Source organism: [Anoxybacillus] calidus (assembly GCF_013760845.1).
In the GTDB taxonomy this organism is placed as follows: Bacteria; Bacillota; Bacilli; order Bacillales; family Anoxybacillaceae; genus Paranoxybacillus; species Paranoxybacillus calidus.
The window spans coordinates 173015-230685 of the sequence record NZ_JACDUU010000006.1 but is presented as its reverse complement, the minus strand read 5'-3'; the positions used below and the strand labels follow the sequence as shown (position 1 = coordinate 230685).

The following is a 57671-nucleotide window of genomic DNA, read 5'->3' as shown; positions in this document are numbered from 1 at the left end:
TGCGTTGTTTGATTACTATGCTTTAACAAAAAATGAAGTGAAAGCAATGATTAACGCGACAAACCGAATTGGGCACATTTATCGAAAAACGGCGCGACTGCTTCGAAGACTGCCGGGAGAAACATTACAGCTATTGGGCTTTCGGGCTGAAGTCATTCCATATTTGCGCATATCGGTGCTTCCGGAAGAAACAGTCATTGCGAGAGCGGATTTAGCTTTTGTAGATCAAGAATTTAAGTTAATTGAACTGAATGCGGATACTCCAACATTTATTCGTGAAACATTTGATATCAATGAGCACATTGCCAGTGAGTTTCGTACACAATCTCCTAATACCGGTGCAGCGGACGGATTAGCGCTCGCTTTAAAAAGCGCGATTGAACAGTCATTCTGTGCTATACGCGGCGATGGAAAACCATATGTCGTTTTTACCTCACATGATGATCATATAGAAGATAAAGAAACGGTCCATTACCTGCAACGTTTAAGCGGGATGGAAGCGGCATATGTTCCTCTTAACGAGCTCCGCGTAATTGCAGAGGATATTCGTCTTAATGACGGTAGCATCCTAAAACGCGGGCTGTATGATTCAGAGGGAAGGAGAATTGATGTATTGTATCGGCAAACATATCCGCTTGAACATTTGCTTGATGACCGCTCTCCGGATGGTGAGGAAGTAGGAAAATTATTGTTGCAGCTATGGAACGAAAGAGAAGTGGCTCTTATCAATCCGCCATCTGCGTTTTTACTGCAATCGAAAGCTGTTCAAGCGTTAATATGGGGATTGTATGAGGAGAGAAATCGGTTTTTTACAGAAGAAGAACATGATTGGATTTCACAACACTTTTTGCCGACTTATTTAGATGAGGAATATTTTCTGACGAAAAAACAGACATATGTACAAAAACCTGCATTTGGGCGTGAAGGGGATACGGTTGTCATTAAGAATGAAGAAGGGAATCCGATTTTTGCAGACCTTCAACAAACGTATGTCGATGAAACTCCTGTTTATCAGCAATATGTTTCTTTGCCGGAAGCGATGGTAAAGACGGTAAAAGGATATGAAAATGTAAGGCTTTTATATACTTGTTTTTTAATTAATGGAGAAGCAATGGGAATCGGCTTGCGCGCAGGCGGAATCATTACAAATAACTTATCTTACTATTTGCCGGTGATGGTAGAAGGGAAAGGATGAAAGTGATGTCATATATAGTTAACTTTTTTATTTATACGATATTAGGTTTCGTGTTAATGGGAGTTGGGATTGGCTTATTCAGCCTGACAACGAAGTTTTCCGAGCGGGAGTTAATTCGCGAAGGAAATATGGCGGTAGCGTTAAAGCTATGGGGGAAAGGAATTGGATTAGCCATTGTTATTTATGGTGCTTGGAGTAACAGCGTCAGTCTGCTGGATGCGGTGTTGTGGGGAGCCATCGGGATTATTACGCAAATTCTTGTTTACTTAGCGCTTGAGTATATTTTTACACCAAAGACGAATTTGGCGAAAAAGGTTGAGGAAGGCAATCTTGCCGTTGGTTTTAGTTTATTTGCGATTTCCATTATTGTCGGTTTGATTGTGGCTGGAAGTATGTCTTATTAACGATTCTAAATCATCCACTATGTGGTTACACTGCATAGTGGATGATTTTTTTGTTAAAAGACTGAGCGGTCATTCACAATATGATGATTTGGTGCATTAAATAGTAAATGAAGATATAGGCGAATGAGGGGTGAATTGTATGCGTTTACGAGATAAAGTGGCCATTATTACAGGTGGGGCAAACGGAATTGGTTTGGAAGCTGCCATTCTTTTCGCTCGTGAAGGAGCTAAGGTGGCATTAGCCGATTTTGATGCAGCGACAGGCGAAAAACGAGTACAAGAGTTAAAACAGCAAGGTCTTGATGTAGAATTTTTTCAAGTGAACGTTGCCGACCGCTCAAGCGTGGACAAAATGGTAGAAGATGTTGTGAACCACTTTGAAACCATTGATATATTAGTGAATAATGCTGGTATTACAAGAGATGCGCTGTTAACGAAAATGTCTGAAGAACAATTTCAACAAGTACTAGACGTAAACTTAAAGGGAGTGTTCAATTGCGCACAGGCGGTTGTCCCATATATGATTACCAAAGGAAAGGGGAAAATTATTAACACTTCTTCTGTTTCCGGTGTTTATGGGAACGTGGGTCAAACGAATTATGCCGCAGCTAAAGCAGCAGTGATTGGAATGACTAAAACTTGGGCAAAGGAGTTAGGGCGTAAAGGAATTAACGTTAATGCAGTAGCGCCAGGGTTTACAGAAACGAGTATGACAGCGAAAGTACCAGAAAAAGTTCTAAATCAGATTGTAACCATGATTCCTCTGCAAAGACTTGGAAAACCTTCCGATATTGCCTATGCGTATTTATATTTAGCCTCTGATGAATCCAACTATGTAAATGGTACTGTATTACATGTAGATGGCGGAATTATGATGTGATAAACAGGAAATAGCTCAAAGGGGTTTCTTTGTTTTGAAATTTAGTCTTAAGGCTCAAAATAAGCTTCGATATGCTTAAACGCTAACACGCCGAAAACGGCATCTCAAACGTTTGAAACGAAAACAATTGTCTAAAAATCGTGATACCTCTCGCAAACGAGCGAGGGGTATTATTTTTGTCAGAGTGGTCTCTACATAATCGACATTTACAGGGAAAACCATTGTCATGTTTTTGTTTCTCTTGCTATAATATTCACATTGTGGGTTATCAGTCTATCGCTGATAATCGGGGTGGGTCGAGGGATTAAAAAAAGGAAGGTTTATAGAAAGGATGTTGCGAAATTTTTTTACTCGGCGATTTGACTTTGAACGCAATGGGACAACAATAAAAAAGGAAATGCTTGCTGGCACGGTTTCTTTTTTCACCATTGTGTACATTATTGCTGTCAATTCGTTGATTTTATCGGAGGCTGGCATTCCAGTAGAAGCAGGGATTATCGCGACTATACTTGCTTCATTTTTTGGCTGTGTGCTCATGGGAATCTTGGGAAATGCACCGATTTTACTTGTTCCAGGCATGGGAATTAACGCGCTTTTTGTGTATACGATTGTACAGTCGCTTGGTCTATCGTGGCAGGAAGCACTTGCGGTCGTTTTCACATCTGGGATTTTATTTAGTATCATTGCATTTACACGTTTATCAGATTTACTTTCCCGCGCGATACCTCATGCATTAAAAGAAGCGATAACAGTCGGTCTTGGACTGTTTTTAACGTTAATCGGTTTAGAAAAAGGTGGGCTTGTAACAAGAGGAGAAAATTCGATGATTGCCTTGGGGAATTTAGGCGATCCTCATGTGCAAGCGACGCTTCTAACACTTGTCATCACGCTTTTTCTATTTATGCGGAATGTGAAAGCCAATTTCTTGCTCAGCATTTTATTCGGGACATTCATTGCGTATTTGTTTGGACTTCTCGATATGCATGAACTGAAAAATACTGCGTTTTCGTTTGAGCCCTATAAAAATGTTTTTGGCGCGATGTCTTTTGCCAGCATGACGTCACTAGCATTTTGGATTGCTGTATTTTCATTAACAATGGTGCTTGTATTTGAGAATATCGGACTTGTTCATGGGCATACCGCAATGTTAAAGCAGCCTGAAAAATATCGTCGTTCTTTACAGGCGAATGCTTTGTCTGCACTGTCATGTGCTTTCTTTGGCACGAGCCCGACCGTTTCCACGGTTGAAAGTGCAACTGGCATTGCTGCGGGCGGAAGAACGGGGTTTACTGCCGTGACGGCTGGTGTTCTATTCCTAGCGTCTGCGTTTTTTATTCCGGTGATCAAACTGATTCCTAGCAGTGCCATTGCTCCCATTTTAATGATTATCGGAGCTTTGATGCTGCAGCATATAAAGAATATTGAACTTAATGATTTTTCCGAATGGTTTCCGGCGTTTGTGATTATTGTTATGATTCCTTTTACTTACAGTATCGCTGATGGAATTGCATTCGGGTTCATTCTTTACCCGCTATTAAAAATAGCAGTCGGGAAGACAAAGGAAGTATCCGTACCGCTAGTGACCGTTTCGCTTTTATTCCTTATGAATTTTGTATTTCATATTATATAGATGAAAAAAGCTGACGAGGTTATTGAACTTCCTATATGACAAGGTTGGGAAGTTTATACCTTTAGTCAGCTTTTTTATTAGTAAGCTAATATCTTTTCTTTTCCAGTTGAAGAGGTGTACGGCAAAGATTGAATGAGCGGAAGATAGATAGATACTTGTGTTCCTTTGTTTACTTCGCTTGTAATCTGAATGGTTCCGTTCATCGATTCGATAATTCGATAGACGACCATCATGCCGAGACCAGTTCCTTTTGTGCCTTTTGTTGTGAAATAAGGCTCACCGAGGCGCTCAAGTTGTTCTCTTGTCATTCCTACGCCAGTATCAGAAATTCGAATCAGTATGTTATTTTTATTGAGCGATACATAAATGTCCAATAATCCTCCATTTGGCATTGCTTCAATTGCGTTTTTCATGATATTAAGCAAACACTGTTGGAATTTTTCACGCTCCCCCTTCACATTGAAAGGGATGAGGGAAGTTTGAATTTCCACACTGCTCATGTTAGCTAATGGTCGTAAAATATCAATCACTCGTTCAATTTCCGTCTTTACATTGAGTTTTTCTACACATTCGGGAGCCGGTTTGGCAAACGTCAGATAGTCTGTAATAATCGCTTCTGCTCTATCTAGTTCTTCAATGGCGATTCTAATATATTCTTTTCGTTTTTCTAAGGGGAGATGGTGCTGCTCTAGTAATTGCATAAATCCGCGTGATGCGGTTAATGGATTGCGCACTTCATGAGAAATCGAGGCAGCTAGATGACTGACTACTTCCATCTTTTCTGCGCGAATAATTCGTTTACGAACTTCAATATTAGCTTGCAAAGCCTCTCTCAAATAACAAGTTAGCAGCATGCTGAGCGGCTGAATCGGCAAATAAACGAGCCACATCGTCCAGAAGAAATCGGAAAAGCCGTATAAAAGTCGAACCATGATAATCATTAACATTCCTGAGAAGGCAGATAACACAAAGCTAAGTAAAATTTTTTGCTTAGAGGATAAGGTGATAAACTTTTTGGATAATAGTACACTAATCACTGTTTGAAAAATCGCGGAAATGATAGTGATAATAAATCCCTTTCCACCAAAAAGAGAACGATAACCGATTGTAACAATACATAAGAATATACTCGCAAACGGTCCTCCATATAGTCCACCTAACCAAAAAGGAATTTGTCGTAAATCGAACATATATTCTTCATCGAAACTGACAGGAAAGGTAATACAAAAGATGATCGCAATCGCTGCAGAAGTAGTTAAAATATGATGTTTTATTTTTTCTGAAATATTCCTTTCTTCCATCCATAAAGGAATGATAAAGATTGGAAGCAAAATAAAAAATAAGTTTAATAGGAAATCTTTAAGAATCTCAATCATCGCTGTCCTTCCTTTAATATGTATAAAATTTGTTATAATTTACAATTTGTTACAACTTATTCGTTTTTTCAACAAAAATGATTTACGTTTTACATTGTAAACGAAATTTACTTAAATTGTTAAGACTGAATATTTCGAGTTTTTTTAGCATAAATCTTCACGATTCAACATTTGTAGCAATGATAGATCGTGAGAACAAGTTCATATGCGTATAATTCTGGAAAAGGAGATCGTCTCGATCATTCATAGTGAAGACTCTTGATTTAACGAATGCGAAAACGGTTCTCGAGCTTGATGTTGTCGTTTCATGTTAGTTTTTGTAATCATTTCATACTCTTTAGTACAATTTGCTGATTTTTTTCTATTTATTATTCATGGAATAATTTTTTATAATTTTTAATATAAGTGAGTAATGAGCCAAATGAATGGAGGAGAGATGCTAAGTGAATGAAGTTTCCTACAAACAATTGAAGCGCTGGATTCAACAAAAACAACCCGTCATGATTAAAACAGTGCGAGGGGAAACAACTTTTCTAATTGTAAAATTATATGAGGATGCCAAAAAATTGTTTGCTTATGATCGGAATGCGAAGTTAACAACAATCGCATTAGATGATATTATTTATATCCAACCAGTTCGAATTTATGGTTCGTTTTATGTATCCAATCGCCTCGTAAAAGTAATCGGATAACTCTCTCTTTTTTTAGAGGGAGTTTTTTTTATTGATTAATTATTGTATAGTAAGTTTAATTAATAGAATTTCAAGGGGGAGAGGCAGTTGGAAGGTAAGCGCGTTGTTTTATGTGCATCGAGAAAATTGGAGGAAATGAGTACATTAATAAAAAAACAAGGGGGAATACCGCTGGTAAGGCCTGCACAAGGCACCGTATTTGCTAGAGAGGAAGAGTTGGAAGAGGACCTTCGTGCACTTATTGAAACAGAAATAGATTGGATTGTATTTACAACAGGGATAGGTACAGAAGCCATTTTTTCAGCGGCTGAGAAGTTTGGATTAAAAGAGGCTCTTGTCGGGCGAATTCAGGGGGCAAAGGTAGCGATTCGCGGCTATAAAACATTGTCGGTATTAAAAAAGATAGGGATTACACCGCATGTTTATAGTGATGATGGAACGACGAAGGGGTTAATCGATGCGCTTAAAGAGTTTGAGTTTAATGGAAAAAGCGTTGTCATTCAATTATATGGAGATACCGCACCAGCATTAAAACAGTTTTTTGGTCAAAGAGGCGCAAAATATTCCGAACTATTGCCGTATCGACATATTGCTCCGGAGCGTAAAATTCTTGAACAGCTTTATAACGAGATTACAAGTGGTAAAGTCGATGCAGTTTGCTTTACTGCAACGATGCAAGTGAGATTTTTATTTGATTTTGCAAAAGAATATAAGGATGTCGCATCGCTTCAGCGTGCATTTTGTGATCATGTCGTCGCTGTAGCGGTTGGAAAAGTAACCGCTGAAGCTCTCTATGAAGAAGGGGTTCAGCGCGTCATTGCGCCGCAGCTGGAGCGAATGGGAGCGATGATTATTGAGCTGTCCAACTTTTATAAAAAGAAGCTGAAAGAAGGATACAATGTCTAAAGCCTTCGTTTTTAGAATGGTATTTCGTTTTTTCAATACCAAAAGTTATTTGTTAATATACTGACGATAGTAGATCTATCCAACTTTACAAGCGGTGATAGCGATATTGCTTCACCGGATTGGCGCGCTTCTTTACTGTTTTTGGTGGGGCTGTCGGGTATGCGTTCAGGGCCATACTTGGTGGAACAATTACCGATTGGTTAATGGTTCAAAGCACTATTTTATTGGTTTCTCTTTTACCGTTTTTGGCAGGAGTAGTCGTTGTGTATCGGCTTATGAAAATATAGAACCATTTTTTGCGAGTTCGTTTGTTCGAGAAAAGAATCAAACAACTCGCTTTTTTTATACGAACAAATTTTCTTGTTTTGTGCTATAATGGCTATATATTTTGTTTAGTCTAGAAAGAGTCAGGTGGTTTTCTTGCGTTATCATACCCATATTGTAACATCATTGGCTATTGGTGCTGGCATTGCCTCACAAACTTCTCTATCGTTTACTATGAGCTATGCTGTGGGAATTATCATCGGCAGCTTGCTTCCAGATATCGATGAACCGAATTCTTATGTAGGCAGGCGATCACTAGGAATGTCCAATAAAGTGAAACAAGCATTTGGACATCGTGGAATGACTCATTCCATTATTATTTGGGCAATCATTGCTGCTGTGCTGCTCTCGGAGTCCCATTCTTTATTTTTCTATGGTTTCATTATCGGTTATTTACTTCATATTATTGAAGACTTTTTTTCTGTCCAAGGTGTTCCGCTGTTTTGGCCGTTTCAGACAAAGCGTTATAAATTTTTTATTACCTATCGGACTTCCGGCTTTTTAGAAGCTGTCATTTTTTATCTTTCGTTTGCCCTGTTTATATATATAGGAGTGAATCACCAATTATTTTCTGAATTATTCCAATCGGTCATTACTTTTTTGGAACGATTATTGTAAATTGAAATTCCTTGAGACTTTTTGGATTTATTTTTTAGCTTTACATAGTAGAAGGATAAGGGCAAAATAATAGAAGAATGAAACTTTTGAGATGGATTTATCGTATATACGTTTTGTAGACGAAACCGGTTTGTTTTTGCAAAAGAGGTGGCCATATGGAAGCACCGTTTGAGTTACTGATATATGTATTTCTTTTTAGTACGTTTTTCACAACGATTAAGCATTATTTTGTTTACCAGAAAGGAAATAAATGGTTTATTCATCAGATCCGTTTAGATGATGTGAAGAATGAAAAAATTTATAGATATCGTTTCATGATGGTTTATCCTTTTCGAAATTTTTTTGTGTTGCAGCAGAGAAAAATTCCTTACAGTGATCAATCACGAGCTGCTGATGATGAAGGAAGTAGGCTCCTTGTTTTTCTATGACGCAATGAAAAACAAGGAGGAAGCCATATGAAAGGAAAATTATTTCTTCTTTTTCTGTTAGTAGTAACCATTTTAAGCGGATGCGGTACAAATGCACCGATTACCGAAAACAGCCAAGGAATTTGGAATCATTATTTTGTCTATCCGATGTCGAAGATTCTATTAACGTTAGGTGCTTTTTTTGGCAATAATTATGGACTAGCCATCATTACATTAACGTTGGTTGTTCGTTTCTTGTTATTGCCGCTCATGTTAAAGCAATTTCAAACGACTTTAGCAATGCAAAAGCTTCGCCCGGAGATTCAACGTCTTCAAGAAAAATATAAAGGCACTGATTTACAAAAACAGCAACAAATGCAGCAAGAAATGATGCAACTTTATCAAAAGCACGGTATAAACCCAATGAGCGGCTGTTTGCCGGCGCTCATTCAAACGCCGATTTTTATGGCGCTTTATTACGCGATTTCGCGGACGCAAGAAATTAAGCTTCACTCATTTTTATGGGTGCAGCTCGGACACAAAGATCCATATTTTATTTTACCGATTCTTGCTAGTTTAATGACGTTTATTTCCATGCGCCTATCACCATCTGTTACCGGAGAAACGTCACAGCAGATGGTGATGATGTCATATATCATGCCGGCAATGATTTTCATTGGCGCAAGCTCTGTTCCATCTGCTTTGTCGCTTTACTGGGTCGTTGGCGGATGTTTTTCCATCATTCAATCGCTCATTTTTCGAATGCAACTAAAATCGTTAGCTGCCAAACAAGATAGCCAGGCGACATAATGAAAATAACGAAGCGAACTCCATAATAAAAAGGGCTGACCTTTTGCTTGATAGCCAGCCCCTTATGGATTCGTTTCGTTATTTTATTTTTCCTTGTTTCCGTAAAATTTGCTCCATTTCTTCAATAAGGGAACCAAAGTAGCGTAAAAGATTTGTAATCGGTTCTGAGGAAGTCATGTCAACTCCTGCTTTTTTTAGTAATGAAAGTGGTTCATCGGACGTGCCGGCACTCAAAAACTCAAGATAGCGTTTTGTCGCTGCTCCTGTCTTGTCTTCATTCATCTGTTTTACGAGTTCATATGCCGCAGCGATAGCAGTTGCGTATTTATATACATAAAACTGGTCATAAAAGTGTGGGATGCGAAGCCAGCCGAGTGCTGCTTCCTTGTCGGTTTGATAAGCATTTCCATAATATTTTCCCAACAATTTGAGCCATAAATCGTTTAATTCCTCTGCTGTTAAGCTTTCTCCATGGCGTACTTTGTCATGAATCTCTTTTTCAAACTCCGAATACATCACTTGTGTGTAAACCGTTCCTCTTATTTGATCAATTTGTTTGTTTAATAAGTAAAGTCTTTCTTCCTCTGTTTTTGCTTTGCCGAGAAGATAGTTCATCATGAGTAATTCATTCGCTGTCGAGGCCACTTCCGCCGTAAAAATCGACTGACCAGAGTTATAATAAGGCTGCTTTTTGTTGGTATAAAGAGAGTTCATGGCGTGGCCTATTTCATGAGCAATTGTCAACATTTCATCAAGCGAGTTGTCATAATTAAGTAAAATAAAAGGGTGCGTGTCATATGCTGACGTATTATAACCGCCTGTATATTTTTTATCGCGTGGAAAAATGTCTAGCCAGCGATGCTCAAACGCATATTTGACGTTTGCCACATATTCTTTTCCAAGCGGTTTTAGCCCTTCAAGAATAACCGTTTGCGCCTGTTCAATTGGGAATTTCATTTTTTTCGCAACCGCCTCGTTTACAAGCGGGACATACATATCATATCCATGTACTTTGTCTATATGAAGTACGTTTTTGCGCAACTCGATATAACGGTGCAAATAATGAAGATTCTCATTGACGGACGATAAAAGATTCGTAAAAACATGTTTCGGTACATCGTCAGCTGATAAAGCGGCATGAAGGCTGGATTTGTAACGCCGCGCTTTTGCGTACAGTTCGTCTGCTTTAACAGAAGCATACAATGTCGCAGCAGATGTGTTTTGGATGGATTGATAACTCGAAAAAAATGCTTTAAAAACGCGTTTTCGATATTCGCGGTCTGGATGCTCTAGCTCGGCCAGATAGTTTCCTTCTGTTAATTTGATGCTTGTACCGTTTGCATTCTTTATAACCACTGGAGTGTAGTCGCCGCGTGAGGCATTGTTATAAATGTTTTCTGGGTCATTCGTCATTGGGGCGAGTTTGGCAAGCAATGCTTCCTCCTTTTTCGATAGAGTATGTTGCTTTCTTTTTACTATGCTTTCCATATAGCGGGCATATTGTTTCAACTCGCGGCTTTTTTTTAGAGCATTTAATTTGTTTTTTGGCATTGCCAAAATTTCTGGTTCCATAAAAGCGGTTGCTGCGGCGTATTCCGACGCGAGCTTTTCTATTTTTGCCTTAAGATGTGCCGCTTTTTTGTCTTCAATGTTCAAATCTTGCTTTAAGTGAGCGTACAAAGATAGTTTTTCAATTTTGCGGGAAATGGCTTCGTTTAGCTGTAAAAACTCTACTAATTTTGTTTTTTTACTCAATAAGCCTCGATAAGCTGAGATTTTGGAAAGCATTTTGGAAACTGTTTCATAATCTTTATCAAAATCCGCTTGTGACGGGTAAATGTCGGCTAAATTCCACGTATATTTTTCATTGTTTTGTCTTGTCGATGGATGCTCTTCGGCGCTTGTTTTTGTAGGAAGTGCTCCTATTCCGACTGATAGCGAAATCACCAGCAACATGGTTTGTAGCTTTCTTATTTTTAGCGAAAATAACCTCTTGTTCAACGTTTTCATGGTGCTTCTGTCATCCCCTTCCTTTATTTTCCCGCATGTATGTAGTATGTGTCAGAAAAAGAGACTTAATCGATGATAGGCTAGAAAATTTTTTTGCTAAGAAGGTATATGTGCCCGTGGAGTCAAATTCAATCTATATACAATGTTAAAGGGGAGGTCCGAATGGATCGTACATTCAGTCGTGGGTTTTGGGTGTCTAGTTTGGCGCAGTCATACCGTTATTTCAGCACATCGCTTGAAAAAGAATGAATGAAGTTTCGTTTGTAACGGGAATGTCGAGATTTATTTTAAGAAAGTGGATGATTCGCTGTAAAAAAGATATATTTGCCCCTAAGCAGGTGATATAAAGAAGCGATTGAGGATGTGTATCGGTTTTGGTAGGAACCAAACACTCGAATGATTCCCGAATCAGTGGAAGGAAGTGCTGAATTATTCGGAAGGGTACTATACAGTCGAGTTTTACGATCTTGATGGCTATATTTTGGAAGGAGCTTATACATCAAATGTGGAATTTGTTAAAAGGCTGCAACGATTTATTCAATTTACAATTCCTAGGTTTTGTTACATAATAAAAACTTGTCTATACATAAAAACAGCATACGGAGGAATGAAAATGGAACGAATCCGCTTGGCAGAAGACTTATCGTTTTCCCGCCTTATTCATGGCTTATGGCGTCTAGCAGAATGGAACTATTCAAAAGAAGAAACGTTAAGCCTCATTGAGTTTTGTTTAGAAAATGGAATTACGACATTTGATCATGCCGATATTTATGGTAGTTATACATGCGAAAAATTATTTGGCGATGCCCTTAAGCTAAAGCCAGAATTACGAGATCAGATGGAGATTGTGACAAAGTGCGGCATTAAATTAGTCTCAAAGAATCGCCCTAATCACCGAATCAAACATTATGATACTAGCAAAAAACATATTATCGAAAGCGTTCATCGTTCGCTAAAAAATTTTCAAACGGACTATATTGATGTACTATTAATTCACCGCCCGGACCCATTTATGAATCCAGAAGAAGTAGCAGAGGCATTTACACAATTAAAGAAAGAAGGGAAAGTCCGCTATTTCGGAGTGTCGAACTTTAAACGTTCGCAATTTAATATGTTACAGTCATATTTAGATTTTCCATTAGTGACTAATCAGATTGAAATATCTGTCTTTAATCTTGAAAATATGGAAGACGGTACATTGGATTTGTGCCAAGAAAAACGAATTCCACCGATGGCATGGTCGCCGCTAGCGGGAGGAAAAATTTTTACATCTGAAGATGAAAAAGTTGTACGCCTTCGCGATACATTAGAAAAAGTCAAAGAAGAAATTGGAGCACGCACGATCGACGAAGTTATGTACGCATGGCTATTGGCGCATCCGGCGCGTATTATGCCGATTGTTGGCTCAGGAAAAGAAGAGAGAATTGAAAGAGCAGTACGCGCCTTATCCTTGTCAGTGGATCGTCAGCAATGGTTTGAAATTTTGCAAAGCTCAAGAGGACATGAAGTGGCTTAAGCCAAAATGATGTCCGAAGTGTGTTATGTTTCATGTATATGTTTTATAAAGCTGAGGAGAAAAAGTATGAAAGTAATTATCGCTGAAAAACCGGACCAAGGAATCACGCTCGCCTCGCCATTTCAATCAAAAAAACATGATGGCTATCTTGAAATTTTTCCGAATGAACTATTTCCGAAAGGAGCATACATGACATGGGCGGTCGGTCATCTTTTCCAACTTGCCCCGCCCGAGCATTACCGTCCGGAATGGAAGCAATGGACGATGGAGACGTTACCGATTATACCTGAACAGTTTCAATACGAAATCGAAAAATCGAAAGCGAAACAATTTAAGATTATAAAAGAATTGCTAAGAAAACCGGAAGTGACGGAAATTATTCACGCCGGTGACGCCGGGCGTGAAGGAGAACTAATTGTTCGAAATATTATCAAAATGAGCGGCGTGAAAAAACCGATGAAGCGGCTCTGGATTTCTTCGTTGACACCGAAAGCCATTTATGAAGGATTTAAAAGCTTACTAGATGAAAGTGAAACAAGAAATTTATATTATGAAGCATATGCAAGGGCATGCGCCGATTGGTTAGTCGGCATGAATGCTTCAAGAATTTACAGCATTTTATTGAAAAAGAAAGGAATGAACGACGTATTTTCCGCCGGGCGTGTCCAAACACCGACACTAGCGTTAATCGTGAAGCGTGAAAAAGAGATTGAAAATTTTAAGTCAGAACCATTTTGGGAAGTGCTGGCGACGTTTAATATAGACGGGAAGCAATATGAGGGGAAATGGGTAAAAGATAATGACTCCCGCTTGAAAGACAAAGAATTAGCAAAGAAGATAGCAGAGTTTTGCCGGAATAAAGCGGCCGAAGTGAAAGAAGTGAAAACGGAGCGAAAAGAGTTTCAGCCGCCGCTTTTATTTAACTTGTCATCGTTACAAGCAACGGCAAACAAACTGTATCAGTTTTCTCCGAAAAAAACGCTCGATGTTCTGCAAAGCTTATATCAAAAAGGAATTGTCTCGTACCCTCGCTCTGATTCCAACTATGTGACGAGAGGAGAGGCGGAAACATTCCCGGATATTTTGCAGAAAGTAAGTAGATTACCAGAATATAAAGACCTTTTTCCGCTTCCGAATCCTTCGATTATTCACAACAAACGGTATGTCAATGAAAAAAAGGTGACGGACCACTATGCGATTATCCCAACCGAACAAGTGACAGATCCTAATAAGCTATCAAACGATGAGCGGAAAATTTATGATTTAGTCGTTCGCCGCCTCATTGCCGCCCATTATGAACAAGCCATTTTTGACTATACAACGATTATTACTCTCGTCGATAAGAGAGCGGAATTTATTTCTAAAGGAAAACAGCAAATACAAGAAGGATGGCGAAAAGTCATTTTTCATCGTGACGATGAGGAAGATGTGCTGCTGCTTCCAGAAGTTCAAGAAGGGGAAGAAGGTTGTGTTGTACATGTCAAAGTGAAAGAAGGTAAAACGCAGCCACCAAAACGATATACAGAAGGTCAACTCATTACCCTTATGAAAACAGCGGGAAAGTTTCTCGACAATGAGGAACTAGAAAAAGTTTTAATGAAAACAGAAGGCCTAGGGACGGAAGCAACACGTGCCGGCATTATTACGATGCTGAAGGAACGAAAATATATTGAAGTGAAGAAAAATCAAGTGTATGCGACGGATAAAGGAAAAGTTTTAATTGAGGCAATTGGTGATAAAATATTAGCCTCACCGGAAATGACGGCAAAATGGGAGCAGCGCTTAAGCGAAATTGGTGAAGGAAAAGCATCAGCGGCAAACTTTATCGAACAAGTAAAGAAACTGTCAGCGAAAATTATTCAAGATGCGATTGAAATGTCGGAAACATGGAACTTCGCCGGCCTTGATACCGAATCCATTCAACGAACAAAATCGAAAACAACGCTTGGAAAAACGGTTGGCAAATGTAAACTATGTGACGGAACGGTAATCGACAAAGGAGATTTTTACGGCTGTTCCAATTATGCGAAAACGAAATGCTCTTTCACTATTTCGAAGATGATACTCGGAAAAAAGATTTCGCAAACAAACGTGAAAAAATTGCTGCAGAACGGCAAGACGGACCTTATTAAAGGATTTAAAAAAGGCGAGAAAACATTTGATGCCTATCTAGTATGGGACCAAGAGCAGCAGAAACTTTCTTTCTCTTTCAAAAATGAATAAAGAAATAATCAAGCCTGCTTCTTTCAGCATTCGAAAGAAGCAGGCTTGATTTATGGAAATGGAAACCTTCCGCCAGTAAAATAGGTAACATTAAAAATCATTGATAATGCCGGTGGAGATAGAATTTCCTAGATTTCTAGTGTTTTTGTTGAGGATAACCTCATTTATTTTTTAGTATCATTCACGCCCTTAGTATTTTTAATAGAGAAAAAGGCTAAAACAAGATAGGAAATAAAGCTGATGACGCTTAAACTTTTGAGTAGAGTGGTTGATTTGGTTATCAATGTCGAAATCATCGTTACTAAAAAAACAATTCCAAGTCCTATATAGAAAAAATACATTTTCATAAGTAAGCACATCCGTTCCTTATCAATGTTTTTAGGGTATAAAAACTTGTTGATTGATATTTGGGAGTGATGGAATATACTTTGTTTCTTCAATTAACTGCTTCTTGTTTTTATGTATTCATTTTTTCCATAAAGCGCTTCGGCTCTTGTAACGACATAAATCCAAACTGTTTGTAAAATTCATGGGCATCTTTTGTCGCTAAACAGAAACGTCGAACTCCAGCGACATCAGGATGCTCTAATATACATTGCAATAACCATGTACCTAATTTTTTTCCTCGATAATTTTCATCGATAAACACATCACATAAATAGGCAAATGTAGCCCCATCGGTAATGACGCGGGCCAAGCCAATTTGTACATTCCCATCAAACAAAGAAAAACAAAGAGAATGTTCAATGGATTTCATAATCGTTTCCCGCTTTCGATTGTTTGCCCAGTATGAGCGTGCTAAAAAATCACAAACTTTGTTCAAATCGACTTTGCTGCGATCGGTTGAAACAGTAAACGTTTCTTTTATATATTCTTTTATTTGAAACAAGAGAATCTCCCTTTCTCTTTTTTGAGAATTATATCCAATTCATTAAAAGATAGGCAATAAAAAATTTTGTCCATAATAATATTATTTACAATAATAAACAAAAAATGTAATATCACACTATAAGGGAATAATTTACAAAATATCATTTTTAATGCAAATAATATACTATAAAAATATTATGTTAACTTATCTTAGAGAGGTCGATTGTATGGATAAAGATCAACTGATTTACCTTCTTTCCAAAATAAGATGAAACTCATCCGTATAGAAAAAGGATATACACAGGATAAGATGGCAGAAGTGTTGGGCATTTCCAAAAAAACATTAGTACAAATCGAAAAAGGAAGAACATATGCAAGCTGGACACAAATTGTCGCTCTGTGTGCCTTGTTTCGCGACAGTGAAATCATTGAGTCTGTGCTTGGAGACCGATCGCTTGAAATACTTGAAACGATTGCCCATGAAGAAGTAGATGTACCAAAAAGTAGAACATTCGGCGAGAGAGTATGGTGGACAGAAATCAAGAAAATAGGTACTTTTCGCTTACAACAAAACGTGATCAGCAAACACTACCGTATATTAGACGAACAAAATTATCGTTGGTACAGTTCGTTTAATAAAGATGAAGCGATAAAACGGCTTGAAGAATTGGCGCGCGGAATGGTTTAAGTTCAAACATACTGGATACATAAAGCGTGGGGAGTGGAAGTAAAGAGCAACTGTTAGTAAAATGTTTTTCATAGTAATGCGTCTATTCTTTGTTTGTTCTCCATAATTATGAATAGTAAACGAAGAAAGATATGGAGGGGAAAAATGAATATTTTAGTTTTAGGTGGTACAAAGTTTGTCGGAAAGCATATTGTTGCAGAAGCTTTACGACGAGGGCATAAGGTTACCATTTTTAATAGGGGAAGCACGAACAAAGAGTTATTTTCAGAAGTCGAAAAACTAACGGGAAATCGTGATGGGGATTTACACGCTTTGTTAGGAAGAAAATGGGATGCGGTTATTGATACATGTGGCTATACTCCAAGGATTGTTAGAGCTTCCGCGCAGTTGTTAGCCGAATCATGCAGTTATTATACGTTTATTTCAAGCATTTCCGTGTACGCCGATTTTTCACAAACAAATATTGACGAAACCGCCCAGGTAGGTACGTTAGACAACGAGACAACGGAAGAGGTGAACGGAGAAACATACGGTCCGCTCAAAGCGCTTTGTGAGAAAGAAATCTTGAAGGCTTTTCCAGAAGGATCTCTTATTCTTCGTCCCGGATTAATTGTCGGACCAGATGATTATACGGACCGATTTACATATTGGCCTGTACGCATCTCAAGAGGGGGAGTAGTATTAGCTCCTGGGAACCCTGATGCTTATGTGCAATTTATTGATGTGCGCGACCTTGCTCGTTTTGCAGTGAGTTTAATTGAAAGACGGCAGAAGGGGATTTACAATGTGACAGGTCCTCTTCAACCGTTAACGATGGAACAATTTTTAGAAGAATGTAAAAGAGTATTGAAGAGTGATGCAACATTTACATGGGTAGATGAAAAATTTCTGTCTGAGAAAGAAGTGGCATATTGGACGGAATTGCCGTTGTTTATACCAAAATCAGCGAACATGAAAGGATTCTCTGCTATTAATATTACTAAAGCAATGGGAGAGGGTCTAACGATTCGTCCGTTGTCAGAAACGATTATCGATACGTTAAGATGGCACGAAACTCGAAATATAAGTGAAGAACAATGGCAAGCAGGCTTGAAGCCGACAAAGGAAAAAGAAGTACTAGCTGCTTGGTTTGAAAAACAGTGACATTTTAAAATAAGAACACACCATTGATTGAACTTTCTCAAAATGTGGTGTGTCCTTTTTGTATAAAATTATCGTTATTGTTTCTTGGCCATCTTTATTTTGTTTGTTGTAAACCAATAATATAGAAGGAAAACTAAGACAAACGGCATGATTGAGCCTGAAGCTTCTTTCAACGAACCGTCACGGAAAAGCTCTTGTTGATAAAAGATGAGCCAGTCAATATGAAACGAATGTCCAGATAGATAAAAAACAGCTAAGATCAATACATAGTAAAATAAACTTTTTATTTTCATGTATTACAATGCCCCCATGTTCTTTTATAAAAATAATGACATAGCGATATCATCCACATATGTACCGTCTTCTAGTTTTAATTGATTTTTAAAGCGTCCTTCTTCTTTAAATCCCAACTTTTTGTAAACATAAATCGCCCGTTCATTTGTTGCCATCACATTCAGCATGATTTTTTCGATACCATTATTTTTTGCCCATTCAAGCATTTTTTGAATCAAAAGCGTGCCGATTCCTTGATTACAGTAAGCTTCCTGCAAGTTAATACCAAACGAAGCGATGTGACGATGACGGAACTTTTTTTCACGTCGGACATTTAATGTTCCAACAATAACTCCATTATCTTCAACTACCAATATAAGATTTCCTGCTTGTTGCTGTTCAATCATCCATTCTTTTTGTTTGTCAGCGGTAACTTGAAATTCTTCCGGGGTCGTAAGCATAAATGGGCTTGTTTCTAGTATATTTTTCGTATGCGCTAATAATCCTGCAGCGTCTTCCGGTGTTGCTTCGCGAATGCTCCACATCATCAACACTCCATTTCTATTCATTAATAAGGATTAGCATGAAATATTGTTTATATTATAAAAATTATGTATATTAAATTATAAACTTGTCAAGAAATGTTGTGAAAGATTAATAGGGAAGGGAAGATGAAAATGCTTATCCGCCATGTTTCTCCCGAAGATTACCATAATATTATTCATGTTTTAAATGACTGGTGGGGCGGCCGGCAAATGGCTGATATGCTTCCGAAACTCTTTTTTATTCACTTTCAAGAAACGAGTTTTGTTGCGCTTGCTCAAGATCAAATTATTGGCTTCTTAGTTGGTTTTGTTTCGCAAACGTATCCTGATGAAGCGTACATTCATTTTATTGGTGTTCACCCGGAATACCGAAAACGAAAAATTGCATCTAAATTATACGAACTATTTTTTGAAAAAATGAAAGAAAAAGGATGCCAACTTGTGCGGTGTGTTACTTCGCCTATCAATCGAACTTCTATTGCTTTTCATACAAGGATGGGATTTGAAATAGAAACTGGCGATCGAGTGGTTGATGGGATTTCTGTTTTTTCCAATTATGATGGACGGGGAAATGATCGAGTATTGTTTGTTAAACATTTAAAGCCATAAAACTTACATGGATGATCATACAAAGGAGAGACTTGGATTTATGAATGAACAAATTGCTTTTGCAATAAAGCTGAGAAATGAAGGGAAATTGGAGGAATCTAAAGAACTACTTTTGGAATTAGTCAATCGAATTAAAAAATAGGAGGTAGTCTAAGGAATGATAAAGGGATTGTATGAAGCGCATTTGCCAGTAAGTAATCTTTCAAATTCGATAGATTTCTATAAGAAATTAGGGTTAGAGGTTGCTTACCAAAATGAAAAATTAGCTTTTCTCTGGGTGGAAAAAGGAAACAGTTGGTTAGGACTTTGGGAAACTGACAAAGTAAAAACCCCTTATCATCCCTCATTAAGACATATTGCGTTTAAAGTTGATTTGGAAGACATTAAACAAGCGAAAGAATGGTTAGAGCAGAAAGGCATTTTGGTGCGAACATCTTTTGGATTCCCGTCTGAAAAACAACCTCTTGTATTACCTAATCATCCACAAGCACATGCGGCAATTTATTTTGATGACCCAGATGGAAACTCAATTGAGCTAATTACACCTTTACGATTGGATTTTGGAGAAGATTTTGAAATGATGACATTAGAAGAATGGTTTAATAAAAAGAAATAATGTTCTCTAAAACTCTTTTTATGGTTTATTTCGAACGGGTGCTTAAATTGAAGGTTACTTATGGCTTCCAAGTTGACCATTTTTTATCGCTCTTCAATAATAGGGCGCTTTCATTTAATAAAAAGGAGAATACAGATTAGACATGTCTAATCTGTATTCTCCTTTTATTTTTAAGTTTTTTATAATTTAGGTCTTGATAAGAGTTTTCTCTATCCATGTTATTTTAATTATTTACTCTTAAGCGCTTTTTTCGTAGCCGGACCGACAATACCATCTACTGTTAGACGATGGTCTCTTTGAAATTGACGAACTGCCTGTTCTGTATTTGAACCAAAAATCCCGTCTACACCTTTCGTGTTATAACCAAGGGAAGTAAGCTTGCGTTGAAGCTCTCGAACAGCATTGCCGCGGCTTCCTTTTTTTAGGATTTCTCCATTTGTAACAGTAGGTGTGCCATGATGTGGAGTAACTTTGAAACCGTTGGCTGCCGCGATAGAGTCAAAAGATTTTCTAGAGGTTATGATAATAACAGGCGTATTGATTTTCACTCGATTAAACAACCATTCTATCTCATCATCGTACATTCGAACACAGCCACTGCTGACATACTTGCCGATGGAACTCGGGTTATTGTTACCATGAATTGCGTAAGTCGTACCCCATGTTCCTCGAGCGTTCAAACCGAGCCAACGGTTGCCGAGTGGATTGCGAGGGTCACCACCGGGAATTCTTTTCTTATAATAAGGACGGTTAACAATTTTGTTAACAATCTTAAATTTGCCTTCTGGTGTAAGCGATGGGCTTCTTCCAGTTGCGACCTTAAATACTCTTTTCAACTGGCTGTTTTCATAATAAGCAAGCTGATTGTTTGCCTTGTTAATGATAATAAACTGGCTTCCTGCGGCAGAACTAGAGGTAACACCAATACTAAAAAACAAAACAAAGGCTGACACAAAGATGATAAACCATTTTTTAATCAATCTCATCCTCCCCTTTCAAAGTTTTGAGTGCTAACAATCACTTATATATTCACTTATGTAGCGGGGAGTCACTTCCATTTATTCAAATATTATCCATTTTATGTAATATATCAATTGGTGCAGTACAATATAAGTGATCAATTTGTAGAGCAAAATCCGTCAAAACAAAAAAACAACGTCTTTTATTGATTTGATTAACAAACCAATAAAAGACGTTGCTTATCGAAAAATAACTACGATATTTAAAGTACATAAAATATTTTTTCATCTTTTTTACGCATATCGCAATATTAACACGGTCATACTGCAAAATACGTTTGATTTAACGGGATTTTTGGGCGAGTATATCAAAGTCGGATAAATTGTCGAACTTCTTAACAGAAATTCTTGAAATGATCCTGTGGTTTTAAAAGGGTGGCTAGTTGAACAAAGTTTATGTTGAATTATTTCCGAAATTTCCTTGCAGAAATTCCAAGAATATTTCTGCGGTGTCAACTTATGTAGCACAGTCAGAGAAGTAACTCATGAAGTTTCTTGCGCAGTTAGAGAGAGGACTCACGCTGCAACGACAACGAGAAGGCATCGAGATAGTAAGAAAGAGGGCAAGTTTAAAGGATGCAAGGTTGAAGTGTCCCTCGACGGAAAAAAAGAAGAGAAGGCGAAGCAGGCTCTCGAATGGTATAAAGAGGGCAAGTCGTCGGTAAGATATATTTGCAGAACGCTATCCATTGGAACAGGGACGCTCTATCGATTACTAGAACGAGAGTGGTTGCGATAATAAGGCGGTAGAAATAGCCGTCTTTTTTGGTTCTGTTTCAATGTTGATTTTTGACCACAGAAAAAGACCGAAAATAATGATATTATCCCCTTTAAGTAGACAGTGTAAAAAGCCCATTTTTAATCGTTGGGTGTTACACTATACTTGGAGGGGATTTTTCATGGCGAAAAAAGGACAAACATTTCAATCGTATACAGAGGAGTTCAAGTTACAAGCCATTCATTTGTATGAGAACGGAGGAATGAGCTATCAAGCCGTTGCAAAACAATTATTCCTAGTTCCACCCAAGTGAAAACATGGGTGAGGAAATATCGAAACGGTGAATCTCTTTCTGACCAATGCGGTAAACATACACAGGACAATCCATTGATTGGTCGTCCACGTACGATCTTTCGAAGTGTGGAGGAAGAGCGAGATTATCTGAAAGCACAGGTCGAATACTTAAAAAAGCGGTATCCAAATCTACACGGGGAGGGGAAATTCGAAAAGTAAATCGGTTCGCCATTATAGACGAGTTACGTCAAAGATACCGGTTGACGTGGTTAATTGAAATCGCTGATGTTTCTCGATCCGGATACTATAAATGGCATCACACACAAGAGGCGCGAGAAGCACGGCAAAAACGAGAACAAGTCTTGAAAAGGAACATATCATGGCTATCCACCGTACACGCCCATTCTACGGGGATCCACGAATGAGAATAGCGCTTCAAAAAGAGGGCTTGCGAATCAATCATAAACGTGTCTACCGACTCATGAAAGAGTTGAACATCCAATCTGTCATCCGAAAGAAACGGCGCTATTTTGGGACAAACCCGTCCGTTGTACATCCGAACCGCTTGAATCGAAAATTCCAAACCCAATCCCCTAATCAGGTGTTTGTCACGGATATTACGTATGTGGCATTGGAGAACCAATTTTATTATTTATCAGTGGTACAAGATCTGTATAACAATGAAATTGTCGCTTGGAAGGTCTCATCCCGGAATGACCTTTCCTTAGTGATGGACACGGTAGAAGAATTACAGCGAAATCGAACCGTGCAAGGAGCCATCCTGCATTCTGATCAAGGGTTTCAGTATACATCCAAACAATATAATCATTGGATGGAGAAGTATGGAATGTTAGGCAGTCATTCACGGAAAGGAAACTGCTTGGACAATGCTTGCATCGAGTCCTTTTTTTCCCATCTTAAAACAGAAACCTTCTATTTTTCAGGATGTAAAACAGAGGAAGAACTTCTACAAACCATCGCACAATACATCTGGTTTTATAATCATGAACGCTTTCAGAAAAAACTCAACCAGTGTGCACCGATAGAATACCGGAACACACTGGTTGCTTAGTCTTTTTTATAACTGTCTACTTGACAGGGGTAAGACCAATAAATGGTCTTTTTATATCTTGTTCAACTATCGCACCCCTATAGTTTAAGTGAATATTTTCACAAGAACCCCTAATAAATACATTGCGGCATTAAAAGCTATTTATAAAGAAAAAAAGCAACAATTCGAACGTTGCTTTTTCAAATTTATCTTATTCGGAATTTTGTACGCTAGGAGAACTTAAACCCTAAAAAAAGTCGAATTCCTTACTATGCTAAGGATCCGACTTTTTTAAAAGAGGGTTCTTAACAGTTATAAAAATTGACTAGTAGCTATCCTAGTGGAATTTTTTTCCTTAACCTGCTTTAACGTCGCTACTATAAGAATGCTAACAATCACTAATAAGAACCATGAACTCACCTTTCCTAGATGAACGAGACTCCATGCATCGGTTTGGTTTGGATATTCCCAAGCTCCAAAGAACGTTGCGATATTTTCGGCTATCCATATAAAAAATCCAATGAGCACAAAAGAAAGTGCGAGTGGCATACGGTAACGAGTTCCATCAACCTCGAATGTGACCCATGATTGCCAAAAGACGATAATTACAAGTCCAGATAGCCACCAACGAACGTCAATCCAATAATGGTGGATGAAAAAATTCAAATAAATCGCAGCTGCAAGAGGTACAACTACCAAAAACGGTGGCCACTTAACCAGTTCAACCTTAAACCTCCTCCACGCTTGGCACAGATAACTCGCTACACTTGCGTACATGAATCCGCTATACAAAGGCACTCCAAAAATTTTGAAATATCCTTCCTCTGGATAAGACCAGGAGCCCATATGTACTTTGAAAAGTTCAAGAGCAAGTCCAATAAGGTGGAACAATGTGATAACCTTTAGTTCATCCCGTGTTTCAAGCCCAGAACGCACCATCCACCACTGCATCAGAAGGCAGATGATGAGCAGCCAGTCATACCGTGGTAGGAAGGGAAGTGGCATAATTTGTGTAAAAGCCAAAGAGGCAAAAATAACGACAGGAAACAAACATGATAGGGCCTGCTCCCAACCAAAACGAACGAGTTGTTTTAGTGCTCTCATGATTTGTGCCTCCAAAGGTTTTTTCTGAATATATGCAAGTCCTGCTTAGTATAGTAGCTATCTCACCGCCGAATGACTTTCTTTTCCTTTCAATGTTTCCTACTTTATTAATCTTGGGTGTCTTCATCACTTCGGTATTCTAAAATATCTCCAGGTTGACACTCTAATGCTTTACAAATTGCCTCTAAAGTTGAAAATCGAATCGCTTTTGCCTTTCCGTTTTTCAATATAGAAAGGTTAGCCATTGTTATTCCAACCCTCTCCGAGAGTTCTGTTACGCTCATTTTCCTTTTAGCCAGCATCACATCAATATTGATTATAATTGCCATTGTTTTCACCTCAGACTGTTAAATCATTTTCTGATTTTATATCGATGGCTTCTTGTAAAAGCCTTTGGAGAACAGCAGCAAAGACTGCAATAATCGTTGAAGCAAAAATAATGCCCAATCCGATTAGCATGATACCTGGGGCGTCTTCTAACTTCGCAACGTTATAGAAGAATGGCAAACCCGGCACATACAAGATACTGATTGTGATGGCACTGTATTTTATATTCTTTAAAGCCTTTACAGATAATTCCGAGAAAGCTTTGTTCTTGTCAATATAACTTAAAAGTTTAAAAGCCTGATACAGAGCGAAGAAAAATGGTATCGCCGATACATACATAACTATTAAAAAGCCATATAGTACATAAGCGAACTCCGAATTACTTTCTGCTGCTTCTTTAGCTAACATAGGCAACCCAAATATACATAAAGCAAGAACTGGAGTTCCGATAATAAAAACAGCTATTTTTAAAAACAATGTTGATCCTTGTTTCATAAAAAGCACCTCTCCTATTTATTTTCAATTTGATTTTAACAGGATATTTATCGTTTTGCAATAAATTATTATCGTTTTTAATTATATTCTTATTGTTATATAAATATCCTTTTAATTTTAGACAAAGATAAAAAGCATTCCTCATTACAAAGAAATGCTCTATAACTTCAAGCTATTCAATTTATAACTTGTTCAACTAAACTGCCCCGTTAATTGAACAAGAGATTAAACGATTAAGATCGACTTTTTTAACGGTCCGAAACGAAACACAAACGAAATCGATTTTTATTATCTCATCGCTACGAGTCGCAGGGAATTGGGATGGCATTCACAGAGGCTCGAGAGGTATATAAATTTTTAGCATTGATTTTAAGCCGTCTATCGCCTGTTTTGAAAGGTTTTAGACGTTGCGAAGTTTGTGTATTCGGAGGAGAATACTCGTTTTAAATTGGGCTTCTATGAGGTCGTTGTACCCCAAAAAGACCCCATCTCGCTTCCCCTTCTGCTAGTGCTCACAAATTACGAGCACAAATTTTTACCTTGTGGGGACATACGAATGTCATAGCGACAAATAAAAAACACCCCCTCTCGCAGCATAACGAAAGAGGTCTCTTTGCCTCCGAGTGCCCGTATTTGGAGGCAGGCGATAAAATGTCCCGAGTAGTAAAACGACGATAGTTTTAGCTTACTATATGCGATTAAATGTATCAAACGTAAAAACTGCCTAAAGTACACGGGAGGACTTCGAGCCTTCCGAATCTACTTTAGGAGGGAAAGTATGAAAAAAGTGTATGATAAAACACAGGCGGAGGGAACTTTCATTCGTTTACCTTCCGACCTTCGAAATTATATCTACATGCCGAATTTTAAAGCTGAAATGTGTTATTTGTACGGGCTAATAGTTGATTATTATAACGCTGATTGGGGATACGCATTCCCAAGTGTTAATGAGTTAGCATTTGCTTACGGAAAGAGCGAAAAAACAACGTCGGAACACTTAAAGGTTTTAGAGGAATGCGGTCTTATCAAGAGAAGTAGAACAACCAAAAATAATATATACATCCCGTACTACCCATTAAGTAAAAATGAACTATTTAAAAAATTTCCAGAAGCAAAAGCTAACTATGAGAAAGCATTAGCAAAGCGAGACGAAGAAAAAGAACGCTCGAAACGCAATCTCGAGAAATATAAAAGCAAAAGGGAGGAAACGATAATAGATATGGAAAAGTTAGATGAATGGTTTTAGAAGTAATTTTTACGCATAGAAGCATGTAAAAACTTCATTTTTAATTCGTAACTTTTACCGTTTAACTAGATTTATTAACTAGAATTAATATTCCACTAACGAAGTTAGAACTTCGTTGAACGCAAAATATTGCGTTCTAAATTAAATAATAATTTTTATATTTGAATATAAGCGCAGGAAAGGGATGCGATATAAAGAGATAAACACGATTAATAGACCGTTATTAAATTAAGATACCTCGCTGCCTCCTGCGTTTTTTATCCCCATCCTTTTGCGTTCCATGTAAAACGTGATTTAGCCGAAAATCAGTTAACTTTAAAGGAAATTGCCGACAAGCACGGCGCAAAATATAAGAGGGTAGACGATATAATAAAAGAGGGAATAACGATAAAAGACGCAAAAAACGAAACGGGTGGAAATCCCGTTATTTTTTTATCTTTTTTACGCATATTGTAATATCAACATGGTCATACTACAATTGAATACGTTAGGTACACCGCTTAACTACATTGGCAGTTATCGCAAAGTACGTTTGATTTAACGGGATTTTTGAGTGAGTATGTCAAAGTCGGATAAATTGCCGAACTTCCTAACAGAAATTCTTGAAATGATCGTGCGGTGTTGAGTCAAGGAACATGATATTGTGTTTGTAAGATAAACTAAGTCAATGTCGGATGATTTCCCCAATTTCCTTCTGAAATTCGGGAAATCATCCTGCGATGCTAACTCATGTAGCATATTCAAAGAAGTGATTTCATGAAGTTATATCATTGGGCTATAGCCAAGCGGTAAGGCAACGGACTTTGACTCCGTGATGCGCTGGTTCGAATCCAGCTAGCCCAGTCGCATTCAGGCAAAGCGATCAACAAGCTTTGCCTTTTATTATTTTCTGAATTTTAAAGGAATTTGTTTCTTGGTTGTCTAAATATACTTATGTATGAATCATGATGGGGAAGGGGAATACATCGTGAAGACAGCTGATTTATGTGATCAATTTTTAGAGCAGCTGCAAGTTTGTAAATTATCGTTAAATTCTTATGGGGGAAAAAAAGAATTTTCAGGACCGATTGCCACAGTAGAGGTATTTGAAGATAATGTGCTTGTTCGTGAAGCACTTGAGACGGTTCCGAAAGGTTCTGTTCTTGTTGTCGATGGAAAAGGTTCACGAAATTGCGCTCTTTTAGGGGATCGTCTTGCGCAAATTGCCTGCGAGCGTGAATTAGCTGGAGTGATTATCAACGGATGTATTCGTGATTCAGCAGAAATAGCGATGATGCCGCTTGGCGTGATGGCGGTTGGAACTTGTCCGGTAAAAAGTAAAAAAGAAGGAAAAGGGAAACGGGATGTTGTTCTTGAATTTGGTGAAGTACGCTGGACGCCGGGTTCGTATGTTTATGCTGATAGTGATGGGATTGTTATTTCTGAATTACCGTTATAAGAAGCTAATCACGAAATGAATACATGAGATCAATCAAATCATCGCATGCTATCCATAAAGGAGGGATAGCAGTATATGAAAAAACACGAGGACAAAAGTGTAATTACAAATGAACCTTTAGAAAGAAACGAAATGACAGAAGATGAAACAGCCATGGCGGAATTTAGTATAAATGCATCATTCTATGCGAATGATACACATTCAGACATGCCACCAACCTATATAAACAACAACACTCCAGCAATTAAGATTTCAAAATAAAGACAAAAAAAGCTGACCTTAAAGAAAAGTGTCAGACTTTGCAACCACCATATATAGGATAAAGAATACTATATATGATGGATTTCGCGTGAGGTCAGACACTTTTTGGGTCAGCCCCTTCTCAGCTTTTAATCATTTAAGTCACTTTTATCTTTTTGTGATTTATTACGCTTATTGCCTTTACTGTTGTCACCACTAATCGCTTCTTGTGAAAAAATGGATGGATCTTGTTGTGGTGAATTTTGGTTCATGCTTCCTTTATTATACTTTTTTGTCATGATGAACCCCCTTTTTGTTTAGAAAAATGTAGGTAAGTTATCTAAATTGTTTGCCTGAACGCCATCAGCATTGCTGCGAATATAATGTTCACCGTCTTTGCCTGTAAAAATATTGACGCCAGTAATCGCACCGTTTTCTATTTCCATTAATGCTTTTCGATACGATAGCACTCGTCCTGAAGAAGTTTTAAAATTAATAATGTCACCTTCGTGGTTTTTTTGTACAGCGACGAACGTTTCTTGTTGACCCATAATCAGTCACTCCTTTTCATCTTTTATCATCTCCGGTAAGGAAATTTTTATACAAATGAGGTGCTAAACTTGTGAAGACGTTTAATTGGCATAAAGAAGCAGAAAAGAGTTGGGATGAACGTGCGCACTTTTGGAATCAGAGCAGTGAAGAAATGTGGGAACATGGCAGCCGTAAAACCATTGTTCCGTTTATTTCAAAGTACATACCAAAAGGAAGCTATATCGCTGATTTAGGATGTGGAGACGGTTATGGTTCTTGGAAATTATCTCAAGTTGGATACCATGTTGTTGGCATTGACTTCTCAAGCGAGATGATTGAAAAGGCAAAGGCGAGAGGGGAGAATGAACAGCTCCAATTTCTCCAAGGAGATTTAACGAAATTACCATTTCCAGACGAAACATTTTCTGGAGCGATGGCAATTAACTCGATTGAGTGGACAGAGAGGCCGCTTGAAGCTCTTAATGAAATGAGAAGAGTGTTAAAAAGCGGACATCTCCTTTGTGTCGGGTTGCTTGGTCCAACTGCTGCTCCAAGAATGAACAGTTATCGCCGCCTTTATGGGGAGCCGGTTATTTGCAATACGATGATGCCGTGGGAATTTGAAAAATTGGTACAAGAAAATGGCTGGGAGCTTGTTGACGGTCAAGGTGTTTACAAAAGAGGCGTTTCTGAGAAAATGGTTGCTAATCTTCCTACTGAATTAAAACAGGCATTAACGTTTATGTGGTTATTTATGTTGCGCAAAGTGTAACAAAAAATGCTTCCGTCTATGACGGAAGCATTTTTTGATGATTAGACAGCTGTAATTTTTTATACAATGTTTTGTTTTCATAAATCCAGCCAGTGTACGAGGATAAGATGTTTCCTTCTTGATTTAATGATACGACAGCGATATAAGGATACGTCTGTTTATTGCGAAAACGTAAATCAAACCAACGGACTTCATAACCATAATCTTTTTCTGTCACTTGAGTATACGCATAATCCGTACTCGCCAAATAATCTTGTACCTTTTGATCTTTGCTGGCATTCTCGATGAGATTTTCATTTTTCATTTGTTTAGAAAATGCATCGTGCCACTCTACTTTTTTATAGTTGATCGTTCCAGTATAAATCATGTTCTCTGTGTCAACAATAACATCCCATTTCCACCATCGTACGGTTGGAATGAGTGTATACTTTCCGTCCAAATTCACTTCATTTTTCAGCCATGCTAAAGTACGGTTATAACTGGATAAGCGTTCCAATAAATAACCAAAGATCATTAAATAAACAACACTAAAAGTATATTCTGGATGGAAGCCGACAAACAACAATGCAAATCCGATGATGTGTAAAACAAATATAAATGGGTCAAAAAGAGGAATGCAGTTAAAGGAAATCCACTTTTTTGAAAACGGTCTCGCCGCTTGCGTGCCATATACATTAAACAAATCGAAAAATACATGTAAGATGACAGCTAAAAGCGTCCAAGTGAACAAATGGACTGTATTAATAGAAGGTGAAAAAGATGTAAGGATTCCAGTAATCGCAAAAGCCCACAACGGTATGACAAAGATCGAATGGGAACTGCCGCGATGATTGCGATAGTATGAGCTATTGCCTTTTATTTTATAAACGATATCAAAATCAGGAGCGTTGGAGCCAATAACAGTTGCGAACGTTACCGTTAAAGCCATTTCTGAAGACGTGGAAACATGTGGGTCAAGATGAGCTAGACACGCAAGGCCAAGACCCATCGTTGTATGCGTTAATGTGTCCATCGTTTTTCCTCCCTAACGTTACGATAAATTGGCGAAACGCTTTAGTTTTAATTGTTCAACCGTATTTGAAATATCATGGATGATGTTTTTCGCGGAATGAGGTTTGTGAATTTGTCTCATAGCGTTTTTCATTTCCAACAATGCTTCCTCGTTATTCAATAAATAGGAAATCGTCATATAAATATCTTCTAGCTGATTGGCGATTACAGCTCCGCCTTTGCTCGCAAAATATTGTGCATTTTCTTTCTCCTGCCCAGGCACTGGCTTGTAAAGAATCAATGGTACTCCTAATGCGGCCGCTTCTGTAAGCGTTATACCGCCGGGCTTTGTAATCATACAAGTCGTGATACGAAACAGTTCATCCACGCGCTCGAGATAACCAAATACACGTAATGGATCTGGAAATTTTTTTGTTAAAGGTTCTAGTTCAAGCATAAGCGATGTGTTGTTGCCGCATACAACTACAATTTGTGAATCCGTCTGTGTTAACAGCGTTTCGCATATTTCTTTTACATTTTTTAAAACCCCATGAGCGCCAGCCATAATGACAATTACTTTTTTGGCCGGTGATAAATGATATTTTTTAAATAAGGATGAAGGTAAAATTTGCTCTTCAAATACGGGACGAATTGGTATTCCTGTTGTCTCAATGATGGATTCAGGAATGCCAAAGTCAACAATTTTTTGCTTTAAATCTTCTGTGGCAACATAATATTTATCAATTTCTGGATGAAGCCAAATTTTATGCAAACAATAATCCGTTAGCACGTTAAATATTGGAATAAAGATTCCGCTGCGGCGGCGGAATTCCGGAACAACAATCATTGGAAACGTATTGATAATAAAGTCGGGTCTTTCCGCTTCAATGAGAGAAATAAGGCGTTTTTTTCCAAAATTGTAGTACCAGTTTAAAATTTTTGTATGATACATTTTATTCATTCCGTAATAGAAAAAACGGTAAAGTGGTTTTCCGATTGTATATGACTTTAAATACAAATACTCTGTAATATCGTTTACAAGAGGATGGGCTTCAGCAAACAAATTAGAAATGATCACTTCGTTAATTCCCTGTTTATGACACTCTTCTTTAAGCGTTTTTGCCACTTGAATATGCCCGTTTCCATAGCTTGCTGTTAAGATAAGAACCTTTTGTTTTTCCATTGTCACCGCTCCTGTTTGGATAGTGAAAGAAACCTTTTTTATAAAAATAGCAAACAAATGTTAGGATAATATGAAGTGAAACAAAGAAAAGTTCAAGAAATATGTAAAAAATCTGTAAACAAATAAAGGCGTCTCATAAAGGTTTGACGCCTGAGAATCCAACAGAGTTTGGATGCTCATTAACATTCGAGACGCAGGAGTCTAAACCTTTGAGACAGCCCTTCACTTTAGGGACCGTATTTCAATGGTTATCTAATAACTCATACATGTACAGCCAACAATAATGAATAAAATAAACAACATGACAATGAACGCAACATTGTTTCCGGAAGAACTCATCAAATATTCATTTCTATATATAATACTTATTAAATAAGCGATGGAAAGGTAATGGTTGAAAGCGGGAAATTCAATACATAGTGAACAAATCTCAGAAAATAGGAAGAACCCAACCAAACTTGGCAGGGTTCTCTAAATGTTAACTGGCAACATATTTTTCCTCCCATTTATGCCGCCATTTATTTCTTCTCTCCATTCGAGGTCCTTTATAAAGATGTTTATATTTTTTCCAATGAGTTTTCCATTGTTTCCGTCTTTCCGAGCGCACAATGAATCATCCTTTCTATGTTGTAAGCTTTCTATTCTATTATTCTATAATATAATAACTATTCGTGAATAGGTTTGTCGAACCCTTTGACGATTATTGTCGACTTACATGAAGTTTTAAAAGAATATGGCGAACGATGTTTTTGTGCTGGCGAATCACGGTGTGACATTCACTAATTCTCGATTATACACATTCTCGAAAGATAGGGCAATAAGCGGTTATATGACAATAAAGTTATATGGAGGTAAAAAGAAGTATTTGAGTAGGTGAACATACAACAAAACCTTAAAATAAAGGCGAGGAAGCTTTTCATTTTATGTAAAAAGAAAGGTGTCGACAGTTCGGGCGTTAGTTATATGGAAAGGCTATCTTTTAGTGTTTTTATCAGCAACGGAATTCGCGTTTATCACCATTTTTGCCTTTATGCCAGTGGATGACAGTAATAAAAAAACAGTAAAGACCGCCAGTTAATGAAAGTTTTCTTATTTTGTTTACTACTGATGATTTGGAAGAATATATTATATTATAATTATTTAGTCCACTCAACTTATGAATAAGGGGAATTTATGATGTGGAGGAAAATAGCAAATAAACGAGTAGGTTGGGCTTTTATCATTATCTCAACAATATTTTGGCTAATCCCTTTTGCGGTGCCGTTTTTGCCGTTTTCAACAACCATAAAAGTGGGGATTGCAGGTGTTTCGGTAGTCATGGCGGAAGTGTTGTTTTGGCTTGGTGCAGTCATCGTCGGAAAAGATGTCGTGGAAAAATATCGAAAATCGCTGTTCAAATGGAAGAAAAGAGAAAAAGAGAACGACCAGTCATAAAAAAATGAGGTTGTCTCGTAAGGGATTGGCCCTTTTGAGATCACCTCATTTTTTTATCTTAAGTATAGAAAGAGAAAAGAATTATTCCCACTCATACGGCGTTTCCTGATATACATAATAATTCAACCAGTTAACAAATAACAAGTTTGCATGTGAACGCCAAGTATTGCGAGGTTCTTTTGTCGGGTCGTCGTCAGGAAAATAGGATTCTGGAATTTGAATCGGCAACCCTTTAGCGAGATCGCGTTCGTATTCTTCCTTTAAAGTTGTAGCATCGTATTCTGGATGTCCCGTTAAGAAAATTTGTTTGCCATCGTTTGATGCAACAAGGCAAATACCTGCCTTTTCAGATGAAGATAAAATCGTTAAATCAGGTACTTTTTCAATATCTTCGCGTAATACGTCCGTGTGACGGGAATGAGGAACACGATATATATCATCGAAACCACGCAACAGTTTGACATTTTTCTTTTCTACCTGATGTTCAAAGATACCGAAACATTTTTGCGGCAGCATATATTTTGGGACGCCATAGTGATAGTAAAGACCTGCTTGTGCTCCCCAGCAAATGTGCAACGTGGATGTCACATTTGTTGTTGTCCATTTCATAATTTCTGTAAGTTCTTGCCAATATGTAACTTCTTCGAACGGTAAATGTTCCACAGGTGCACCTGTAATAATCATACCGTCATATTTGCGGTGGCGAATTTGTGGGAACGTTGTATAAAACTGATTAAGATGATGTTTTCCCGTTGTTTTTGCCTCATGTGTTTCCGGACGCAAAAATGTAATGTTCACTTGAAGAGGTGAATTTCCTAACAAACGCAACAGCTGTGTTTCTGTTTTCACTTTTTGTGGCATTAAGTTAAGTATCACTATATTTAATGGGCGAATGTCTTGGGAATACGCACGGTCTTCATCCATCACGAAAATATTTTCTTGTTCTAATACCTCTTTAGCCGGGAGATTTCGGGGAATATTAATTGGCAAGGATACTCAACCTCCTTTTCTTTTTAAATAAGATAATTATAAAAATATTAAAAAAATTGTTCAATTATTTTTTTTTTATGAATACTTGTTTTTTTCGTTGGGAGAGAAAAATGGTTATGATAAAATAATCATGGTTTGCGAAATTTTGAATTTTTTGACGTTGGAGGAAGGAACATGACTACGACAACAAAGATGAAGACGGACATTGAAATTGCTCAAGAGGCGAAATTAAAACGGATTCAAGAAATCGCAAAAGAACTCGATATTTTAGAAGAGGAACTTGAGTCATATGGCCACTATAAAGCGAAAATCTCCCTTGATCTAATGAAACGATTGTCAACGAAACCCGACGGAAAAGTGATCCTTGTAACGGCAATTAATCCGACTCCAGCCGGAGAAGGAAAATCTACTGTTACAGTTGGTCTTGGACAAGCGTTAAATCAATTAGGAAAGAAAGCGATTATCGCTATGCGTGAGCCATCTCTTGGACCGACAATGGGAATAAAGGGCGGAGCGACAGGTGGCGGATATTCGCAAGTGTTGCCGATGGAGGATATTAACCTTCATTTTACCGGAGATTTACATGCGATTACAGCAGCAAATAACGCTTTAGCGGCGTTAATTGATAACCATATTCACCATGGAAATGAATTACGCATTGATACGCGACGCATTGTTTGGAAACGAGTTGTTGATTTAAACGACCGTGCTTTAAGACAAGTCGTCGTTGGTTTAGGTGGACCAGTTCAAGGGGTGCCGCGTGAGGATGGTTTTGATATTACCGTTGCTTCTGAGATTATGGCGATTTTCTGTTTAGCGACGGATTTGCAAGATTTAAAACAGCGCCTTTCAAAAATTGTTGTTGCGTATAACGTTGATCAGCAACCTGTTACTGTTGCTGATCTTGGTGTTGAAGGAGCGTTAACGCTTCTATTGAAAGATGCGTTAAAACCGAATCTTGTACAAACCATCGAACATACTCCGGCACTTATACATGGTGGTCCATTTGCGAATATTGCCCATGGCTGCAATAGCATCATTGCGACAAAAATGGCGCAAAAACTCGGTGATTATGTTGTAACGGAAGCAGGTTTTGGTGCTGATTTAGGTGCAGAGAAGTTTTTGAATATGAAAGCCCGCATTGCCGGGATGAAGCCAGAGGCGGTTGTCATCGTCGCAACAATACGCGCATTAAAAATGCACGGCGGCGTTTCAAAGCAGGAATTACATATGGAGAATGTCGAAGCATTGCGCACTGGTTTGAGTAATTTACAGAAACATATTGAAACGATTCAGGCGTTCGGCTTGCCATTTGTTGTGGCGATTAACCGCTTTATGACAGATACTGAAAAGGAGATTGATACATTAAAAGCGTTTTGCGAAGAGCACGGTTATCCAGTTGCGTTAACAGAAGTATGGGAAAAAGGTGGAGAAGGAGGAATCGACTTAGCCCGCAAAGTATTGGATGTGATTGAAAGAGGCCATAACTCGTATGCTCCTTTATATGATGTAAACGAATCCATTCCTAATAAAATTCGTAAAATTGCGCAAACGGTCTATGGAGCAAAAGACGTGGAGTTTTCTGCGAAGGCGAAAAAACAAATCGAGCAATTTGCTGCGTTTGGTTGGGATAAGCTGCCGATTTGTATGGCAAAAACGCAATACTCCTTGTCTGATGATCCGAACAAACTTGGCAGACCGACAGACTTTACGATTACAGTGCGCGAATTTAAACCAGCAATTGGTGCGGGGTTCCTCGTCGCCTTAACCGGTGATATGATGACGATGCCGGGCTTGCCGAAAAAGCCAGCGGCGTTAAATATGGATGTCGATGAAAATGGAAACGCGGTTGGTCTATTCTAGAAAAGGAGTAAGCACACATGTTTGACCCGACGGTGTTTGATAATTTAAAAACGGTACTTGAAGGTGCAGTGTATGACCTTGATTTAGACGGAGTCATCATTGTAACAGATCGAAACGACTTAATGGATCTTGCCCATTTTTCCAGAACGTATAAAATTGCATTTCAACTGCGGGAATATGGTACGGATAGCGTCACATGTACCATTACGTTACAAACAAAACTTGAGCATATCGCCGGGGAATTGCTCGCACAAAACCATCTTAAGCCGGGGTGCGTGCTGGAAATTGCCTTTAACATGTCCATTAAGCAAAGTGAAACCACATGTTTCCGTATTAAAGAAGTTTTGACGAACATTTGGGGAAGTAATCGTATTATTCGTCAAACGTTGGCACATGAATATCAAGGCGAAAGAAACGAATACGATAATCTGATTACGATCGAATTTGATCGGTTAATTGATGAAGGAAATGTTGATGATTTACAAGAGATGATTCCGTATGTCATCGAGTCGCTTCGGCGGTTGCAACCATTTTACGGGATGTAGTGTTACATCCCGCTTTTCTTTGGAATATTTAAAGTAGAAATAACTCTCTAACTCGATTAAGATAAAAAGTATACATATAACTTGGAGGGATTTTTGCATGAGCATATATGATATGACTGTCAAAACGATTCGCGGTGAAGAAAAATCAATGGCTGACTATAAGGGAAAGGTACTGTTAATTGTCAATACAGCAAGCAAGTGCGGTTTTACTCCACAATATAAAGAGCTGCAAGAACTTTACGATGAGTACAAAGATAAAGGGTTTGAAGTATTAGGGTTTCCTTGCAATCAATTCGGTCATCAAGAGCCAGGCTCAGAAAGCGAAATCGAAAGCTTTTGCCAGTTAAACTATGGAGTCACGTTCCCGATGTTCGCAAAAATTGATGTAAACGGCGCGAATGCTCATCCATTATTTGTTTATTTAACAGAAAAAGCGCCTGGAATTCTCGGAACAAAATCAATTAAATGGAATTTCACCAAATTTTTAGTGGATAAAAACGGAAACGTTATCAGCCGCTTTGCCCCACAAACAAAACCAAGCGAGTTAAAACAGGAGATTGAAAAACTCTTAAATATGTAATGGATGGCTTACTGTCTCTCCGATGGGGGAGACAGTTTTCGTTAGGCAAACAAAATGCTCCTTTGTTACAATAGTTAACGAAAAAACAATCGAATGCTGAGGGCTGATATGGATAAACGCGAAATCGTTCAAAAGACAGAACAATATGTACGAATGTTGCTTGAAAATGACGCAAGCGGACATGATTGGTGGCACATCGAGCGTGTTCGGCGTATGAGCATTGCGCTTGCGAAAAAAGAAGGCGCCGATGAATTTATTGTCGAAATGGCCGCGCTTCTCCATGACGTAGCCGATGAAAAAATCGCTGGAAGTGAAGAAAAGGGATTATCCGCCGTGACCTCTTGGCTCGAACAAATGCCGCTGTCCAACTACGATAAAGAGCATATTATTGAAATTATCTCCTCGGTCTCGTTTAAGGGGGGACACGGAAAAAAGCCCAACACCATTGAGGGGATGATTGTTCAAGATGCGGATCGTCTCGATGCCATCGGTGCTATCGGCATTGCCCGTACGTTTATGTATGCGGGAAATCGCGGACACCTTATGTACGACCCAAACCTTCCTTACCGAGAGAAGATGACGAAGGAAGAATACCGACAAGGCCGCAGTACAGCGATTAATCATTTTTATGAAAAATTATTAAAACTAAAAGATCTTATGAATACGGAAAGTGCGAAACAAATCGCTAGCAAGCGTCATGAATTTATGGAGCGTTTTTTACAACAATTTTATAAAGAGTGGGATGAGCAAGATGAAGATGTTAACGGTTGAAAATTTGTCTAAAAGTTATGCGGAAAAAACGTTATTTCGCGATATTTCGTTCACGATTAAAGAACAGGAACGCATCGGCATCATTGGTGTGAATGGGACAGGAAAGTCAACGTTACTGAAAATTATTGCTGGTGTTGAGCTTGCGGATGACGGACAGATTACGCATTCAAAAGACTATTCGATCGGGTATTTACCGCAACAGCCTGATTTTCAAGAAAACTTAACGGTATTAGAACAAGTGTTTTACGGTGATACACCGCTTATTCGTTTATTGCGTGACTATGAAACAGTTTTAGCCGAGCTTGAGAAAAATCCTCTTGATGATAAATTGCAAGAACGTCTTTTTCGCTGCCAGCAACAAATGGATGCGATGAACGCATGGGAAGCAAGCTCGAATGCTAAAGCGATTCTTTCAAAATTAGGAATCGAAGACATGACAAGAAAAATCGGTGAGCTATCTGGAGGACAAAAGCGCCGCGTTGCTTTAGCACAAGCGCTCATTGAAACGCCAGATTTACTCATTTTAGACGAACCGACGAACCATCTAGATTATGAAACGATTCGTTGGTTGGAAGAGTATTTGTCGCGTTACACTGGAGCCCTCTTGCTTGTCACGCATGATCGTTACTTTTTAGATCGTGTGACAAATCGAATTTTGGAATTAGATCATGGAAAACTATATAGTTATACAGGAAATTACGCAGCATTTTTAGAAGGGAAAGCGCTGAGAGAGGAGCAGGAGCTTGCGGCAGAAGCAAAACGGCAAAACTTATATCGCCGCGAGCTAGCTTGGATCAGAAGAGGAGCAAAAGCGCGGACAACGAAACAAAAAGCGCGCATACAACGATTCGAACAGCTAGAGCAGTCACTTGGAATGGAACAAAAGAGCAGTCTAGATATCTCATTAAGCGGCAGCCGTCTTGGTAAAAAAGTGTTAGAGTTAAAACATGTAAGCAAAGCATTCGGCAATCGAGTGATTTTCGATGATTTTAGCTTCATTATAAAGCCAGGTGACCGAATTGGTATTGTTGGGCAAAATGGAAGCGGCAAATCAACATTGTTAAATTTGCTCGCTGGTCGTATCCAACCTGATGCGGGGGAAATTGAAACTGGGCAAACGGTGAAAATCGCGTATTACACGCAAGAAAATGTTGATATGGATGAAAATAAACGAATGATTGAATACATTCGAGAAGCTGGGGAAGTCATTCATACGACCGATGGAAAAATGATTTCCGCGGCGCAAATGCTAGAACGTTTCTTATTTCCAATGAATACGCACGGAACGCCTATTCACAAATTGTCAGGCGGAGAAAAACGACGTTTGTATTTGTTGCGAATCTTAATGACAGAGCCGAATGTGTTACTTCTTGACGAGCCGACGAACGATTTGGATACACAAACATTAACCGTTCTGGAAGACTATTTGGAGACATTTTCGGGTGTGGTCATCACCGTTTCTCACGACCGTTATTTTCTAGACAAAGTAGCAGAACAATTACTCATATTTCAAGGAAACGGGAAAATTGCTCAATATTTTGGAGAGTACTCCGATTATTTAGAAGAGCAACTCAAGAAAAAAGCAGAGAGCGCAGAATCAAAGCCAACCCCGGTGAAAGAACAAGCAAAGGCAGCGAAACCTGCCAAGCGCCGTCTAAGCTATAAGGAACAAAAAGAATGGGAAGAGATCGAGGACAAAATCGCTGCATTGGAGACGAAATTACAGGAAGTTACTTTGGAAATGGAACAATCGGCGAGCGACTACGAAAAAGTGCAAAGATTAGCGTCCGAACATGAACAATTAAGTGCAGAACTCGATGCGCTGCTTGAACGCTGGGCGGAACTGTCTGAACTTGTGGAAGCATTACAATCTAAGTGAAAGGGGATGAACAGTAATGAACATTAAATCCATTGAACCTACACCAAGTCCGAATACAATGAAAGTTCTACTAGACGAAGAACTTCCATTTGGAACAAGCCATAACTATAAGCCGGATAATGTTGAGAAGGCACCAGCCATCATTCAACAATTAATGAAAATTGAAGGAGTAAAAGGCATTTACCATGTGGCTGATTTTTTAGCAATCGAACGAAATCCGAAATATGACTGGAAAGAGATTTTAACCAAAGTGCGCGAAGCGTTTGGAGAAGATGTGGACCATATTCAAGACAATCAACAAGTCCGTAACGACCATTTTGGCGAAGTGAAAGTCTACGTTCAAATGCTTTATGGATTGCCGATGCAGGTGAAGCTAACCGACGGTCAGGAAGAAAGACGAGTCGGTTTGCCGCAGCCGTTTATGGATGCGGTTTTAGAAGCTCAGAAACATGCCGGAAATATTGTTCTTGAGCGAAAATGGGTCGAAAAAGGCGTACGCTATGGAACATTTGAGGAAATCGGTGCAGAAGTGGTTGAAGAACTGTCTGCCGCCTATCCACCTGAACGGTTAGAGCGGATGGTACAAATGTTTAAAAGCGGCGAGCAAGCGAAAACGCAAAAACGGTCAAGCTTTAAAGTGACGGAAGAAATGCTTGATGACCCAGATTGGACGAAACGCTATGCGGCTTTAGAACAAATGGCAGAGCCAACTGAAGAAGATTTGCCGGTGTTGGCAAAGGCATTAAAAGATGAAAAAGTGGCGATTCGCCGTCTTGCCACCGCTTATTTAGGAATGATTGGCGGCAAGAAAGTGCTTCCGTATCTTTATGAAGCATTGAAAGATAAAGCGGTTTCCGTGCGTCGCACAGCTGGAGACTGTTTGTCTGATATCGGCGATCCAGAAGCAATACCAGTGATGATTGAGGCATTAAAAGACCCAAGCAAATTAGTCCGCTGGCGCGCGGCAATGTTTTTGTATGAGGTAGGGGACGAATCCGCTCTTCCTGCTTTAAAAGCGGCAGAAAATGATCCAGAGTTTGAGGTAAGCATGCAAGTCAAAATGGCGATTGAACGAATTGAAGGCGGCGAAGAGGCAAAAGGCTCTGTTTGGAAGCAAATGACGGAAAGTCGAAAAAAAGAGGAGAAGTAACAAGAAAAATCGCATGCAAAATAGAATTGCATGCGATTTTTTCATAGTGAAGATGCTAGTCACCATTCTTGTATTGCTTGAAATAGAAATCATCGAATCTTGCGTAGTACAAACGAAAAAGGCTTATTCATGTAATGAGCATCGCAAAAACAAAAGAAAAGTCCATACTGCCCCTAGAACATTAAGAACGTAGTGAAATGAAGAAACTATAGGACACTTAACACAGGGCTCATAAATAATAGAAACACGAGCAATATAACTTTCTCGATTTTTCATTAGGTTTGCTCATTGATTTATGCCTTATTATGCGTTGGATGACACGCTCTTTTTAGACGAAATTCGATTCATCTACTGCCGCATCCATTTCTATTGAATAAAAATAAAGTTTGCGCAATCTTCGTAAATTCTTCGTAAAGTTTCATAACAAAGCTCCTTTTTATATTGGCTATAGAAATTCGAAATCGCATAAAAATGATCTTGTCACACATTTATTTGTAAGAAAATTCGTATAATTAATTGTTAAAATTTTATAAACATATTGAAAACTTTTGTGAAACGTACTATATTTGTTAGAAAATAGATTGCTAGGAGGAATAAAAATGGAAAAAGATTTGCGACATCGAAGCAAAGTAATCAGTGATGATGTAAAAAGGGCGCCAAACCGGGCGATGCTTCGCGCCGTTGGCTTTACGGATGAAGATTTTAAAAAGCCGATGATTGGTGTTGCTAGTACATGGAGTGAAGTGACGCCGTGTAATATACATATTGATCAGCTTGCTCTCAAAGCGAAAAAAGGGATTAAAGACGCGGGCGGAGCGCCGTTAGTGTTTAATACGATTACCGTTTCGGATGGAATTTCGATGGGGACGGAAGGAATGCGCTATTCGCTTCCGAGCCGCGATGTTATTGCTGACTCGATTGAAACGGTTGTTGGCGCGGAACGGTTAGATGCATTTGTGGCGATTGGCGGATGCGATAAAAATATGCCGGGCTGTATGATTGCGATTGGACGGTCTGAAGTGCCTGCGATTTTTGTTTATGGCGGTACAATTAAACCAGGGAAACTCCATGGAAAAGATATTGACATCGTTTCTGCGTTTGAAGGAGTTGGACAATATAATAAAGGTGATATTAGCCGTGAGGAATTGCATCATATCGAATGTAATGCCTGTCCGGGAGCTGGTTCTTGCGGCGGTATGTACACAGCGAACACGATGGCATCAGCGATTGAAGCGCTCGGAATGAGCCTTCCAGGAAGCTCTTCCAATCCGGCGGAAACGGAGTTGAAATTAGAGGATTGCTATAAGGCAGGACAGGCCGTTTACAATTTGCTAGAAAAAGGCATTTATCCAAAAGATATTATGACGAAAAAAGCGTTTGAAAACGCAATTACGGTTGTCATGGCACTTGGTGGCTCAACCAATGCGATTCTTCATTTGTTAGCGATCGCCCATGCGGTAGATGTCGATTTGACAATCGATGATTTTGACCGCATCCAAAAGAAAGTACCGCATATTGCTGACTTAAAGCCAAGCGGCCGCTATGTCATGCAGGATTTACACGAAGCAGGCGGCGTTCCAGCTGTGATGAAGTTGTTGTTAAAAGAAGGATTGCTTCATGGTGATTGTTTAACAGTAACTGGAAAAACGGTCACGGAAAACTTAGCGGAATGGCCGGATTTAAAAGAAGGACAAAAGGTGATTTATCCTCTTGATCGACCGCTAAGGGAAACAGGACCTCTTGTTATTTTAAAAGGCAATCTTGCGCCGAATGGGGCAGTAGCAAAAGTTTCCGGTTTAAAAGTGAAACGTTTAACAGGACCGGCAAAAGTATTTGACTCCGAAGAAGAAGCAACAGCAGCTGTTTTAAACAATGAAATTCAGCCGGGCGATGTCCTTGTGATTCGCTACGAGGGTCCTAAAGGCGGTCCGGGGATGCCAGAAATGCTTTCCATTTCAGCGATTTTAGTTGGAAAAGGATTAGGGGAAAGCGTCGCTCTCTTAACGGACGGTCGTTTCTCAGGCGGAACGCACGGTTTAGTCGTCGGTCATATCGCCCCGGAAGCGCAGGTCGGCGGGCCGATTGCGTTATTAAAAACAGGTGATTTAGTCACGGTTGACAGTGAGACACAGGAATTGACTGTTCATGTGTCAGACGAAGAACTTGAACGCCGCCGCGCGGAGTGGACAGCACCACCGCTGAAGGCAAAAGGAGTTCTTGCAAAGTATGCGCGGTTAGTGTCTTGTGCGTCTAAAGGAGCGGTTACTGATTTGTTCGAGGAAGAAAAACAGATTGTGAAAGTAAAATAATGATAACGGAGGCTTGCTGTTGTTTGTGGCAAGCCCTTTCATTTTCGTTGATTTTTTGTATTCAAATATAGTATTCTTTTAGCATTGAGAACAGTTTGGAGGGATACATATATGTCAATGGCATACGAAGAATATATGCGCCAGCTTGTTCAACCGATGCGCGATGAGTTAGTTCGTGCCGGATTTAAAGAGTTACGAACAAGTGAGGAAGTAGAAGAATTTATGGAAAATGTTCAAGGAACAACCTTTGTTGTCGTGAATTCCGTATGCGGATGCGCAGCGGGATTGGCACGACCAGCAGCGACGCAAGCAGTGCTTCGCAGCGACAAAAAACCGGATCATTTAGTAACGGTGTTCGCTGGACAGGATAAGGAAGCAACAGCGAAAATGCGCGAATATTTTGTTGGTATTGAACCATCGTCTCCGTCGATGGCACTTTTAAAAGGAAAAGAAGTCGTTCATTTTATTCCGCGCCATGATATCGAGGCGAATTCAATGGAAAATATTATGGATAACATTATCGCTGCATTTGAAAAACATTGCTAAGGCTAAGAGGATGCTTTTTTGGCATCCTTTTTCTATGCAGCCGAAAAGGAACGTGAAAAGATGATTGTTACAACAGCAGGACGAACAAATAAAGAAATGATTGAAAAAGCGAAACAAATAGCTAACGAATTACGTATACGATATGTAACAAGACACAAATCATCCGTTGAAGCCATTCAGCGGCAATGGCATGATGATGTTCTTGTTGTCGGAAAGAACCGGTTAGAAATTCGGCTGATGAATGGAGATGAACCGTTATTCTTTCACCCGAATTCAGCGATGTTTCGTGTGAAGCGGATTTTACGGGGAGAGAGCGAACCATTTTTGCAAGCGACAAAACTAACAAAAGGGATGTCCTTTCTTGATTGCACGCTTGGACTTGCCTCAGATAGTATCGTAGCCAGTATGGTTGTTGGGGAAAGCGGGAAGGTGACAGGAATTGAAGGAAATCGCTATATTGCTTATTTAGTAAAGAACGGGCTTCAACATTGGGATTCAGGGCTAGAAAAGATGAATAAAGCCATGCGGCGAATTCAAGTTATGCATAACGATTATCGGACTTTTTTAGCATCACTGCCTGATCGCTCTTTTGATGTCGTCTATTTTGACCCGATGTTTGAAGAATCCATTTTAGAGTCAGACGGAATTAAAGGAATTAAACCATTTGCCTTATATACAGAACTGACCGAAGAGGTCATTGCCGAAGCAAAACGGGTGGCAAGAAAGCGGGTCGTCTTAAAAGATCATTGGAAAAGCGCACGATTTGAACGATTTGGTTTTTCTGTTTATGTACGCAAAACAGCGAAATTTCACTTTGCAACGATCGAGTTGGAGGAGAAGAATGAATAAAGATGACAAAAAGCGAAACAGCCGGAGCATGATGCATGATTTGTTCGTTGAATTTGTCGGTAATATCATGGTTGAGCTGTTTCCTTCCTTAATTCGGTTTACATTGAAAATATTCAAGGCGATCGCTGATTAGTATGAAGAGAAAATTTTAGGGGAATTTAATGTGTGGAGGTGATGAAAATGCCAAAACACCGTAAAGACCCATCGAAGACAGGATTGAGTTCACCAGAAGTTCAAGGACAAGGAACGACAACAACAGAAACAGGGACGTATGAGCAGGATTCAGCCCGTAAAAAAACAAAACAAAGTTAAAAGAGGATGACCTATAAAGTGTCTGACCTCATGTAAAAAACACGATATATCATATCGTGGGGTCGGACACTTTGCTTTAGGTCATCCTCTTTTTTATGAGTCAATGAAACAGTTCGCAATATTGTAAATGATCGTAACGAAACAAAGAAATATAAAAACCGTATTCATCTTTCTCCGTCCTTTCTTCACGTGAAATTTACAGAAAATATGGTAAACTGAAAATGTAAGGGGAATGAAACTTTCTATTGCTTATAATCGTAGTATGTGTCAAATTGAAGAATTATACATAGTAAATTCACGGTCAGTTTGTATTAGGGGGAGAAATAATGAGAATTACACTTTCTGAGCGAATGAAAGCATTTGGTACGTCCGTTTTCAGCGAATTAGCCGCATATAAACAAACAAAAATTTCTCAAGGTTGTGAAATGATTGATTTAAGCATTGGCAGTCCAGATTTACCGCCACCGGCATTTGTGATGGATACATTGGAAACGTTTGTAAAAGAGGAAAACCAATACGGTTATGCCCTTTCTGGTACGAATGAATTTCATGAAGCGGTTGCGGATTATTACAGCACTACCTACAATGTAAAACTAAATAAAGAAACAGAAGTGTTATGTTTAATGGGGTCGCAAGATGGTCTTGTTCATTTTCCAATGGTTTTTGCCGATCCGGGAGATGTCATTCTTGTGCCTGATCCGGGATATACTGCTTATGCAACGGGCATTGCCATGGCGGGAGCTGTTCCGTATTTTATGCCGCTTCGAAAAGAAAATAAGTTTTTGCCGGACCTTTCGAGCATACCGGCTCATATAGCAGAGCGGGCCAAAATGATGATTTTAAACTTTCCAGGAAACCCTGTTCCAGCACTAGCTACGGAATCGTTTTTTAAAGAGGTGATTGCGTTTGCCCAAAAATATGATGTTATCATTCTTCATGATTTTGCCTATTCTGAATTGTATTATGATGGTCATAAACCGCTAAGCTTTTTGTCCATTGATGGGGCTAAAGAAGTCGGTGTAGAAATGAACTCCCTTTCAAAAAGTTTTAACATGGCAGGATGCCGCATCGGATATTTATGCGGCAATAAGCAAATCATCCAAGCGTTAGCCAATTTAAAATCGAATCTTGATTACGGCGTATTTTTGCCAATTCAAAAAGCAGCGGCGGCCGCGTTAAGAAAGGGGGCTGCTTTTTGCGAACAGAACCGCCAAATTTATCAATCCCGCAGAGATCGATTAGTAGAAGGGCTTGCGTCCATTGGCTGGAAAGTCGATAGCCCGAAAGCAAGCATGTTTGTCTGGGCGGAAGTTCCAAGGGGATGGACATCTACTGATTTTGCTTACGCTCTTATCGATAAGGCGAATGTTGTTGTTACGCCTGGACAAGCCTTTGGTCCGCATGGAGAGGGGGTTGTGCGCATTGCCCTTGTACAGGATGAAGCAAAAATTCGCCAAGCTATTGTCAATTTAGCAAGCAGCGGCATTTTTTAACGCTAAACATTAGAAAGGAGTGAATTCGTGTGTATCTTCCAAGATGGCTTCGTAAATCGCTTGTTGTCTTAATTACGACGTTAACGTTTGGATTAGTAACACCGCCTGCTTCATTATTAGTTGATGAAGCAAAAGCAGATGATTCTTCATTCGATGCAGCGGTTGTTTCACAAAGGAATACAAAAGCGGAATATGTCCGTGTACTTACACGGGAGGAATTTGTACAGCAAACAATGGAAAAAGCGGTTGTCCAATCTTATGAAAAATTCGGTGGAAAAATTTTACCTGTCATTGAAGATGAATTTAATGAAGTCATTTTGCCGCGCATTGAAGAAGTACTAGTATCTTTAGCGGAGCAATATCCAGAAGAAAAGTTAGTTCATTTAGCGATTACAGAAAAGCCTTCCGGGGGTATCGGTGAAAAGATTTTCCATATATATGATAAAACAAGCGGAAAGGATATTGTAAGATTTCATGTAAGACGTGACCATCCGCCGCAAGACGGTTACTGGTTTAATTTCCATTACCATACTTATCATGATTCGTTTCAAACCCATTATGAATTAGGGCGAATTTATTGGGCAAAAAACACACCGCCGAAATGGATGAGTTAAGAGAAGAGATTTCCTAAAAGAGAATGATGACGTAGTCGATGTAATTTTTTAAAGTTTCATAGAATCAGGCTTTTAGAAAGAAGTGATTGTCCATACCATTTATTTTCTCAAAAAAACACCTTCCCTCACGAACTATTATGATGAAAGGTGTTTTTGATTTTTATTTTTATCATAAAACGAATAGATTTTTTGAGTATTAGAGTACTTAACTGCATTTAAGTCAAGATTATAGAAATAAAATAATTACTTCCTCCATTTCCTTTATTTTTTTCGACATATTTCAACGTTTTTTTAAAAATTTATTTACAATTTTCTAAAGTTTTATTAACATATTTATTGATGTGTCTTAAACAATCGTTATTGTACAGTCTGTTAACTATTATTTATTTAATAGGTGAACGACTGAATATTAACGAGAAAGTTTATATGTTTAGTTTTGAATTTTTAAGTAATTTAATTTTAATTAAATTACTTATCAAAATAAGTATTACCACATTATTGGTTAGACTAAAGGGGGGTCAATAAATGAAAAGAATTAGTTTAGCATGGCAAATTTTTATTGGATTAATTGCTGGTATCGCTGTTGGGGCAATTTTTTACGGAAATCCAGCTGTTCAAACTTATTTGCAGCCAATTGGAGACATTTTTCTTCGTCTCATTAAGATGATTGTGATTCCGATTGTGATTTCCAGTCTAGTTGTTGGTGTTGCTGGTGTTGGAGATGTAAAGAAACTAGGAAAACTCGGTGGGAAAACGATTATTTATTTTGAAATTATTACGACTATTGCGATTGTAGTTGGTTTGCTAGCGGCCAACATCTTTCAGCCTGGCGCAGGCGTCAATATGAAAACATTAGAAAAAACGGATATTCAAAGTTATGTAGATACAACCAATGAAGTGCAAAGCCACTCCATGATGGACACCTTTGTCAATGTTGTTCCAAAGAATATTTTTGAATCATTAACAAATGGCGACATGCTCGCGATTATTTTCTTCTCTGTCATGTTTGGTTTAGGAGTTGCAGCGATTGGTGAAAAAGGAAAACCGGTGTTACAGTTTTTCCAAGGAACCGCAGAAGCGATGTTTTATGTGACAAATCAAATTATGAAATTTGCTCCGTTTGGTGTTTTCGCATTAATTGGTGTAACGGTTTCTAAATTCGGTGTACAATCGCTTATTCCGTTAAGTAAATTAGTGATTCTCGTCTATGGAACGATGATTTTCTTCGTGTTGGTTGTACTTGGAATGGTTGCCAAATTAGTTGGAGTAAACTTGATTCACCTTATTAAAATTTTAAAGGATGAACTAGTGCTAGCTTACAGTACAGCAAGTTCAGAAACGGTATTGCCAAAGATTATGGAGAAAATGGAAAAATTGGGATGTCCAAAAGCGATTACCTCTTTTGTTATTCCAACAGGATACTCATTTAACTTAGATGGTTCTACATTGTATCAAGCATTAGCAGCGATTTTTATCGCCCAGTTATATGGAATTGATCTGTCTATTTCTGAGCAACTTTCTCTCGTGTTAGTATTGATGGTAACGTCAAAAGGAATTGCTGGCGTACCAGGCGTGTCTTTCGTTGTACTGCTTGCGACATTAGGTACGGTAGGTATTCCGGTAGAAGGATTGGCGTTTATTGCTGGAATTGACCGAATTTTAGACATGGCGCGTACAGCTGTTAACGTAGTCGGTAATGCTTTAGCGGCTATTGTTATGTCGAAGTGGGAAGGTCAATTTAATGGAGGAAAGGCTAAAAAGTACATTGAAGAAACACTAAAAAGTGCATAAACGAATGATAAAATGGGGCTGATTCATTGATTGGGATCAGCTCCATTTTTGTTTATGGTAAAGCTGATCATGTATGTGGATCCATGATTTACCTGTTTCTTTGTCCATGCTTTCATTTCTTTCATTATGTTATAATTCTAGTAAAGTATTGAAACCATTCTCTGTTTTAATATTTCCTAATCCCGTATACACCAACAACATAAGATAGGGGATATTCATCATGCGTTATATCAATCTACTTCTTAGTATATTACTCATCATTCCATTAACTTCTTTTTCTCATCCTTTTCCATCACAGGGAATCTTATTAGAAGATAGTAAGCTTCATTCTTTTTTTTCTTCAGATGCTCCCATCCAAAAGATTATTGTTTTACCAGAACAAAAGTTTAATCAAAACGAGGCATTAAAAATTATTAAGACGATCGAGCATATTCATCCGTCTATTTTACGCAAAATAGCCGCTAAACGTATATATGTTAAGCTTTTTACAGGAAAAATAACCGATGAAAGAATAGCAGCACATTTACATGGCAAACATCCACGCGGTTACTTGTTTGCTGATTTTACTTGGGATGATGTTCCTGGTATGGGAGGTACTCACATTGTTTTAGTGAAAATCGGTCATAGCGAGCGAGGAAAAGGACACGGTTCTATTAATCTTGAACTTCATGAGCTTGCTCATTCTGTTGACAGCATCGTCTTTAACGGCATTCGTTCCCAACCGCGTTTTTTAGAGATATGGAGAAAGGAAGCACACCATCTGTTTTCAGGAAATTCATATTTTCTTAACTATCCAGAAGAATATTTTGCAGAAAGTTTCGCCATGTATTACTATAACGAAGAAACGAGGCAGCAGTTAAAAAAGACAGCACCTTTGACGTATCAATATATAAAAAATCTTGAAAAGTAGGACTCGCCATCGACAATCGAGTCCTTTTTCGTTTATCATGAAAAAGAACGAATTGTTTAGAACGTACATAGAGGTGATTACATGAAACAGTACTTAGATTTGCTTAATGATATTTTAGAAAATGGGGTAAAAAAAGATGACAGAACAGGAACAGGTACCCTTTCTGTCTTCGGAAGACAACTTCGCTTTGATCTTCAAAAAGGATTTCCGTTATTAACAACAAAAAAATTACATATTCGTTCTATTATTCATGAATTATTGTGGTTTTTAAGCGGTGATACAAATATTAAATATTTACAGGAAAACGGTGTGACAATTTGGGATGAATGGGCGGATGAAAACGGTGACTTAGGCCCTGTTTATGGTGCGCAATGGCGTTCTTGGAAAGGGGCAGACGGCCAAACGATTGACCAAATTAGTGAAGTGATTGAGCAAATTAAAACCAATCCGAATTCACGGCGCTTGCTCGTTAGCGCATGGAACGTAGCGGAAATTGATAAAATGAAACTCCCACCTTGCCATTATGCCTTTCAATTTTATGTGGCTGACGGGAAGCTTTCATGCATGTGGCAGCAGCGTTCTGTCGACACGTTTTTAGGCTTGCCGTTTAATATTGCGAGTTATGCTCTTTTAACGCATATGATTGCGCAACAATGTGACCTGGAAGTGGGAGAGCTCATTTTCACAGGCGGAGATGTGCACTTGTACCTTAATCATATTGAACAGGCAAAACTTCAATTAACAAGAGAGCCTCGTCCATTGCCAAAGCTTGTGATCAAACGAAAGCCGGATTCGATTTTTGACTACAAATTTGAGGATTTCGAAATTGTCGACTATGATCCTCATCCGCATATTAAAGCCCCTGTAGCAGTATAAAATCCATGATTGTTGTTTATAACTATTTTCTTGGTGATTCACGCTTCTCTGTCGGGATATCCGAACGAGAGCGCCAAATACATTTGTCCGTAAAGCGTTCTCCGTTCGGGTTAGGAATGTGGGCGCATGCCCAGTCAGCTAAGCGTTTCGCTTAGCTGACTTCGGCAGAAAAGCTACTTAAATAAACCTTCTTTATCTTCTTTATATAGATTTTATTGGTTAATCAACACACCTGGTATAAAATCATTTGTTAAGGTGGGATAAACATGATTTCACTATTAGTGGCAATGGACCGCAATCGTGTCATCGGCAAAAATAATCAGCTTCCATGGCATCTTCCGGCTGATCTTGCTTATTTTAAAAAAGTGACGATGGGACACACCATCGTCATGGGGCGCAAAACGTTTGAGTCGATTGGTCGCGTATTGCCAGGACGGGAAAATGTAATTGTAACACGCAATCCATCATTCACGAAGGAAAATTGCACGATCATCCATTCGGTAGAAGACATAAAGCAGCTTGCGGCAGAGAAGAAGGATGAAGTTTTTATCATTGGTGGAGCGGAAATTTTTAAAGAAACACTTCCATTTGCTGATCGGCTTTATATTACGAAAATTGAAGCAGAATTTCCAGGAGATACGTTTTTTCCTCCTTTCGATGAAAGCCAGTGGCAGCTTGTTTCGTGTGAAAAGGGCCCGAAAGATGAGAAAAATCCATATGATTATTACTTTCTCGTATACGAAAGAAAACGATAAGGGGACTGGACACATAAGTGTCTGACCTAACGTGGATGATCGTTCGTTTTATTGTGTTGTGGAGGCTGACACTTTGCATTGGGGTCAGTCTCGTTTTTATAACTTATTACTTGGTTAATTAAAAATGGTGGTAAAGAACAAATTAATTATCGTAAAAGGGACATTTGGATACTAAGAAATAAAATTTTAATAAAATTTTTTGAAAATTCCCTTTTCTTTTTTAAGATTTGTGATATAATCTACAAATCATTACAGTACTTTTATCATGCCAATTCTACATAGAAAGGAAAAGGGAAGATGGAACAACAGCTTAAACGACAAGGCGGAACGGTTTGTGTAGAAGACATTTTAATTGCTCACCATACGTTAAAAGATGTTGTATACCATACGCCATTGCAAAAAAACCCATTGTTATCCGAACGTTATCAATGCAATCTCTATTTAAAGCGCGAAGATTTACAAGTTGTTCGCTCGTTTAAAATACGCGGTGCTTATAATCGAATGAAACATTTGACAAAAGAGGAACGAAAAAATGGCATTGTGTGTGCAAGTGCAGGAAATCATGCGCAAGGAGTGGCCTATTCGTGCCGTGTATTAGGGGTTCACGGGAAAATTTATATGCCAGCAACAACGCCTCGACAAAAAGTGTCGCAAGTACAGTTTTTTGGAAAGGACATGATCGAAATCATTTTAGTCGGAGATACGTTCGATGATTCGTTTAATCAAGCGATTGAATGCGCTGAGCGTGAAGGGAGAACGTTTATCCATCCATTTGATGATGAATATGTGATTGCTGGACAAGGAACGGTTGGTGTTGAAATACTCAATGATTGCGAAGAAACGATTGATTTTGTTTTTGCCAGCATCGGCGGTGGAGGACTCATTTCTGGCTTAGGGACCTATATCAAGAGCATTTCTGCTTCGACAAAGCTAATTGGTGTTGAACCTGAAGGAGCGCCATCCATGAAGGCGGCGTTAGAGAACGGAAAAATCGTTACTTTGGATGAGATTGATAAATTTGTCGATGGAGCTGCGGTAAAAACGGTAGGGGAAAAAACATTTGCTTTGACAAAAGACATCATTGATGACATTGTCGTGGTACCTGAAGGAAAAGTATGTACAACGATTCTAGAGTTGTACAACGAAAATGCCATTGTTGTTGAGCCGGCAGGGGCATTGCCAATTGCTGCTTTGGATTTTTACAAAGAAGAAATCCGTGGAAAAACTGTCGTCTGCGTGATTAGCGGCGGCAATAATGACATTGGACGCATGCAGGAAATTAAAGAACGTTCCATGATTTACGAAGGTTTGCAACACTACTTTATCGTCAATTTCCCACAGCGTGCCGGAGCGTTGCGTGAATTTTTAGACGAGGTACTTGGACCGACAGATGATATTACTCGATTTGAATATACGAAGAAGAACAATAAAGAAAATGGTCCTGCGCTCGTTGGTATTGAATTAAAGCGTCGGGAAGACTATGCACTGCTTATTGAACGAATGAAGAAAAAAGGTTTTCCGTTTCAAGAAGTGAATAAAGATGGAAATTTATTTAATTTACTTATATAAACGAAAAAGGGCTGACACTTCGCTTTAGGGTCAGCCTCTTCGCGCTTTTGCAAACAATCTAATCGATGTCATTATCAATTATTTAATCCATTCAATCAATCGTTCGCTGTAAAAATGAGAGTTGACGAGTTTTTAGAAGGTAATGAATTGGTGAAGATCATGATTTTGTTGGGTAGATTGATAAAGTTCATAAATAAACAAAAACAATGGACTTTCAAATGGTTTCGATTTCTCGTGTACTTCTTTTCCTGATATGTCTTTCACGCTGATAAAAAATATGACACAATGATAATTCTTTAACACGTCAAAGTCAGTTTATAAAAAATTTATTAATCCTTCACACTATTTGACAAACTTCAACAAAGATTTAGTGTATAATAAAAATAAATCGGTGAAAAAAGAGGATTGATATTTTGTTATTTAAAAGCCTGGAGTTCAAAAATGTGTATGGACAGAAGGTTAAAATTATTGAGATTCCTGTATTGGAGGAAGATAGCACATATCGATTTATGATTCAGCTGCGTCTCGAAGCGTTTATCAATAAGGTGTATTATTCATACAACACAAAAACCGTTTTTTCGTTTCGGGATTATTTGAAAAAAGTGTTAAAGTGGCCTGTATATGAACAAATATTTAAAGTAGATATACTAAAGAATAATGCATAGAGGCTGACCCAAAGTGAAGTGTCTGACCCCATAACCATAATATGATGGTGCGTAAGGTCAGACACTTTACGGGTTGGCCTTTTTTGTTTATAAAATTGTCAATATATTTATTAATTTTTTATATAAATTCATTTCAATTAATTGTATAATAGATATCAACGCTTAATTTTAGGAAGTGAAAGCATGAGGAAAGTAAGAGTAGTGACAGATTCAACCGTTGATTTATCGAATGACATGATTGAAAAACTGCAAATTGAAGTTGTGCCGCTAACATTTACAATCGATGACAAGGTGTATGTCGATCGCGTCGATATTACTCCAGATGAGTTTATGGAAAAAATGAAACAGTCAAGTGAACTTCCGAAAAGTTCTCAACCTGCTGTCGGACAATTTGTTGAAGTATATAATCGCTTAGGAAAAGAAGGATTCGATATTATTTCGATTCATATGACGGGCGAAATGAGCGGGACAGTGTGTTCTGCTGAAAGCGCGGCAACAATCGCTGAGGCAAATGTGACGGTTATCGACTCACGTTTTATTTCTCTTGCACTTGGCTTTCAAGTTATTGAAGCGGCAAAGATGGCACAAAAAGGGAAAAGTATTGACGAAATTGTGAAGAGGCTGGATGAAATTCGGGCGAACACGCATTTATATGTAACATTAGATACGCTTGAAAACTTAGTAAAAGGCGGACGAATTGGACGCGGAAAAGCGTTAATTGGTTCACTGTTAAACATTAAGCCAATTGCTGCACTTTCCGATGGTGTTTATACGCCAATAACGAAAGTGCGAAGCTATACGCAGATTGTGAAGTATTTGACAAAGCAATTTATGGAAGACATTAAAGGAAAAACAGTGAAATCGGTAGGGATTGTGCATGCTGATTCGTTAGATTTAGCCAATCGCCTAAAAGAATCGATCGCAAAAGAGACAGGAATTACCGATATCGAGGTTGTTTATACGACTCCGATTATCGCTACGCATACGGGGCCAGGAGCGGTTGGTTTCATGTATTATGTAGAGTAATATGTAAGGAAAATCTCCCTTCATATGGAAGGGGATTTTTATTGAATGGTCGAACACAAGCACAATTATTTAAAGGACATTTATAGTTTGTTAAAATAAAGCAGTACAGTAATGATTTTTAAGAGGTGGACGTAGTATGAAAAAGTGGGGAATTACGTTACTTGTCTTCATGGTTCTTTTGCTATCCGCATGTAGCAACAAAATTCCAGATGCGAAAAATTGGCCGATTGCTGATTTTACATTTACGGACCAAAATGGTCAGCCGTTTGGCTTGTCCGATTTAAAAGGAAAAGTATGGGTCGCTGATTTTATTTTTACGAACTGTGAAACAGTCTGTCCGCCGATGACAGCGCATATGGCGAAGTTGCAGGATATGGCGAAAGAGGAAGGACTTGATGTCGAATTTGTATCGTTTAGTGTTGATCCGGAATATGATAAGCCGGAAATATTAAAACAATATGTCGAAAAGTTTAATGCCGATTTGTCAAACTGGCACTTGCTTACTGGTTACAGTCAGGAAGAAATCGAAACATTTGCCCAAAAAAATTTTAAAGCTATTGTAAAAAAACCACAACAAGGCGATCAAGTCATTCATGGAACAGATTTTTATCTTGTTGATAAAGAAGGGAAAATTGTAAAATATTATAACGGTGTACAAGACACTCCTTATGAGGAGATTCTTAAACATATAAAGGCTTTACAATGAAGAGGCTGACCCTAAAGCAAAGTGTCGCCCCCCACAATACAACCATCATATATAGGGAATAAAAGATAAGAATACTATATATGATGGGATTATGGGGGAGGTTAGACGCTTTGAGGGCAGTCTCTTTCTTTTTTCGTATTTTATATTTTTATGTCAATCGTTCACGCAGATATGTTAAGATGACAATAGTTTCACTGATTTGTTTTAATAGGTGTGATGGTAAGTGAAAAAATGGAGTATATATTTTATGGTATTATTAATGATGGCTGGTTGTTCTGCACGGCCAACAAGTAGTCAAGTGGAAATATCAGAAATATCGATGAGGGAAGTTGGTTTAACGGAGCCGTTAACGATTGCTGAAGACTTTTTTCCAAAAGACATGAATATTGTAGCGCTCGGTGACTCCTTGACGGAAGGAGTGGGAGATAGCACGAAAAGAGGAGGATATCTTGCTTATTTAGAACGGAAATTACTGGCGCATAAGGCGATTAAAAGCGTTACCATAACAAACTTAGGGAAAAGAGGATTAAGAATTTCCAAATTAGATGAAGTGGTTGACAAAAACAAAAATGCTTTACAGCACGCAGATATGATTATGATCACGATCGGCGGAAACGATATGATGAAAGTTGTTCGTTCTCATTTTTTCGATCTTTCTTACTCTTTGTTTGAAAAAGAGCAAAAGAAATTTGCGGTAAAATTGGAGAAGTTGCTTGAAACGCTTCGCTCTATCAATGAGGATGCCACTATCGTTCTGCTTGGTTTGTATAATCCGTTTGGGACCCTACAGGCAATCCCGGAAATTGAACAAGTGATACAACTTTGGAATGAAGGAAGCAAAGAAGTAATGGATAGATATGAAAATACGGTGTTCGTAGAAGTGGCGGACTTATTCGCCAACCATGATGATGTTCTGTATAGTGATCAGTTTCATCCAAATGATTTAGGTTATCAATTGATGGCCGAGCGGGTATATGAAAGATTGGAAGCAGAGGAGACACTTGTTTTATGGATAAGGGAACAATGAAATGGAAGACACTATTTTTTGTGTTATTAGGAGGAAATATTGTTATCATTAGTATTGTGCTGTTTTTGATGCTTCAGCCTTCTGATGAAGTAAAGAAGCTGGGGACATTGCCGAATACGAATGTCGCAGAGCTGACCGTATATTCGTCTAAAGAACATTTAAATTTCATCATCAACGATTATATTAAGAAAAAAACGAAAAATCATCCGTTGCAATATGATATTCAATTAACGGATCGTGTACATTTAAAAAGTAAAATTCCTCTATTCGGAAGAGAAGTTGATTTTCTTGTCACGTTTGAGCCAAAAGTCGTAGACAACGGTAATCTCAAGTTAGTCAATCCGGAGATGACGCTTGGCGAGTTACGCTTGCCGGTTAATTATATACTGAAGTACTTGCAAAAGAATGCATCGTTACCTGAAGAAGTGGTCATTAATCCAGCAAAGAGGTTCATTTACATTCACTTAAATGAAATAAAATTAAGCAATGGCTATCGTATTCAAGCAAAAAAGTTCGATTTAGTGAATGACGAGATTGTATTAACGTTGCTTGTTCCTATTCGGTCTAAGTAAAAAGCGGCTGACCAAAAGAAAAGTGTCCGATCCCACAATATTAATATATAGCGTGTAATATTGGATGATATATATTGCTAGATGCGCGTGAGGGATCAGACACTTATAATATTATCCCCTTATAATGATGAGCTGTTTGTAAAGTTTTAGATATATTAGAACTACCGACAACGTCGATTGGCGATTATGGTAACTAATAATGTTTTAAAATATGGGCTTTCATCACTCATTCGTGATGAAAGCCTTTGTTTCGTATACTGTTAAACTTGTTTTGCATTCGTATTTGGTCCAAAAAGGGCTAATAGTACAGCACAAGCTAACCAACAACCTCCAATAAATAAAAAGACACTCACATAGCCTAAATGTACAGCAATAAAGCCAACAATTAAAGAACCAAATATATTGGAAAAACGACCAAGTCCGTAAGCTAAGCCACTGCCGGAAGAACGATATTCTGTTGAATATGGTTCAGAGGTATAAGCATATAAATTTGATGTGAAAACACGTTCCGTGACGTTAACAATGAAGCCAAAGATGATAATCATTAGTGGAATAAATGTCATGCCATACAACAAACCTGCAATAGCTGTCAGGAATGCACTAACAGCTAAAATCCATTTGCGTTGAAACTTTTCTGAGATTATCGATCCGATAAGAGCTCCTAACGGGGCACCGATAGAGTGTAAAACGTTATACCACAACGTTTTTTCAATGGCGATACCACTACTTTTTAACAGGCTGGGAACCCATGATGCAAATCCGTAAAATCCAAACGTTTCAAATATCCATACCCCAGCTAATACTAACGTAATTTTAAGGTTTCTACCTTTAAATAATCCTAAATAGCCTGCCTTTGGAATTGTTTTGACAGGTATTGGTTCTTTTGGAACAGGAAGTTTGCCTTTTTCCTGTTCAACACGTTGCTCAATTCGTCTCATAATTGCGTTTGCTTTATCGAATTCTCCACGATTTTCGTGCCAGCGAGGAGACTCTTCCAAATGACGCGAGAAAAGAAAATAAATAATTCCTATTGCTCCCCATACAAACACAAGTCTCCATCCCCATGACCCTAAAGGAATGACTAATGCGGACACGACATTTGTGATAGGTACGCCAATTAAACCAACCATCGCACAAAAAGAAATGTACTTTCCACGTACGTTGGTAGGAAAAAACTCTGCTAAATAGCTATTTGTAACAATCATGGCAGCTGCTACTCCAACTCCGGTAAAGAATCGAAACACGATCAATGACGGTACATTCCATGCAAGAGCATTTAACGCAGATGATATAGAA

At 38.5% G+C, this 57671-nt stretch carries 60 protein-coding genes, 1 tRNA gene and 1 pseudogene (2 of these 62 running past the window's edge); 46 read left to right on the top strand and 16 right to left on the bottom strand.

Going from position 1 to position 57671, the window contains the following annotated elements:
- The 4 genes from HNQ85_RS13105 to HNQ85_RS13090 form a co-directional block, all read left to right on the top strand.
- On the top strand, positions 1–1195 hold the 3' portion of the coding sequence (locus tag HNQ85_RS13105; RefSeq protein WP_181538159.1) for a glutathionylspermidine synthase family protein. Its footprint begins 89 nt before the window's first position; the window shows 1195 of its 1284 coding nt (coding positions 90–1284); its start codon lies beyond the left edge, outside the window; it ends in the stop codon at positions 1193–1195.
- 5 nt (positions 1196–1200) lie between these two features.
- Positions 1201–1599, top strand: coding sequence for a DUF350 domain-containing protein (locus tag HNQ85_RS13100; RefSeq protein ID WP_181538158.1), 399 nt, complete (start codon positions 1201–1203; stop codon positions 1597–1599).
- Between the two features lie 139 nt (positions 1600–1738).
- Positions 1739–2479 (top strand): 3-oxoacyl-ACP reductase FabG, encoded by a 741-nt coding sequence (fabG, locus tag HNQ85_RS13095; RefSeq protein WP_181538157.1) that lies wholly within the window; start codon positions 1739–1741, stop codon positions 2477–2479.
- Between the two features lie 334 nt (positions 2480–2813).
- Positions 2814–4109, top strand: a complete 1296-nt coding sequence (locus tag HNQ85_RS13090) for an NCS2 family permease (RefSeq protein ID WP_409994135.1) — start codon at positions 2814–2816, stop codon at positions 4107–4109.
- Positions 4110–4186: 77 nt separating this feature from the next.
- Here the strand turns inward: HNQ85_RS13090 and HNQ85_RS13085 are convergent, their stop codons facing one another.
- Positions 4187–5485 (bottom strand): ATP-binding protein, encoded by a 1299-nt coding sequence (locus tag HNQ85_RS13085; RefSeq protein ID WP_181538155.1) that lies wholly within the window; start codon positions 5483–5485, stop codon positions 4187–4189.
- Positions 5486–5928: 443 nt separating this feature from the next.
- Here HNQ85_RS13085 and HNQ85_RS13080 point away from each other — a divergent pair, with 443 nt between their 5' ends.
- From HNQ85_RS13080 to yidC, 5 genes are all read left to right on the top strand, one after another.
- The gene (locus tag HNQ85_RS13080) at positions 5929–6177 is read left to right on the top strand and encodes a hypothetical protein (RefSeq protein ID WP_181538154.1); all 249 of its coding nucleotides are present in this window, start codon (positions 5929–5931) and stop codon (positions 6175–6177) included.
- A gap of 87 nt (positions 6178–6264) precedes the next feature.
- On the top strand, positions 6265–7083 hold the full coding sequence (locus tag HNQ85_RS13075; protein ID WP_181538153.1) for a uroporphyrinogen-III synthase: 819 nt from the start codon (positions 6265–6267) through the stop codon (positions 7081–7083).
- 420 nt (positions 7084–7503) lie between these two features.
- Positions 7504–8025: a metal-dependent hydrolase gene (locus tag HNQ85_RS13070; protein ID WP_181538152.1), complete on the top strand. Its 522-nt coding sequence runs from the start codon at positions 7504–7506 to the stop codon at positions 8023–8025.
- Between the two features lie 155 nt (positions 8026–8180).
- Positions 8181–8453: a hypothetical protein gene (locus HNQ85_RS13065; RefSeq protein WP_181538151.1), complete on the top strand. Its 273-nt coding sequence runs from the start codon at positions 8181–8183 to the stop codon at positions 8451–8453.
- A 27-nt stretch (positions 8454–8480) separates the two neighbouring features.
- Positions 8481–9242, top strand: coding sequence for a membrane protein insertase YidC (gene yidC, locus HNQ85_RS13060; protein WP_181538150.1), 762 nt, complete (start codon positions 8481–8483; stop codon positions 9240–9242).
- A gap of 78 nt (positions 9243–9320) precedes the next feature.
- On the opposite strand, the gene pepF is transcribed toward yidC, so the two are convergent.
- The gene (gene pepF, locus HNQ85_RS13055) at positions 9321–11198 is read right to left on the bottom strand and encodes an oligoendopeptidase F (RefSeq protein WP_181538214.1); all 1878 of its coding nucleotides are present in this window, start codon (positions 11196–11198) and stop codon (positions 9321–9323) included.
- A gap of 667 nt (positions 11199–11865) precedes the next feature.
- On the opposite strand from pepF, the gene HNQ85_RS13050 reads away from it, so the two are divergent.
- Both HNQ85_RS13050 and HNQ85_RS13045 read left to right on the top strand, forming a co-directional pair.
- Positions 11866–12768, top strand: a complete 903-nt coding sequence (locus tag HNQ85_RS13050) for an aldo/keto reductase (RefSeq protein WP_181538149.1) — start codon at positions 11866–11868, stop codon at positions 12766–12768.
- 66 nt (positions 12769–12834) lie between these two features.
- Positions 12835–14991 (top strand): DNA topoisomerase III, encoded by a 2157-nt coding sequence (locus tag HNQ85_RS13045; protein WP_181538148.1) that lies wholly within the window; start codon positions 12835–12837, stop codon positions 14989–14991.
- Between the two features lie 457 nt (positions 14992–15448).
- Here HNQ85_RS13045 and HNQ85_RS13040 read toward each other — a convergent pair whose 3' ends face one another.
- Positions 15449–15880: a GNAT family N-acetyltransferase gene (locus tag HNQ85_RS13040; protein WP_181538147.1), complete on the bottom strand. Its 432-nt coding sequence runs from the start codon at positions 15878–15880 to the stop codon at positions 15449–15451.
- Between the two features lie 208 nt (positions 15881–16088).
- Between HNQ85_RS13040 and HNQ85_RS13035 the strand changes: the two are divergent.
- Together HNQ85_RS13035 and HNQ85_RS13030 are read left to right on the top strand one after the other, a co-directional pair.
- A pseudogene (locus HNQ85_RS13035) lies at positions 16089–16549 on the top strand (helix-turn-helix transcriptional regulator).
- A gap of 144 nt (positions 16550–16693) precedes the next feature.
- A complete protein-coding gene (locus HNQ85_RS13030; RefSeq protein ID WP_181538145.1) occupies positions 16694–17692 on the top strand; it encodes an SDR family oxidoreductase in 999 nt (332 codons plus the stop codon).
- Positions 17693–17766: 74 nt separating this feature from the next.
- Here HNQ85_RS13030 and HNQ85_RS13025 read toward each other — a convergent pair whose 3' ends face one another.
- Together HNQ85_RS13025 and HNQ85_RS13020 are read right to left on the bottom strand one after the other, a co-directional pair.
- A complete protein-coding gene (locus HNQ85_RS13025) occupies positions 17767–17985 on the bottom strand; it encodes a hypothetical protein (protein WP_181538144.1) in 219 nt (72 codons plus the stop codon).
- A 24-nt stretch (positions 17986–18009) separates the two neighbouring features.
- Positions 18010–18510 (bottom strand): GNAT family N-acetyltransferase, encoded by a 501-nt coding sequence (locus tag HNQ85_RS13020; RefSeq protein ID WP_181538143.1) that lies wholly within the window; start codon positions 18508–18510, stop codon positions 18010–18012.
- Between the two features lie 132 nt (positions 18511–18642).
- On the opposite strand from HNQ85_RS13020, the gene HNQ85_RS13015 reads away from it, so the two are divergent.
- Both HNQ85_RS13015 and HNQ85_RS13010 read left to right on the top strand, forming a co-directional pair.
- Positions 18643–19119: a GNAT family N-acetyltransferase gene (locus HNQ85_RS13015; RefSeq protein WP_181538213.1), complete on the top strand. Its 477-nt coding sequence runs from the start codon at positions 18643–18645 to the stop codon at positions 19117–19119.
- Positions 19120–19276: 157 nt separating this feature from the next.
- Positions 19277–19735, top strand: a complete 459-nt coding sequence (locus HNQ85_RS13010) for a VOC family protein (protein WP_181538142.1) — start codon at positions 19277–19279, stop codon at positions 19733–19735.
- Between the two features lie 227 nt (positions 19736–19962).
- Here HNQ85_RS13010 and HNQ85_RS13005 read toward each other — a convergent pair whose 3' ends face one another.
- Positions 19963–20715: a L,D-transpeptidase family protein gene (locus tag HNQ85_RS13005; protein WP_246326867.1), complete on the bottom strand. Its 753-nt coding sequence runs from the start codon at positions 20713–20715 to the stop codon at positions 19963–19965.
- 938 nt (positions 20716–21653) lie between these two features.
- Between HNQ85_RS13005 and HNQ85_RS17865 the strand changes: the two genes are divergently transcribed.
- Both HNQ85_RS17865 and HNQ85_RS17860 read left to right on the top strand, forming a co-directional pair.
- A complete protein-coding gene (locus HNQ85_RS17865) occupies positions 21654–21785 on the top strand; it encodes a transposase (RefSeq protein ID WP_281363466.1) in 132 nt (43 codons plus the stop codon).
- A gap of 291 nt (positions 21786–22076) precedes the next feature.
- Positions 22077–22838: an IS3 family transposase gene (locus tag HNQ85_RS17860; protein WP_281363465.1), complete on the top strand. Its 762-nt coding sequence runs from the start codon at positions 22077–22079 to the stop codon at positions 22836–22838.
- Between the two features lie 291 nt (positions 22839–23129).
- On the opposite strand, the gene HNQ85_RS12995 is transcribed toward HNQ85_RS17860, so the two are convergent.
- The 3 genes from HNQ85_RS12995 to HNQ85_RS12985 all read right to left on the bottom strand — a co-directional run bounded on the left by HNQ85_RS12995 (position 23130) and on the right by HNQ85_RS12985 (position 24743).
- A complete protein-coding gene (locus tag HNQ85_RS12995) occupies positions 23130–23921 on the bottom strand; it encodes a DUF817 domain-containing protein (RefSeq protein ID WP_181538140.1) in 792 nt (263 codons plus the stop codon).
- A 107-nt stretch (positions 23922–24028) separates the two neighbouring features.
- Complete coding sequence (locus tag HNQ85_RS12990) at positions 24029–24250, bottom strand: helix-turn-helix domain-containing protein (protein WP_015593591.1); 222 nt, start codon at positions 24248–24250, stop codon at positions 24029–24031.
- A gap of 10 nt (positions 24251–24260) precedes the next feature.
- A complete protein-coding gene (locus HNQ85_RS12985; RefSeq protein ID WP_181538139.1) occupies positions 24261–24743 on the bottom strand; it encodes a DUF2975 domain-containing protein in 483 nt (160 codons plus the stop codon).
- A 778-nt stretch (positions 24744–25521) separates the two neighbouring features.
- On the opposite strand from HNQ85_RS12985, the gene HNQ85_RS12980 reads away from it, so the two are divergent.
- From HNQ85_RS12980 to HNQ85_RS12965, 4 genes are all read left to right on the top strand, one after another.
- A complete protein-coding gene (locus tag HNQ85_RS12980) occupies positions 25522–25989 on the top strand; it encodes a helix-turn-helix domain-containing protein (RefSeq protein WP_181538138.1) in 468 nt (155 codons plus the stop codon).
- Positions 25990–26760: 771 nt separating this feature from the next.
- Positions 26761–26832: transfer RNA gene (locus HNQ85_RS12975), tRNA-Gln, on the top strand.
- Positions 26833–26956: 124 nt separating this feature from the next.
- Positions 26957–27427: a ribonuclease E activity regulator RraA gene (rraA, locus tag HNQ85_RS12970; protein WP_181538137.1), complete on the top strand. Its 471-nt coding sequence runs from the start codon at positions 26957–26959 to the stop codon at positions 27425–27427.
- A 75-nt stretch (positions 27428–27502) separates the two neighbouring features.
- Positions 27503–27688, top strand: a complete 186-nt coding sequence (locus HNQ85_RS12965) for a hypothetical protein (RefSeq protein ID WP_181538136.1) — start codon at positions 27503–27505, stop codon at positions 27686–27688.
- A 128-nt stretch (positions 27689–27816) separates the two neighbouring features.
- Here the strand turns inward: HNQ85_RS12965 and HNQ85_RS12960 are convergent, their stop codons facing one another.
- Entirely contained in the window at positions 27817–27966 is a 150-nt protein-coding gene (locus HNQ85_RS12960) for a hypothetical protein (RefSeq protein WP_181538135.1), read from the bottom strand.
- Between the two features lie 18 nt (positions 27967–27984).
- Positions 27985–28218: a DUF3892 domain-containing protein gene (locus HNQ85_RS12955; protein ID WP_181538134.1), complete on the bottom strand. Its 234-nt coding sequence runs from the start codon at positions 28216–28218 to the stop codon at positions 27985–27987.
- Between the two features lie 71 nt (positions 28219–28289).
- Here HNQ85_RS12955 and HNQ85_RS12950 point away from each other — a divergent pair, with 71 nt between their 5' ends.
- Complete coding sequence (locus HNQ85_RS12950) at positions 28290–28970, top strand: methyltransferase domain-containing protein (RefSeq protein WP_181538133.1); 681 nt, start codon at positions 28290–28292, stop codon at positions 28968–28970.
- 16 nt (positions 28971–28986) lie between these two features.
- Here the strand turns inward: HNQ85_RS12950 and HNQ85_RS12945 are convergent, their stop codons facing one another.
- The 3 genes from HNQ85_RS12945 to HNQ85_RS17855 form a co-directional block, all read right to left on the bottom strand.
- Positions 28987–29982, bottom strand: a complete 996-nt coding sequence (locus HNQ85_RS12945) for a metal-dependent hydrolase (protein WP_181538132.1) — start codon at positions 29980–29982, stop codon at positions 28987–28989.
- Between the two features lie 18 nt (positions 29983–30000).
- On the bottom strand, positions 30001–31143 hold the full coding sequence (locus HNQ85_RS12940; protein WP_181538131.1) for a diglucosyl diacylglycerol synthase: 1143 nt from the start codon (positions 31141–31143) through the stop codon (positions 30001–30003).
- Positions 31144–31395: 252 nt separating this feature from the next.
- Positions 31396–31482, bottom strand: coding sequence for a YjcZ family sporulation protein (locus HNQ85_RS17855; RefSeq protein ID WP_281363470.1), 87 nt, complete (start codon positions 31480–31482; stop codon positions 31396–31398).
- 837 nt (positions 31483–32319) lie between these two features.
- Here HNQ85_RS17855 and HNQ85_RS12930 point away from each other — a divergent pair.
- Positions 32320–32577, top strand: a complete 258-nt coding sequence (locus HNQ85_RS12930) for a transporter suffix domain-containing protein (RefSeq protein WP_181538129.1) — start codon at positions 32320–32322, stop codon at positions 32575–32577.
- An 81-nt stretch (positions 32578–32658) separates the two neighbouring features.
- Here HNQ85_RS12930 and metA read toward each other — a convergent pair whose 3' ends face one another.
- A complete protein-coding gene (gene metA, locus HNQ85_RS12925) occupies positions 32659–33567 on the bottom strand; it encodes a homoserine O-acetyltransferase MetA (protein ID WP_181538128.1) in 909 nt (302 codons plus the stop codon).
- Positions 33568–33741: 174 nt separating this feature from the next.
- Between metA and HNQ85_RS12920 the strand changes: the two genes are divergently transcribed.
- The 23 genes from HNQ85_RS12920 to HNQ85_RS12805 all read left to right on the top strand — a co-directional run bounded on the left by HNQ85_RS12920 (position 33742) and on the right by HNQ85_RS12805 (position 56375).
- Positions 33742–35430: a formate--tetrahydrofolate ligase gene (locus tag HNQ85_RS12920; protein WP_181538127.1), complete on the top strand. Its 1689-nt coding sequence runs from the start codon at positions 33742–33744 to the stop codon at positions 35428–35430.
- Positions 35431–35447: 17 nt separating this feature from the next.
- Positions 35448–35975 (top strand): hypothetical protein, encoded by a 528-nt coding sequence (locus HNQ85_RS12915; RefSeq protein WP_181538126.1) that lies wholly within the window; start codon positions 35448–35450, stop codon positions 35973–35975.
- A 97-nt stretch (positions 35976–36072) separates the two neighbouring features.
- Entirely contained in the window at positions 36073–36555 is a 483-nt protein-coding gene (locus HNQ85_RS12910; protein WP_181538125.1) for a glutathione peroxidase, read from the top strand.
- A gap of 108 nt (positions 36556–36663) precedes the next feature.
- On the top strand, positions 36664–37326 hold the full coding sequence (locus HNQ85_RS12905) for an HD domain-containing protein (protein WP_181538124.1): 663 nt from the start codon (positions 36664–36666) through the stop codon (positions 37324–37326).
- The gene (locus tag HNQ85_RS12900) at positions 37307–39205 is read left to right on the top strand and encodes an ABC-F family ATP-binding cassette domain-containing protein (RefSeq protein WP_181538123.1); all 1899 of its coding nucleotides are present in this window, start codon (positions 37307–37309) and stop codon (positions 39203–39205) included. Before HNQ85_RS12905 ends, HNQ85_RS12900 begins: the two co-directional genes overlap by 20 nt.
- Before the next feature lie 16 nt (positions 39206–39221).
- Positions 39222–40355 (top strand): conserved virulence factor C family protein, encoded by a 1134-nt coding sequence (locus tag HNQ85_RS12895; protein ID WP_181538122.1) that lies wholly within the window; start codon positions 39222–39224, stop codon positions 40353–40355.
- A 599-nt stretch (positions 40356–40954) separates the two neighbouring features.
- Complete coding sequence (gene ilvD, locus HNQ85_RS12890) at positions 40955–42664, top strand: dihydroxy-acid dehydratase (protein ID WP_181538121.1); 1710 nt, start codon at positions 40955–40957, stop codon at positions 42662–42664.
- Between the two features lie 111 nt (positions 42665–42775).
- Positions 42776–43210, top strand: coding sequence for a BrxA/BrxB family bacilliredoxin (locus HNQ85_RS12885; RefSeq protein WP_181538120.1), 435 nt, complete (start codon positions 42776–42778; stop codon positions 43208–43210).
- Positions 43211–43270: 60 nt separating this feature from the next.
- Entirely contained in the window at positions 43271–44059 is a 789-nt protein-coding gene (locus tag HNQ85_RS12880) for a class I SAM-dependent methyltransferase (RefSeq protein WP_181538212.1), read from the top strand.
- Positions 44052–44192, top strand: a complete 141-nt coding sequence (locus HNQ85_RS12875; RefSeq protein ID WP_181538119.1) for a hypothetical protein — start codon at positions 44052–44054, stop codon at positions 44190–44192. The genes HNQ85_RS12880 and HNQ85_RS12875 overlap by 8 nt, the downstream gene beginning before the upstream one ends.
- A 47-nt stretch (positions 44193–44239) precedes the next feature.
- Positions 44240–44371: a YuzL family protein gene (locus HNQ85_RS12870; RefSeq protein ID WP_181538118.1), complete on the top strand. Its 132-nt coding sequence runs from the start codon at positions 44240–44242 to the stop codon at positions 44369–44371.
- Between the two features lie 326 nt (positions 44372–44697).
- Entirely contained in the window at positions 44698–45864 is a 1167-nt protein-coding gene (locus HNQ85_RS12865; protein WP_181538117.1) for an LL-diaminopimelate aminotransferase, read from the top strand.
- 29 nt (positions 45865–45893) lie between these two features.
- On the top strand, positions 45894–46478 hold the full coding sequence (locus tag HNQ85_RS12860; RefSeq protein WP_181538116.1) for a YpjP family protein: 585 nt from the start codon (positions 45894–45896) through the stop codon (positions 46476–46478).
- Positions 46479–47003: 525 nt separating this feature from the next.
- Complete coding sequence (gene gltP / locus HNQ85_RS12855; protein WP_181538115.1) at positions 47004–48269, top strand: glutamate/aspartate:proton symporter GltP; 1266 nt, start codon at positions 47004–47006, stop codon at positions 48267–48269.
- A 217-nt stretch (positions 48270–48486) separates the two neighbouring features.
- A complete protein-coding gene (locus HNQ85_RS12850; RefSeq protein WP_409994134.1) occupies positions 48487–49179 on the top strand; it encodes an anthrax toxin lethal factor-related metalloendopeptidase in 693 nt (230 codons plus the stop codon).
- Positions 49180–49260: 81 nt separating this feature from the next.
- The gene (gene thyA / locus HNQ85_RS12845) at positions 49261–50055 is read left to right on the top strand and encodes a thymidylate synthase (protein WP_181538113.1); all 795 of its coding nucleotides are present in this window, start codon (positions 49261–49263) and stop codon (positions 50053–50055) included.
- A 266-nt stretch (positions 50056–50321) separates the two neighbouring features.
- Positions 50322–50810: a dihydrofolate reductase gene (locus tag HNQ85_RS12835; protein WP_181538111.1), complete on the top strand. Its 489-nt coding sequence runs from the start codon at positions 50322–50324 to the stop codon at positions 50808–50810.
- A gap of 297 nt (positions 50811–51107) precedes the next feature.
- Positions 51108–52379, top strand: a complete 1272-nt coding sequence (ilvA, locus tag HNQ85_RS12830; RefSeq protein ID WP_181538110.1) for a threonine ammonia-lyase IlvA — start codon at positions 51108–51110, stop codon at positions 52377–52379.
- 413 nt (positions 52380–52792) lie between these two features.
- Positions 52793–53044, top strand: coding sequence for a DUF2535 family protein (locus HNQ85_RS12825; RefSeq protein WP_181538109.1), 252 nt, complete (start codon positions 52793–52795; stop codon positions 53042–53044).
- A 183-nt stretch (positions 53045–53227) separates the two neighbouring features.
- Positions 53228–54070, top strand: a complete 843-nt coding sequence (locus tag HNQ85_RS12820) for a DegV family protein (protein ID WP_181538108.1) — start codon at positions 53228–53230, stop codon at positions 54068–54070.
- Between the two features lie 136 nt (positions 54071–54206).
- Entirely contained in the window at positions 54207–54776 is a 570-nt protein-coding gene (locus tag HNQ85_RS12815; RefSeq protein ID WP_181538107.1) for an SCO family protein, read from the top strand.
- A gap of 223 nt (positions 54777–54999) precedes the next feature.
- Positions 55000–55803, top strand: a complete 804-nt coding sequence (locus tag HNQ85_RS12810; protein ID WP_181538106.1) for a GDSL-type esterase/lipase family protein — start codon at positions 55000–55002, stop codon at positions 55801–55803.
- Positions 55785–56375: a YpmS family protein gene (locus HNQ85_RS12805; RefSeq protein WP_181538105.1), complete on the top strand. Its 591-nt coding sequence runs from the start codon at positions 55785–55787 to the stop codon at positions 56373–56375. The genes HNQ85_RS12810 and HNQ85_RS12805 overlap by 19 nt, the downstream gene beginning before the upstream one ends.
- Positions 56376–56635: 260 nt before the next feature.
- Here the strand turns inward: HNQ85_RS12805 and HNQ85_RS12800 are convergent, their stop codons facing one another.
- Positions 56636–57671, bottom strand: the 3' portion of a protein-coding gene (locus HNQ85_RS12800; RefSeq protein WP_181538104.1) for an MFS transporter. The gene runs 329 nt beyond the window's last position; the window shows 1036 of its 1365 coding nt (coding positions 330–1365); its start codon lies beyond the right edge, outside the window — the gene reads right to left on this strand; it ends in the stop codon at positions 56636–56638.

What these genes read in the sequence shown, in the direction of transcription:
- HNQ85_RS13100 (WP_181538158.1), top strand. Translation starts at nt 1,201, where the DNA reads ATGTCATATATAGTTAACTTTTTTATTTATACGATATTAGGTTTCGTG.
- fabG (WP_181538157.1), top strand. Translation starts at nt 1,739, where the DNA reads ATGCGTTTACGAGATAAAGTGGCCATTATTACAGGTGGGGCAAACGGA.
- HNQ85_RS13085 (WP_181538155.1), bottom strand. Translation starts at nt 5,485, where the DNA reads ATGATTGAGATTCTTAAAGATTTCCTATTAAACTTATTTTTTATTTTG.
- HNQ85_RS13065 (WP_181538151.1), top strand. Translation starts at nt 8,181, where the DNA reads ATGGAAGCACCGTTTGAGTTACTGATATATGTATTTCTTTTTAGTACG.
- yidC (WP_181538150.1), top strand. Translation starts at nt 8,481, where the DNA reads ATGAAAGGAAAATTATTTCTTCTTTTTCTGTTAGTAGTAACCATTTTA.
- pepF (WP_181538214.1), bottom strand. Translation starts at nt 11,198, where the DNA reads ATGTTGCTGGTGATTTCGCTATCAGTCGGAATAGGAGCACTTCCTACA.
- HNQ85_RS13050 (WP_181538149.1), top strand. Translation starts at nt 11,866, where the DNA reads ATGGAACGAATCCGCTTGGCAGAAGACTTATCGTTTTCCCGCCTTATT.
- HNQ85_RS13045 (WP_181538148.1), top strand. Translation starts at nt 12,835, where the DNA reads ATGAAAGTAATTATCGCTGAAAAACCGGACCAAGGAATCACGCTCGCC.
- HNQ85_RS13030 (WP_181538145.1), top strand. Translation starts at nt 16,694, where the DNA reads ATGAATATTTTAGTTTTAGGTGGTACAAAGTTTGTCGGAAAGCATATT.
- HNQ85_RS13025 (WP_181538144.1), bottom strand. Translation starts at nt 17,985, where the DNA reads ATGAAAATAAAAAGTTTATTTTACTATGTATTGATCTTAGCTGTTTTT.
- HNQ85_RS13020 (WP_181538143.1), bottom strand. Translation starts at nt 18,510, where the DNA reads ATGTGGAGCATTCGCGAAGCAACACCGGAAGACGCTGCAGGATTATTA.
- HNQ85_RS13015 (WP_181538213.1), top strand. Translation starts at nt 18,643, where the DNA reads ATGCTTATCCGCCATGTTTCTCCCGAAGATTACCATAATATTATTCAT.
- HNQ85_RS13010 (WP_181538142.1), top strand. Translation starts at nt 19,277, where the DNA reads ATGATAAAGGGATTGTATGAAGCGCATTTGCCAGTAAGTAATCTTTCA.
- HNQ85_RS17865 (WP_281363466.1), top strand. Translation starts at nt 21,654, where the DNA reads ATGGCGAAAAAAGGACAAACATTTCAATCGTATACAGAGGAGTTCAAG.
- HNQ85_RS17860 (WP_281363465.1), top strand. Translation starts at nt 22,077, where the DNA reads ATGGCATCACACACAAGAGGCGCGAGAAGCACGGCAAAAACGAGAACA.
- HNQ85_RS12995 (WP_181538140.1), bottom strand. Translation starts at nt 23,921, where the DNA reads ATGAGAGCACTAAAACAACTCGTTCGTTTTGGTTGGGAGCAGGCCCTA.
- HNQ85_RS12990 (WP_015593591.1), bottom strand. Translation starts at nt 24,250, where the DNA reads ATGGCAATTATAATCAATATTGATGTGATGCTGGCTAAAAGGAAAATG.
- HNQ85_RS12985 (WP_181538139.1), bottom strand. Translation starts at nt 24,743, where the DNA reads ATGAAACAAGGATCAACATTGTTTTTAAAAATAGCTGTTTTTATTATC.
- HNQ85_RS12980 (WP_181538138.1), top strand. Translation starts at nt 25,522, where the DNA reads ATGAAAAAAGTGTATGATAAAACACAGGCGGAGGGAACTTTCATTCGT.
- HNQ85_RS12965 (WP_181538136.1), top strand. Translation starts at nt 27,503, where the DNA reads ATGAAAAAACACGAGGACAAAAGTGTAATTACAAATGAACCTTTAGAA.
- HNQ85_RS12960 (WP_181538135.1), bottom strand. Translation starts at nt 27,966, where the DNA reads ATGACAAAAAAGTATAATAAAGGAAGCATGAACCAAAATTCACCACAA.
- HNQ85_RS12955 (WP_181538134.1), bottom strand. Translation starts at nt 28,218, where the DNA reads ATGGGTCAACAAGAAACGTTCGTCGCTGTACAAAAAAACCACGAAGGT.
- HNQ85_RS12945 (WP_181538132.1), bottom strand. Translation starts at nt 29,982, where the DNA reads ATGGACACATTAACGCATACAACGATGGGTCTTGGCCTTGCGTGTCTA.
- HNQ85_RS12940 (WP_181538131.1), bottom strand. Translation starts at nt 31,143, where the DNA reads ATGGAAAAACAAAAGGTTCTTATCTTAACAGCAAGCTATGGAAACGGG.
- HNQ85_RS17855 (WP_281363470.1), bottom strand. Translation starts at nt 31,482, where the DNA reads ATGAGTTCTTCCGGAAACAATGTTGCGTTCATTGTCATGTTGTTTATT.
- HNQ85_RS12930 (WP_181538129.1), top strand. Translation starts at nt 32,320, where the DNA reads ATGTGGAGGAAAATAGCAAATAAACGAGTAGGTTGGGCTTTTATCATT.
- HNQ85_RS12920 (WP_181538127.1), top strand. Translation starts at nt 33,742, where the DNA reads ATGACTACGACAACAAAGATGAAGACGGACATTGAAATTGCTCAAGAG.
- HNQ85_RS12915 (WP_181538126.1), top strand. Translation starts at nt 35,448, where the DNA reads ATGTTTGACCCGACGGTGTTTGATAATTTAAAAACGGTACTTGAAGGT.
- HNQ85_RS12910 (WP_181538125.1), top strand. Translation starts at nt 36,073, where the DNA reads ATGAGCATATATGATATGACTGTCAAAACGATTCGCGGTGAAGAAAAA.
- HNQ85_RS12905 (WP_181538124.1), top strand. Translation starts at nt 36,664, where the DNA reads ATGGATAAACGCGAAATCGTTCAAAAGACAGAACAATATGTACGAATG.
- HNQ85_RS12900 (WP_181538123.1), top strand. Translation starts at nt 37,307, where the DNA reads ATGAAGATGTTAACGGTTGAAAATTTGTCTAAAAGTTATGCGGAAAAA.
- HNQ85_RS12895 (WP_181538122.1), top strand. Translation starts at nt 39,222, where the DNA reads ATGAACATTAAATCCATTGAACCTACACCAAGTCCGAATACAATGAAA.
- ilvD (WP_181538121.1), top strand. Translation starts at nt 40,955, where the DNA reads ATGGAAAAAGATTTGCGACATCGAAGCAAAGTAATCAGTGATGATGTA.
- HNQ85_RS12885 (WP_181538120.1), top strand. Translation starts at nt 42,776, where the DNA reads ATGTCAATGGCATACGAAGAATATATGCGCCAGCTTGTTCAACCGATG.
- HNQ85_RS12880 (WP_181538212.1), top strand. Translation starts at nt 43,271, where the DNA reads ATGATTGTTACAACAGCAGGACGAACAAATAAAGAAATGATTGAAAAA.
- HNQ85_RS12875 (WP_181538119.1), top strand. Translation starts at nt 44,052, where the DNA reads ATGAATAAAGATGACAAAAAGCGAAACAGCCGGAGCATGATGCATGAT.
- HNQ85_RS12870 (WP_181538118.1), top strand. Translation starts at nt 44,240, where the DNA reads ATGCCAAAACACCGTAAAGACCCATCGAAGACAGGATTGAGTTCACCA.
- HNQ85_RS12865 (WP_181538117.1), top strand. Translation starts at nt 44,698, where the DNA reads ATGAGAATTACACTTTCTGAGCGAATGAAAGCATTTGGTACGTCCGTT.
- gltP (WP_181538115.1), top strand. Translation starts at nt 47,004, where the DNA reads ATGAAAAGAATTAGTTTAGCATGGCAAATTTTTATTGGATTAATTGCT.
- thyA (WP_181538113.1), top strand. Translation starts at nt 49,261, where the DNA reads ATGAAACAGTACTTAGATTTGCTTAATGATATTTTAGAAAATGGGGTA.
- HNQ85_RS12835 (WP_181538111.1), top strand. Translation starts at nt 50,322, where the DNA reads ATGATTTCACTATTAGTGGCAATGGACCGCAATCGTGTCATCGGCAAA.
- ilvA (WP_181538110.1), top strand. Translation starts at nt 51,108, where the DNA reads ATGGAACAACAGCTTAAACGACAAGGCGGAACGGTTTGTGTAGAAGAC.
- HNQ85_RS12820 (WP_181538108.1), top strand. Translation starts at nt 53,228, where the DNA reads ATGAGGAAAGTAAGAGTAGTGACAGATTCAACCGTTGATTTATCGAAT.
- HNQ85_RS12815 (WP_181538107.1), top strand. Translation starts at nt 54,207, where the DNA reads ATGAAAAAGTGGGGAATTACGTTACTTGTCTTCATGGTTCTTTTGCTA.
- HNQ85_RS12805 (WP_181538105.1), top strand. Translation starts at nt 55,785, where the DNA reads ATGGATAAGGGAACAATGAAATGGAAGACACTATTTTTTGTGTTATTA.